Genomic DNA, 57296 nt, shown 5'->3' on the forward strand with positions numbered 1-57296 from the left:
ACCCGCTGAACCTGCCGCAACCCAAAATCTGTCGACAATCATCCCGGTCCAAAATGTCGACCATCAACCCGGTTGAACACGCGGATCCAGACCGGTTGAGAATAGACGCAGGGAGGCACTCTATCCGTGATCATGTCCCTCATGGTCGCCGAGCGACGGCAGGTCGAGGCTGAAGGTTTTGGCAAGATCGGCGACTTGCTGCGGGCTGAGATAGCGGGGATTAAGGTTGCGCAGCAGCAGGTAGAGCTTTGCGGTCTCTTCCAGTTCCTCCGTCGCAAAGATCGCGGCCTCCAGAGTGTCGCCGGCGACGACGGGACCGTGATTGGAAAGCAGCACGGAGGAATATTTGCCCGCAAGCCCGCGGATCGCATCGGCGACGGCCGGGTCTCCGGGGCGGTAATAGGGCACGAGCGCAGTCTCCCCGGCCCGCATGAGATAATAGGGCGTCATCGGCGGCAGGGCCGCTTGCGGATCGATCTCCGGCAGCATCGTCAGCGCGACCGCGTGGGTCGAATGGAGATGCACGATGGCACGGGCGCTGCCGCGCGTCTCGTAGAGGGCGGAATGAAGCGGGATCTCCTTGGTCGGCTTGTCGCCCGAGACAACCCGACCGCCGGCATCGAGGCGCGAAATACGCGCTGGATCGAGGAAGCCGAGCGAGGCATTGGTGGGCGTCACCAGCCAGCCGCCGTCATCGAGTCTCATCGATATGTTTCCGGAAGAGCCGGGGGTCAGGCCCCGCTCGAAGAGAGACCGGCCGTAGCGGCAGATTTCCTCGCGAAGACGCGTTTCGGACATTGGTGGTCCTTTCGTTCAGGCTGTATCGCCTTCGATCAGTTCAAATCCAAGATCGGCGATGTGAGACGGGTGATCGTTGATGACCAACTCGGCCGCCAGCTTTCCCGTCGCGACGCGAGGCGTGCGAATGGTCGTCAGAGGCTGCGGCGTGGCCTGGCCGATATCGAGGCCGTTATGGCCGAAAAGGGCGAGCCTGGTTGGGACGGAAATGGCGCGTGCAAGACAATGAAAATATCCGCCGAGCGCCATGTCGTCGTTCGAGAAATAGACCGCATCAAGTCCCGGGACCCTTTGAAGAAGCTGCTCGAGCCCCGCCCGCCCGCTCCCAACCGAAGAAGCGCCCGGACGGATTTCCCGATCCACAAGGGCGACGCCGGCCAGGTTCAGCGCTTCACGGAAGCCGTCGAAGCGTTTGCCGGCGCGTGTGTCGCGGTCGAGATCGTGGCCGACATAGCCGATCCGGCGATAACCGCGCTTCAACAGGAATTCGGCGCTCGCCCGACCCGCCTCACGATTGGAAAAGCCGACCGCCAGGTCTATGGCGCTCCCGTCGATGTCGAGCAGTTCGACGACGCGACAGCCGCTCGCCCGCAGCATCTTGAGCGTGCCTTCCGTATGCTCGAAGCCGGCAAGCATCACCGCCGTCGGCCGCCAGGCGAGCATGGCGGCGACGAGGGCCTCCTCGCGCTCCGGCTCATAGTCCGTGACGGAAAAGACGGCCTGATAGCGATTTTCCTCCAGAACGGCGCCTGCACCCCGCAGCACGTCCGGGAACACGATGTTGGTGAGCGACGGGATGACGAAGGCAACGAGCCGGGACCCCGCCGAGGCCAAGGTTCCGGCGATTCGGTTCGGCACGTAGCCAAGCCGCTCGACCGCATCCAACACGCGCTCGCGGGCCTTGCCGGAGAACGAGCCGTGATTGCGCAGCACGCGGGAAACCGTGCTCTCACCCACGCCCGCGGCTTCCGCCACCTCTGCGAGCGTTACGGGTGTCTGCTGCTTGAAGTCCGTCGCCACTTCGCGCCTGTCCAGTTTGACGAGACCATTCACGGCTCTCATCGACTTCATAGGCGGATTTTTTTGGCAGCGCTACCAATTTTGGTTGGCAGCGCTGCCAAAAATCCCTAGAACGAGTGACCGGCAACTGGAGGAGACGAAATGGCATCGAAGATCGCAGTGCTCGGGCTCGGCTCGATGGGCTTCGGTATGGCGTGCTCGTTGAAAAGCGCGGGCCTCGACGTGTTTGGCTACGACGTTGCCCCGCCCGCAGTGGAACGTTTCGTCGCCGAAGGCGGTCGCGGAGCCGGCACGCCAGGCGAAGCCGTGACGGGCGCCGACATCGTCGTTTCGGTCGTCGTGAGCGGCGCGCAGACCGAAGCCGTTCTGTTCGGCCGGGACGGCGTTGCAGACGCGATGAAGCCCGGCGCCGTTTTCATATCGTCCGCGACAATGGATCCGGCGATCGCGCGCGACCTGGCGCAGCGGCTCGAAGGACTCGGGCTTCACTATCTCGACGCGCCGATCTCAGGCGGCGCGGCAAAGGCATCGAAGGGCGAACTGACGATCATGGCTTCGGGCTCGCCGCAGGCCTTCGCCGCCGCCCGACCGGCCCTCGACGCCATGGCCGCCAAGGTTTACGAACTCGGCGAGACTGCCGGGACCGGCGCCGCCTTCAAGATGATCAACCAGCTTCTCGCCGGCGTGCACATCGCGGCCGCCTGCGAGGCGATCGCCTTCGCGGCGAAACAGGGGCTGGACCTCGACAAAGTATACGAGGTGATCACCGCCTCGGCCGGCAATTCCTGGATGTTCGAGAACCGCATCCCGCATGTGCTGGCGGGAGATTACGCCCCGCTGAGCGCCATTGAGATTTTTGTGAAGGACCTCGGCATCGTCCAGGATATGGCGCGCGCGGAGCGCTATCCGGTGCCGCTCGTGGCGGCCGCACTGCAGATGTATCTTGCAGCCTCGGGCGCAGGCATGGGGCGCGACGACGATTCCTCCCTCGCGCGGCTCTACGCTCAGCTCTCCGGGGCCACGTTGCCCGGCACGAATAATCCCTAAGGAAGACGCGCATGCCCGTTTTTGCCGCCAATCTGACGATGATGTTCACCGAGTGGCCGTTCCTCGACCGCTTCGACGCGGCCGCCGACGCCGGGTTCGCCGCCGTCGAGTACCTTTTTCCCTACGAGGTGCCGCCGGAAGCGATCGCCGAACGGCTTGCCCGCAACAGGCTCGAGCAGGCGCTGTTCAACCTGCCGCCGGGCGATTGGGCAGCCGGCGAGCGCGGCATCGCCGCCCTGCCCGGCCGCTTCGACGGGTTGAAATCGGATGTCGACAAGGCGCTCGACTACGCGGCGGCGACCGGCGCCAAGCGCCTGCACCTGATGGCTGGTCTTGCTAATCCGCGCGACCCGGAGGCCGCATCCCGTTACCGCCGCTCGGTCGCCTACGCCGCCGGGCGCCTGGCCGACGAAGGCATCGATCTCCTCGTCGAACCGATCAACGGACGCAACATGCCGGGATATTTCCTCAACGATTTCGGGACCGCCGAGTGGCTCATCGCCGAACTGGCGCTCCCCAACCTGAAGCTGCAATTCGACATCTATCACCGGCAGATCCTGCACGGCGACGTCGCAATGGCGCTCCGCCATCTGATGCCGGTCACCGGCCACATCCAGATCGCCAGCGTACCCTCGCGGCACGAGCCCGATGGCGAGGAGCTGAACTATCGCTACCTCTTTGATGAAATCGACCGGCTCGGCTATGGCGGCTTCGTCGGTTGCGAATATAACCCGCGCGGCCGGACGCTGGACGGCCTCGGCTGGTTCAAACCCTTTCGACGGAGCTGACCCATGACAATCCTGCTCGGATCGATCGCCGACGACTACACGGGCGCCTCCGATCTCGCAAATACGCTGACGAAGAACGGGCTTCGCACCGTGCAGACGGTCGGCATTCCCGATCCGTCGCTCGCCCTGCCCGACGTCGATGCAGTGGTCGTTTCCCTGAAGATCCGGTCGGTCGCAGCGGAGGAGGCCGTGGCCGCCGCCCTCGCGGCCGAAAGCTGGCTGCGCGGCCGAGGCGCCGCCCACGTCCTCTACAAGATCTGCTCCACCTTCGATTCGACGGATCTCGGCAATATCGGGCCGGTGACCGAAGCGCTTCTGAGCGTCTCCGGCGGCGACTTCGCCCTCGTTACGCCGGCCTTTCCGGAAACGGGGCGAACCGTCTATCTCGGCCATCTTTTCGTCAACGGCCAGCCGCTCGACGAAAGCCCGTTGAAAGACCACCCGCTCAACCCGATGCGCGATGCCAATCTGGTGCGGGTGCTCACCCGCCAGTCGCGCGGCAAGGCCGGCCTCATCGACCTGCCGACCGTCACGCGCGGAGCCGATGCGGTAAAGGCGCGGCTCGATCGGTTACGCGCCGAAGGCGCCGCCGCGGCTATCGCGGATTCCGTCTTCGAACGCGATCTCGAAACGCTCGGCGAAGCGGCGCTCGAGATGCCCGTCTCCACCGGCGCGTCCGGCCTGGGTCTCGGCCTCGCTCGCGCGCTTCTGCGCTCCGGCCGCGCTTCGGCAAGCGACGGGGAAAGCGACGCCATCCGCCCCGTCGGCGGTCTTGCCGCGGTGGTCGCAGGCAGTTGTTCGGCGGCAACGCTGAAGCAGCTCGACGCGGCGGAACGCCATATGCCGGTGCTGCGGCTCGACACGGAAAAGCTCCTCGCCGGATCGGACGAGATTTCCGCAGCCGTCGCCTGGGCCGGGGAACGGATTGCTCAAGGCCCCGTCGCCATCGCCGCGAGTGCCGCGCCCGAGGTCGTTTCGCGTCTGCAGGCGCGCTACGGGCGAGAGGCATCCGGGCACGCGATCGAAACGGCGACCGCCGCGATCGCCGGCGAACTGGTAGAGCGCGGCGTGAGACGCCTCGTCGTCGCCGGCGGAGAGACCTCCGGCGCGACCGTCGACAGGCTCGGGATTCCGGCTTTCCTGATCGGTCCGGAAATCGCGCCCGGCGTCCCCGTGCTGAGGACGATCGGCACTGCCGGAAACGAGATGTTGCTGGCGCTGAAATCGGGCAATTTCGGCGGCGAGGATTTCTTCGCCACGGCGCTGTCTATGATGCGGTGAGAGGGAAGGCGGGCGGTCCCCCCGTATCCGCCGCCCGCCCGCTGCACGCTTCCTCAAATCGGACCGAGTAGAGCGCTTGGCGCAGCGCGTCCGCGCGACGGATCTTACAGGCCGTTGTCCTTCAGGATCTGCGCGGCGTTTTCCTTGGTCACCTTCATCGTGTCGAGCGTGACGGTCTTTTCGACCTTTTCCCCCTTCAGGAACTTCACCGCCTGGCGTAGACCCTCTGCTCCCGGCGTTGCATAGAGGAAGGTCGCGGTCAGTTCGCCATTGTTGACCCAGGTCACGCCTTCGTTCGGGAGCGCGTCGATGCCGATGAACTTCATTTCCTTCTCACGACCTGCGTCCTTCGCCGCCAGATAGGCGCCATAGGCCATCGGATCGTTGTGGCCGTATACGAGATCGATCTTCTCGTTGTTGCGCAGCGCCGTCGCCATGATGTTGTAGGCCTGGTCCTGCTTCCAGTCGCCGGATTGCTGATCGAGCAGGTTCTTGATGCCGGGCTCCTTGTCGGTGAACTCGTGGAAGCCGTCGTGGCGGTCGTGGGCCGGCTGGGTGCCCATGCCGCCCCATATCTCGACGATATTGCCCTGAGCCTTGCCCTTTCCGCCGAGAAGCTCGACCGCATATTCGCCGGCCGCGCGGCCGATCAGTTTGTTGTCGCCGCCGACGAACTGGGTGTACTGGTCGGTCTCGACGTTGCGGTCGAGAACGAAGACCGGGATCTTGGCATCGATCGCCTGCTGCACCACGCCGGTGAGCCCTGCGGACTCTTTCGGCGACACGAGCAAGGCATCCACCTCCTGGCGAATGAGGTTCTCGACGTCTGCCACCTGCTTTTCCGTCCTGTCCTCACCGTCGGTTATGATCAGTTCGACGTCCGGATGCTTTGCCGCCTCGGCGATGATGTCCTTGTTGAACTGCGCACGCCACGGTTCGATCGTCGTCGCCTGGCTGAAGCCGATGCGAAACTTCTTGTCCTGAGCCAGGGCGTCCTGCGCCGGCATGAGCACGGTCGTCGCGGCGAGAACGGCGGCGACCGCCGTCAGTTTGATGATGTCACGGCGTTTCATTTCTTCTTTCCTCCCATTGTCATGGATAACGTCTCTCCCGACGTCCGCTCCTCGGCGGACGTATCTCCTTGGGCCGGGCGCCGGCTTGCGCCCGGCAGCCGCAATTGCGCGAGAAGGTCGTAGGCATTGCGCTCCTGAACGAGCACCGTGCCGATGATGATCACGCCCTTCAGCACCAGCTGAAGATTGGAATTGATGTTGTGGAGCTGCAGGATATTGGAGAGCAGGCCGAAGATCAGGACGCCGCAGAACGTCCCGGCAAGGCTCCCTCGCCCTCCCATCAGGCTCGTCCCGCCGATGACCACTGCCGCGATCGCATCCAATTCGAGGCCCGCGCCAGCGTCCGGCTTGCCCTGCCGGTACTGGGCCACATAGAGGACCGCGGCGATGCCCGCGAGAAGACCCGATACCGCATAGGTGACGATCTTCACCCGGCCCGCATTGATGCCGGAAAGGCGCGCCGCCTCCTCGTTTCCGCCGATCGCATAGACATAGCGGCCGAAGGGGGTGAACCGCAGCACCGCGCCATAGAGAAGAATCGCGACGATGAAGAATATGCCGGGCATCGGCACGATGCCGAAGACGAGCTGCCGCAGCATATCGAAATCGGCGGTCGCATTGCTGCCGGTATAGACCGGCAGAACGGCGTTGTTCTGCCCGGCGGTGAGCCGGGCGATGCCGAGCGCCGTGACCATCATGGCAAGCGTGACGATGAAGGGCTGCAATCGTCCCACCACGATGATCGCGCCGTTGACCGCGCCGAACATGAGTCCGACCGCCGGCGCCACGAGCAGAACGCCGAGCACGCCGAATTTCGTCTGCATCTGAGGCAAGAGGAAACTTAGAACCAGGGCACAGAGAACGGCGCCGGCTGCGGCGGGCAGAACGGTACCGCGGGTCCGGTCAAGCCGGATGTCGCGGACATGTGTCACGCCCGCCCGTGATTTCTCGATATTCAGGAAGACGAAGCGTACTGCCGCCGCACCGCCGACCAGAACGGCAAGCCCGACGGACGGCAGCCCCAGATAGAGGGCGGCCGTGTCCCCCGGAACGGTCAGGAGCATTGCGCAGACGACGGTACAGATCGCCATCAGCGAGCCGACCGAAAGGTCTATGCCGCCGGTCAGAATGACGGCCGTCATGCCGGTGGCGATCAGCCCGGTGGTCGATACCTGCCGCAACACGTCGAGGAGATTGCCGGAGGAGAGAAAGATGTTTCTGCCCGACGACGTTACCGGCGAGGACAGGACTCCGATCAGGAAGATGGCGATCAGCCCCCAATAGAGTTTCGTACGGGAGAGAGCCCTCAGGAAATTCATGCAACCGCCCTTCCGCGTGCGCTCCGCGGGGCGGCGAGCTGCATGATGCGCTCCTCGCTCGCCTCCTCCCGGGAGACGAGCCCGGTCTGCCGTCCCTCGGCCATCACCAGAATGCGGTCGGCGAGGAGCAAAAGCTCCGGCAGTTCGGAACTGACCACCACGATCGCCAGCCCGTCGCCGGCGAGCTTGAAGATGAGATCGTAGATCTCGCGCTTCGCACCGACGTCGATGCCGCGCGTCGGCTCGTCGAGAAGAAGGACACGCGGACCGGTCGCCAGCCACTTGCCGATGACGACCTTCTGCTGGTTGCCGCCGGACAGGGTTCCGGCCGCCTGGTCGGTGCTCGCGCAGCGCACGCCGAGCGCATCGACTGCCCCTTTTGCGAGCGCACGTTCGCCTTCGAAGGAGCGCAGCCCGAATCGGGCGAGCCTTCCAACAAGCGGCAGGGCCACATTGTCTCTGATCGATTCGTGAAGATGCAGCCCCTTCGCCTTGCGGTCCTCCGTCACCAGAGCAAAACCGAGGCGGCGAGCATCGCGTGGCGAGCGGATATCGACGGCGATGCCGTCCAGCCGGATATCACCGCCGCGAAGGCCTTCATTCGATGCAAAGATCGTCTCCAGGATTTCCGTGCGCCCCGCGCCGAGCAAGCCGCCGATGCCGAGGATCTCGCCGGCGCGAACGTCGAAGCTCACGCCCTTCAGCACGTCGCGCCAGCCGTGGCGTCCGGGCACGGCAAGCGACAGGTCCCTTACCGAAAGGACGGGCTCGCCCCCGCCGTTGCCCCGGTCGGCCGGGTGCGCGTCGAGGAGGTTGCGGCCCACCATTGCGGCGATGATCGTATTCTCGTCCAGTCCGGCCATCGGCCGGGTCCAGACATGCCGGCCGTCGCGGAAGACGGTGACCCGATCGCTGAGCTGCATGACCTCGTCGATCCGGTGCGAAATATAGATGATGCCGACGCCGTCGGCCGCGAGTTGCCGCATGATCTTGAAGAGGCGCCGACACTCGCCGGGCGAAAGCGCCGAGGTCGGTTCGTCCATGATCAGAATGCGCGCTTCGACGGAAAGGGCCTTCGCGATCTCGACGAGCTGTTGTTCGCCCACCCGCAACTGCCCGACGCGCGCCTCCGGGTCGAGTTCGATGCCGAGACGGTTCAACAGCCCTCGTGCGGCCTCCAGGCTCGCCTTGCGATCCACGAAAAGACCGGCGATCACCCGTTCGCGGCCGAGAAAGATGTTGTCGGCGACGCCGAGTTCGGGGACGAGGTTGAGTTCCTGATGGATGATGGCGATTCCGGCCGCCTCGGCATCGCGCACATTGGAGAAGCGGGCGGTTTCTCCATCGACGCGGAAGGTGCCCTCGTAGTCCGGGTAGACGCCGGACAAGACCTTCATCAGCGTCGACTTGCCGGCGCCATTCTCGCCCATGAGCGCATGGATTTCGCCCGCGCGCAGTTCGAAGCGCACATCCTTGAGCGCCGCGACGCCGCCGAACGATTTCGAAACCGCTTCGGCCGCCAGAACTGGCCGGCCGGATTCTTTGGTGACCGAATCACGGGGGATAGCATCGCGCATGATATTGGCAGCCTCCCTACCGCCGACATCTGACGCTCTATTCGCCTATTTCCTGCAGCCTATTCTAAACGTTTCGACACTGTCAAGCAGGCGGTTCCGGACTTGATTGCCTAATTCCAGCAATTCAAATACAGTTTCGCGAGCAAATCATCTAAACGTTTCAGAAGAAATGCAGCAGCGACGAAATTCTCGGAAATCCGGTGCACCGACCATGCTCGACGTCGCCAAGGCGGCGCATGTCTCTGTGGCGACGGTCTCGGCCGTGATCAACGGCTCGGCCCCGGTCAGTCCGGAATTGCGCAGCCGCATAGAGCAGGCGATCGGCCTCATAGGCTACAAGCGCAACGCGATCGCCCGCAGCCTCAAGCTCGGCACGACCCGCACCGTAGGCCTGATGGTTGCCGATATCACCAATCCCTTCTTCACCGATGTCGTGGCGGTGATCCAGGACGTGCTGCATCGGGCCGGCTACGCCGTGATGCTCTGCTGCAATGACGAGGACGTTGCCTTGCAGGACGAGCAGATCGCCCTGTTGATCGACCGGAGCGTGGACGGCCTGATCATCGCGCCGGCCGGAGACGACGAGACGCTGAAGCGCATGATCGCTAGCGCCAATCTTCCAACCGTGCTGATCGACAGGCTTTGCGACGGCATCGACACCGATGCGGTCGTGCTCGACAATCGTCGCGCGGTTCAGGATGCAACGGTCTATATGCTCGGCCTCGGCCATCGGCGCATCGGCTATATTTCGGGCTCGCTCGACACTTCGACCGGACGGGAGCGTCTTGCCGGCTATCGGGCAGCGTTGGAGGCGGCGGGCCTCCCCTGCGAGGAGGACCTGATCCGGATCGGCAATTTTCGGGAGAAGGACGCCTACACCGCGGCGATCCAGCTGCTGACAAGTCCCGAGCGGCCAACGGCGATTTTCTCCGCCAACAACCTGATGGTCATCGGGGTGATGAAGGCGATCCGGGATATCGGCCTTCGCTGCCCGGACGACGTTTCGGTCGCAAGCTTCGACGATTTTCCCTGGGCCGACGTCTTCCAGCCGCATCTGACGACGATCGCCCAGCCGGTCCAGGCGATCGGCGAACAGGCCGCGCAGCTCGTGCTCGACCGCCTTTCCGGCGCTAGCCCGGAAGCGCCACGCCGGCTCGTGCTTCAGGGAAGACTGGTGATTCGCGACTCCTGCCGGCCGGCCGGCAGCCTGACGCCGCGCGCGATCGCCTGACCCATTTTCGCACAAGGATCGCGTTATCGGGGCGTCAGTCGTCGTGCAAGGCGCGAGCGATCGGCGGGCCGAAATTCAAATCGCGGAACCTTGCCGCAAAGCCCGCGCGCTCCGGCGAACAGGCCGTGACGCCGGCCTCGGCATCAGCGGCGGAAAAGGGACAGAGTCGCGCCATCTGCCACCGTTCCTCGCCAAAGCGGAATTGCACCCGCACCGCATCGCCATGCCGCGTCAGCCGCACCTCCAGTGGGTCCGAAGGCGCCCTTGCGTGCAACGGAATGACCGACCAGTCCGATACGCCGCGTGTCACGACCACGCTGAAATGCATCAGCCCGTCGGTATATTCGATACCGCATTTGATCCAGTTCTGTTCGTCGAGCCGCAGCATCAGACCGGCCTGGTCGTAAAGCTGCTCATACCGGCCGACGATCGTCGCCGAGGCGGTGAAATCGCCTGAAACCGGACGAAGATAGGCATGTCCGCTGTCGCGCACGAAGCCGTAAAAGGTTTCGCGCCAGAAATCCGTCTTGGCGTCGGTCTTGAGCGACAGATCGCGTTCGTCGCCCTCCCAGCTTGCCGGCTCGTTCAGCCAGCGATAGGCGCTTGCCATTCTGTCCCTCCATCCGTCCCAGTGTTTAATTGCTCGGGAGCTGTCGCGCACCCCACTCGCTCTTCGGGATCGCCTTGCCGATCGCGAAGCTGAAGGAAGTGACCGATGTCGTCTCGGGGCTCACTTCGCATTTAAAGTCGATGGCGTACCATGTCGACCGGCTGCGGAAGGCGCCGCCATCGGCGTTCAGGCCCGTCGGCGAGATGAAGCCCCCCGAAGGGCCGAAGGGAACGAGCATGTCCGGAAAGGCGCCGGGCATTTCACGCCGCACCTGCTCGAGCGCTTCGATGCTGCAGAGCTGCACGATCCGCTTCTTCGGCGGCAGCCTGCCGATCGCCTGTTTCACGCGGGGGTCCGACAGGGCGTTTTCAGAATAGAGTTCCTTCGCCTGGACGAGCTGGTTCGACTGGCGTTCGGCCATGGCCTCGGCCGGCTTTTGCGCCGGGTCCGCCCTCGCTTCCTCCACGACCGGTTTCTCCTGGGGAACAGCTGCAGCCGGCGGCGTGGCTGCGGCATCGGCCGCCTCTTTCGCTGCGCTCCGGGCATCGACGCGCAATTCCGCAAGCGCGGTCCTGCTTTCCGCCGGCTTTTCGCTGGCGGTGTTTTCCTTTTTTGCCGGGGCAGGGCGCGAGGCCTCCGGCGTCTCGCTCGGCGTTTCGGTCTTCTTCGGCGCGGCCGGAGGCAATTCGGGCCGAGGCGGCTTTTCCGTTTCGACCGGCGCTGCGGCCGACTCGAATGCCTCAGGCTGAGGACGCGTTTGCTCGCTCTTGGCCACGTTCGGCTTTTGCTCGGGCTTTTCCGCGCTCTTCGGCTGCGCAACGAGCTCGACGCTGACGCTTTGCTCCTTTGCCGGCGCAGACAATTCCGGCAGCCGAACCAGCAGCAAGAAGGCGAGCGCCAGGTGCAGGGCGAGTGAGGTCGGCATGCCCCAACCGGTTTCCCCCCACATTTTCCTGGCGAAGTGCTGCATTGCTCAAAGATCACGGACTCGGAAGCACCGAACCTAAGAGTTCGAGCGCCCCGCAACAAGTGCGGGACGCACGTCGGTCAAGCGTATTCGACCTGATAAGGCTTTTCGAAGAAATGCTCCTCGAGATTGCACCCGCTGCCGCCGCGGTCGATGACGACGAATTCGGAGGTCGAACGAAGCGGCGTCAGAATTCCGTGCCAGACATTTTGCGCGATGTTGACCCCCTGGCCCGGCGCGGTCTCGAAGGCGATCGGCTCGCCGGGTTCCCCGCCTTCGTCGGGCGCGACGACCACGAGAAAGGGATTTCCCGTCAGCGGGATGAAGGCCTGGCTTCCGAGCGGATGCCGTTCCACCATCTTCAGCGTCAGGGGGATCTCGTAGGGCTCGCCCTTCAAGAGGCTGACCAGCGTTCGGGCTTCCGGGCCGCTCGTCTCCACCTTCGCAAGGTCGTGATAGCGGATGCATTTGCCGGCGTTGATCGGAAAGCTCTTCGCATCGTCAGGCTCGATGACGTCGCCGAAGGGCGCGAACTCGCCGTGCGAAAGCGGGCGGATCGGTAGAGGTATCATGGTCTTTCCTCCCTGGTTGACCAATTGCCTTTGGGTGCCGGCACCGATCACTGGATCAGCACCGCCCTGAAATCATTGACGTTCGTGCCCGTCGGCCCCGGCTTGAAAAGGTCTCCAAGCGCATCGAAGGCCACCCAGCTGTCGTTCTTCTGAAGCAGCGCGGCGGCATCCAGGCGCCGCGCCAGCAGGCGCGCGATCGTCGTATGATCGGCGAAGGCGCCGGCATTGTCCTCGGATCCGTCGATGCCGTCGGTATCTGCGGCGAGCGCCGAGATCCCGCCGATACCGTCGATGCCGAGCGCCAGCGACAGCAGGAACTCACTGTTGCGCCCGCCGCGACCTTCGCCCCGGACCGTCACCGTCGTTTCGCCGCCGGAAAGGATGAGGGCGGGCTTCGGAAAGGGACGGCCGCGCAGCGCCGTCTCGCGCGCGATGGCCGCATGAACGAGCCCGACGTCGCGTGCCTCCCCTTCGATCGCATCGGAAAGAATGACGGCCTCTACGCCCGCGGACCGGGCCTTGGATGCCGCGGCCTCCAGTGAGACGCCTGCCGAAGCGATCAGCCGCACCTCGTTGCGGGCAAGGCGCGGATCGGAAGGTCTCGGTGCATCCGCCGCAGCGCTCGCCAGCCAGCGCATGACCTTTTCCGGCAAAGCGAGGCGATAGCGCTCGACGATCTTCAGGGCGTCGTGGCGGCTGGCTGCGTCGGCGACCGTCGGGCCGGATGCGACCAGCGCCGCGTCGTCGCCGGGAATATCGGAGACGACGAGAGAGACGACCCTGGCCGGATGGGCCGCGGCGGCAAGGCGGCCGCCCTTGATCAAGGAAACATGCTTGCGTACCGCGTTCATCGCTCTGATCGGCGCGCCCGACGCAAGTAGCACCCGATTGACGGCGATTTCATCCTCGAGCGAAAGCTCCGGTGGTGGTGCCGGCAGGAGCGCCGAACCGCCGCCGCAGATCAGCGCCACGACCAGGTCATCCCCGGTCAGGCCGCTGACCGCCGCGAGGAGCCGCTTCGATGCCTTCAGCCCGCCCTCGTCCGGCAAGGGATGGGAGGCTTCGAGCACCTCGATCTGCCTGCAGTGCGCGCCGAAACCGTAGCGCGTGACGACCACGCCGCTGAGCGGCCCCTCCCAGGCGCATTCGAACGCCCGGGCCATCTGAGCGGCGCCTTTGCCGGCTCCGATGACGACCGTTCGCCCCTTCGGCCGCTCCGGCAGATTTGCGGCGATGACGCGTTCCGGATCAGCGGCGGACACCGCAGAGGCGAACAGGCTCTCCAGGAATTGACGCGGGTTGGCGATGGCGGCCATTGTTCCTCCCGTTTGGAAATACGCGGGCGGCGGCTCCTCCTTCCGCCGCCCGGATGCATGATCTCCCCGACGGATGAGGCCGCCGGCCGATCATGCGCGTCCTCGATCGCGACTTATGCGACCTCGTGGTTCGCCATCCGCTCGAGCGCCCGCACGAGCCCGGAGTGGTCAAGCCCGCTGTCGCCATTGGCGGCGCAATTGTTGAAGAGCTCCTGGGTCGCCGCCGTGTTCGGCAGCGAGATGCCGAGGCTTTTCGCTCCCTGCAGCGCGAGGTTCAGGTCCTTCTGGTGCAGCGAGATGCGGAAGCCCGGCTCGAAGGTACGCTTGATCATCCGATCGCCATGGACCTCGAGAATGCGCGACGATGCGAAGCCGCCCATCAGCGCCTCGCGGACACGGGCCGGATCGGCTCCTGCCTTGGACGCGAAGACCAGCGCCTCGGAGACTGCCTCGATGGTCAGCGCCACGATGATCTGGTTTGCGACCTTGGTGACCTGACCGTCGCCGCAATCGCCGACCAGCGTGATGTTCTTGCCCATCAGCTTGAAGAGCGGCAGGGCGCGTTCGAAGGAGCTCGGCTTGCCGCCGGCCATGATGCTGAGAGAGGCGTTCTTGGCGCCGACCTCGCCTCCGGAAACCGGGGCGTCGATATATTCGGCACCGGTTTCGCGTACCTTCTTGGCGAACTCCTTCGTTTCGATCGGCGAGATGGAGCTCATGTCGATGACGAGCTTGCCCTCGCCCAGGCCGTAATAGACGCCATTCTCACCGAACAGGACATCCTTCACTTCCGGCGTATCCGGCAGCATCAGGATGATCGTGTCGACCGTTTCCGCGAGCGCCTTCGGCGTTTCGACGATTTCCAGCCCGTTGTCGACGAGCTCCTGGCGCGGCGGGATGGCGAATTTGGACGTGATGATCTTGTGACCGGCATCCTGAAGGTGGCGCGCCATCGGCGTGCCCATGATACCCAGTCCAATGAAACCGATAGATGCCATCGTGCTTAGCTCCTGATTTGGATGATGTCTGCGGATTGTTTGCGCCGGCGCTCGGTGCCGAGCCACCCAAGTCCTTCCGCGGTGGTCGTCAGCGGCTTGTATTCGCACCCGATCCAGCCGTCATAGCCGGCTGCTTCCAACGCGTCGAAGACGAAGGGGTAGTTGATCTCGCCGGTCCCCGGCTCGTTGCGTCCGGGATTGTCCGCAAGCTGTATATGCGCGATCTTTTCGCGGTAGCGCCTGTAGGTGCCGACGAGTTCGCCTTCGGTGCGCTGCTGGTGGTAGAGGTCGTACTGGACGAAGAGGTTGTCGCTCCCCACCTCCTCGATGATCGACGCCGCCTGCCCGACCGTGTTGAGATAGAAGCCGGGGATATCGAAACGGTTGATCGGTTCGATCAGGAGGCGGATGCCGCACTTGCCGAGTTCGGCCGCCGCAAGCTTCAGATTGGCGACGAGGGTCGTGCGCAGCACGCTGTCGGGCACACCGTCGGGGGCAATCCCCACGAGGCAATTGACCTGACGGCAGCCGAGCGCGGTCGCATAGTCGATGGCCGTGGCGACCCCCTTGCGGAATTCGTCGATCCGATCCGGCAGGATCGCGATGCCCCGTTCGCCGCCGGCCCAGTTGCCGGCCGGCAGGTTGTGCAGCACTTGCGTCAGGCCGTGGCGGTCGAGTTCGCCGCGCAGCGCCACCTTCTCGAATTCGTAGGGGAAGAGATATTCCACGCCTTCGAACCCGGCATTGGCGGCCAGTGCGAAACGGTCGAGGAAAGGCGCCTCGTTGAACAGCATCGTCAGGTTCGCAGCAAATCTCGGCATGCGATCACTCCTCTGTGGTAAGCGGGATGCGGGCGGAACCGCGCAGGACGTTCTTCAATCGAGAAGGGCGGCAATCGCGGTCGGGGCATCCTCGCCGCGCTCGGCGAGTTCCTCGAACTCGACGACCGCGTTGATGTCCGTCCCCATGGCGATGTTGGTGACGCGCTCCAGGATGAATTCGATGACGACGGGCACCTGGTGCTCTTCCATCAGCGCTTGCGCCCGATCGAAGGCGTCGGCGAATTCATTTGGGCTCCTGACGCGGATTGCCTTGCAGCCGAGCCCCTCGGCAACCGCCACATGGTCGACCCCGTAACCCTTCTCCGCATCGCCGTCGGCATTGATGTTGTCGAAGGCCAGACTGACCTCGAAATCCATGTTGAAGCCGCGTTGCGCCTGACGGATCAGCCCGAGATAGGAATTGTTCACGACGACATGCAGGTAAGGCAGCTTGTGCTGGGCGCCGACCGCGAGTTCCTCGATCAGGAACTGGAAATCGTAATCGCCGGAAAGCGCAACGATTTTCCGGTTCGGATCGGCGGCCCGCACGCCGAGTGCTGCCGGCAGCGTCCAACCGAGCGGACCGGCCTGGCCGCAATTGATCCAGTTGCGCGGCTTGTAGACGTGCAGGAATTGCGCGCCGGCAATCTGGCTCAAGCCGATGGTCGAGACGTAGCAGGTGTCGCGGCCGAAAGTCTTGTTCATCTCCTCGTAGACACGCTGGGGTTTCAGCGGGGTCTGATCGAAATGGGTCTTGCGCAGCATAGTCCGCTTGCGCTCGCGGCACTCCTCGGCCCAGGCCGACCAGTCGCGCAGCTTGCCGGCAGTCTTCCATTCGGTCGCGACGTCGAGGAATAGCTTGAGCGCGGCGCCTGCGTCGGAGACGATGCCGAAATCGGGCGCGAAGACGCGGCCGATCTGCGTCGGCTCGATATCGACATGGATGAACTTGCGGCCCTCCGTATAGGTCGGGACGTTACCGGTGTGGCGGTTTGCCCAGCGATTGCCGATGCCGAAGACGAAATCGGAGGCGAGCAGCGTCGCATTGCCGTAACGGTGCGAGGTCTGCAGGCCGCACATGCCGGCCATCAGCGGATGGTCGTCCGGGATGACGCCCCAGCCCATCAGTGTCGGAACGACCGGAACGCCGGTGATCTCGGCGAATTCGGTGAGAAGATCCGAAGCGTCCGCATTGATGATGCCGCCGCCGGCGACGATCAGCGGCCGCTCTGCCTCATTGAGCATGGCGAGCGCCTTTTCGGCCTGCGCACGGGTGGCGGAAGGCTTGTAGGCGGAGAGCGGCTCGTAGGTTTCCGGATCGAATTCGATCTCGGCAAGCTGGACGTCGACCGGCAGGTCGATGAGGACCGGCCCCGGCCGACCCGAGCGCATCAGGTGGAAGGCCTTCTGGAAGACGAAGGGGACCAGCGCCGGCTCCATGACGGTGACCGCCCATTTGGTGACCGGCGCCGCGATTTTCGCGATGTCGACCGCCTGGAAATCCTCCTTGTCGAGACGCGCACGTGGCGCCTGCCCGGTGATGCAGAGGATCGGGATCGAATCCGCGGATGCCGAGTAGAGGCCGGTGATCATGTCCGTGCCGGCCGGGCCCGAGGTGCCTATGCAGACACCGATATTGCCGTGCTTGGCGCGGGTATAGCCCTCCGCCATGTGCGAAGCCCCCTCGACGTGGCGAGCGAGGATGTGACGGATCGATCCGCGCGCCCTGAGGGCCGAGTAGAATGGATTGATCGCCGCGCCCGGTACGCCGAAGGCGCAATCAATCCCTTCTTTTTCCAGAACATAAACCGCTGCATCGACTGCGCGCATCTTGGCCATGGGAACTCCTCCTGTTTGATTGGAAGGTAAATCCATCCCGCACCTGTTTCAACGAGTTTTTGGAAATCATTCCCATCACATGGAAATAAAGATTTTCAACAAATAGGAGAAAATCGGATGCAATGGCTGTAGAGCATGATCTCAGGCGGCAACTGATTTGGAGACTGGCATGGAGGCGAACGGCAGGGGAAAGAGAGGGCGCAAGGCGGGAGAGAACGCCGCCCCGGCTTCCGTTCAGGTGCTGGACAGGAGCCTGTCCCTGCTGGCGATCATCGCCGAAGGGGACGGCTCGACCTTGACCGCGCTTTCGGAGCGCTCAGGCATGGCACCTTCGACCGTGCACCGGCTGCTGACGTCGCTCGCCCAACACGGGATGGTGGCGAACGACGCCGAGGCCGGCACGTGGACCGTCGGCGTCAAGGCTTTCGAGATAGGCAACGCCTTCCTGCGCTTCCGCAAGCTCGGCACGATCAGCCGTCCTTTCCTGAAGCGGCTCATGGAGGAAAGCGGCGAGACGGCGAATATCGGCATTGAGGAAGACGGCGACGTCGTTTTCATTTCCCAGGTCGAAAGCCACGCGCCGATGCGCGCCTTCTTCCGTCCCGGGCGGCGGGGCCCGATCCACGCTTCCGGCATCGGCAAGGCGATTCTGTCGACTTGGTCCGATACGGAGATCGCCAAGACTTTGAGCGGCAGGACGCTGCCCTGCTTTACCGGTCGGACGCTCGCCACGCTGCAGGACCTGATACGCAATGTTCAGGAGATCCGCTTCCGCGGCTGGTCGGTCGATGACGAAGAGCACACGCTCGGCATGCGCTGCATCGCAGCCCCGCTCTTCAACGAGTACGGCGAGGCGATCGGCGGCATCTCGATCTCCGGCCCCACCGTCCGTATCGACGACGAGAGACTCGGCATCCTCGGCCCCGCCGTGCGCCGCACGGCGGACGAATTGACGCGCGCGATCGGCGGGCATAGGCCGGAGGAAGGCTGAAGGCGCTCCGCATCCAGCTGGTCTGGTGTGTCATGCTTCGAAGTCCGTATCCGCGGCGGATGCCGCAGGCAGAACGCGGAAGCGAGGGCGAGCGGCTCGGCCTCGACCTATCTCACCCGGCATCGATCCTTTTGCCCGGCGAGCCTTGCGCTGCCTCCAGAAAGGCTGCGACGACGGGTCCGGGGTTTGGCCGGCTGATGACGTACACGTCGGCTTCCGGCGCGGGGTCGGCGAGCGGCCGGTAGACGACCCCCGGTCGCGAAAGAGTCCTGATGCATTCCGGGACGAGTGCGACGCCGAGCCCCGCGGCAACGAGGCTGGTGAGGGAATAGGATTCCACGACCTCGTTCGTGATATCAGGGACGAATCCCGCCGCCACGCAGCAATCATGCAGGTAGCGGGCAAAGCGGGAGTCCGCGAGCCTCAGGAAGACGAAACTTTCCTGCCGCAGGTCGCCGAGCGCGATTTTCCCGAAATCCGCCAGGCGATGGTGCTCGGGCAAGGCGATACCCACCTTCTCATGCCAGGCGACATTCGCGACGAGATCCGGATGGTTTCGAGGCCTGCGCACGAAACTGAGGTCGGTGCGATGGGACAGCAAGGCCGCCTCCTGCGCCTCGGGGTCCATTTCATGGATACGGACGAACACGCCGGGCCACGCATCCCGGAACCGCGCGATCAGGTTGGACAACGGCCCCAGCAGCACCGAGCCGGTCGTCGCAATGTTCAGCGCTCCTACCTGCCCGGAACCGATGGCGCGCGCCTGGCGGGTCGCATGCTCCACCTGGCCGAGAATCATCCGGGCGTGTTCGAGAAAGTCGGCGCCCGCCTCGGTCAGTTCGACATTGCGGCTGGAACGCTCGAAGAGCCGCGTGCCGACTTCCGCCTCCAGATCCCTGATCTGCTGGCTCAATGGCGGCTGGGAGATGTTGAGACTCCTCGCTGCCGCCGTGAAACTGGCGGCCTCGGCGACAGCAACGAAATAGCGCAGGTGACGTAGCTCCATCGCGAAGTCCTATCGATACATCATTCCTCTGGATCGAGTGGAACAATATATTGGACGTATCACGGATCAAGCCTGTAAAGTTCTGGTGGAGAGGCGGAAGAACCCGTTTCACCTGGCATTCGATGGGATTCACATGCAGAAGAACTACTATTTTCCGGAAGGCGGCCACCCGCCTCAGACCAGCCTGCTTTCCGACCGCGCCATCTTCACCGAGGCCTATGCGGTCATTCCGAAGGGCGTCATGCGCGACATCGTGACGAGCTATCTGCCCTTCTGGACCAATACACGGCTCTGGGTGCTGTCGCGCCCGCTTTCCGGCTTCGCCGAGACCTTCTCGCAATATATCATGGAAGTCGGCCCTTCCGGCGGCAGCAATCGGCCGGAGACGGATCCCCGCGCCGAGGCCGTGCTGTTCGTGGTGGACGGCGAGTTCCATCTGACGCTCGGAGATGAGACGCATCTGATGCAGTCCGGCGGCTATGCCTTCATTCCGCCCGGCACCGAATGGAGCCTCAGAAACGAATCCGGTGCGCCGACGCGATTCCACTGGATCCGCAAGGCCTATGAGGAAGTCGACGGGGTTCCCCTTCCCGAACCGATCGTCACCAACGAGCGCGACATCCCTCCCTCGCCCATGCCGGAAACGGACGGGCGCTGGGCCACCACCCGCTTCGTCGATCCTTCCGACATGCGCCACGACATGCATGTCACGATCGTGACCTTCGAGCCCGGCGGCGTCATCCCGTTCATGGAAACCCATGTGATGGAACACGGACTCTACGTGCTCGAAGGCAAGGCCGTCTACCGCCTCAACAACGACTGGGTGGAGGTGGAAGCCGGCGACTATATGTGGCTCAGGGCCTTCTGCCCGCAGGCCTGCTATGCCGGCGGACCGGGCAAATTCCGCTATCTGCTCTACAAGGACGTGAACCGCCATATGACGCTCGGCAATCCGGGCAGGCTCGCCTGATATTGCAGCCCGCCGTGATCCGCCATAGCTTGGGTGCATGGCGACGCCGAAGCTGGAGGCCTACCGCAAGAAGCGGAATTTTTCGAAGACGCCGGAGCCGGTCGGAAATCTGACCGGCGGCGGCAACCGATTTGTCGTGCACAAGCACCATGCGACCGCCGACCACTACGATTTGCGGCTCGAGGTCGACGGCGTTCTGAAAAGCTGGGCGGTGCCGAAGGGTCCGTCGCTCAACCCGGCCGACAAGCGGCTGGCGGTGGAGACGGAGGACCATCCCCTCGACTATATCGACTTCGAGGGCGTGATCCCCGAAGGCGAATATGGCGGCGGTCCGATGATCGTCTGGGACAAGGGCGTCTGGGCGCCGATGGGCGATGTCGAAGACGACCTGCGCAAGGGCGCCTTCAAGTTCCGCCTGGCAGGGGAGAAGCTTAATGGCGGATGGATGCTGGCCCGTCTGAAGCCTCGCCCGGGAGAAGAGGATCAGCGCAACTGGCTCCTTTTCAAGGAGCGCGATCCGGCCGCCGACACATCGATCGACATCCTTGCCGCCCGGCCGGAAAGCGTCAAATCCGGCCGGCGGATCGAGGAACTGGTGGAGAAGCCGAAGGAACCGCCAAAGGCGGTCAAGCTCAATCCCGGCGCGCTGGCCGGTGCGGCCAAGGGTGCACCACCCGAACGCATCGAACCTCAACTCGCAACACAGACGATTCTCCCCCCGGAAGCCGAAAAGAACGCGAAAAAGCCCGAGCTCTGGCTGCACGAGATCAAGTTCGACGGCTATCGCACCATGGCCCACATTGCGGAAGGAAAGGTGCGCCTCGTCACTCGCGGCGGGCTCGACTGGACGAAGCGCTACGGAGACCTGCCGGAGGCTTTCCGGCGGCTGCCGTGCCGCGATGCCGTCATCGACGGCGAGATCGTCGTGCTGGACGAGACGGGGGTCAGCCGCTTCGCGCTGTTGCAGGATGCGCTTTCCACCGGCGCCGGCAACAGCCTCGTCTTCTACGCCTTCGACCTCCTGCATCTCAACGGCTGGAATCTTTTCGACGTCCCGCTCGAGAAGCGCAAGGCACTGTTGAAGAAATTGCTTGCAGGGCAGATCCCAAGCCGCTCGGCGATCCAGTTCAGCGATCATGTGGTGGGCGAAGGGCGCGCGCTTTACGACCGGGCCTCCGAGATGGGCCTGGAAGGGATCGTCTCCAAACGCATCTCCGCCCCCTACCGAAGCGGCCGGTCGAAGACCTGGACCAAGACGAAGGCGCTGAAGGCGGAGAATTTCGTGATCGTCGGCTACACCGTTTCGGAGGCGGCCGAGGGCATTGCGTCGCTTGCCCTCGGAGAGTGGGCCGACGGCGAGCTGGAATATCGCGGCAAGGTCGGAACCGGCTTCGACGCGCAGATGCTGAGGGAGTTGCTGGTGCGGCTCGAGCCCTTGCGGGCCGGCGCCGCAACGCTCGAAGGAGCGCCCCGGGAGATCATCTGGGTGCGGCCCTTGCTCCGGGCGCATATCCATTATGGCAACCGGACAACCGACAACGTCCTGCGGCACGCCGTCTTCAAGGGGCTGCGCGACGTCGAGCTGTCGACGCCGGTTTCCATGTCGAGAAAGCGCCTGATCTCGGACGCGGACCTCGCAGGCATATCGATCACCAACCCGACCCGGCGGCTCTTCGGCAGGTCCGGCCCGACCAAGCTCGACCTCGCCGTCTACTACGCGATGATCGGGGATTTCATGCTGCCGCATATTCTCGGCCGTCCCGTTTCGCTGGTACGCTGCCCTACCGGCCGGACGCAGGATTGCTTCTTCCAGCGGCATCCCTTTACCGGCATGCCGCCTTCGGTCGCGACGTTCCAGGCAACCAACTCGGAAGGCGAGGCGAAAACATACCTGTCGGTCGAGGACGCGAGAGGATACCTGGCGCTGGCGCAGTTCGGCGTCGTCGAATTCCACAACTGGGGGACGACACGCAAGCTGCTCGGCAAGCCGGATCGCATCGTCTTCGATCTCGATCCCGGCGAGGGCATCGCCTGGCGCGAGGTGGTCGAGGCCGCGATCCACATCAAGGCCGAACTCGAGGCGCTTACCCTCGTGCCCTTCGTAAAGACATCGGGCGGCAGGGGAGTGCACGTCGTCGTACCGGTCGTGCCGAAACTCGACTGGAAAAAATTCCATCAGGCGGCGAGCGCGCTCGCGACCCGTCTCGCGGCCACCGCTCCGGACATCTTCACCACCACCATGGGCAAGGACAACCGCGTAAGGCGCATTTTCATCGACTTCCATCGCAACGCCCGCAGCCATACCTGGGCGGCCCCCTATTCGCTGCGCGCCCGCACCAATCTGCCCGCTTCGACCCCGCTCAGCTGGGCGGATCTGGAGACTATCGACGCTCCGGCGGATTTGAACTATTCTTCGCTGCCGGGCCTTCTGGCCACGTCCGGCGATCCCTGGGCCGATATCGACGACTTCGCGAGGGATCTGTCTATACTGTAGTCGTTGAGCGCGGGATGCAGGCGGAGACCGCATGCATTTTCCTCATCCCGCTCTGGCAGATGTGATCGTAGTGCCGCGTAGGAGACAACCATGGCACCCAGGGCAAGTTGGAAGGGCTATATCAGACTGAGTCTCGTGAGCTGTCCGGTGAGGCTTTACCCCGCCACCAGCGCAAGCGAGCGCATTTCCTTCAATCAGCTTCACAAGGACACCCATAACCGGATCAACATGAAGCCCGTCGATCCGGAGCTCGGCCTCGTCGAGCGTTCGGACCTCGTGAAGGGCTACGAATACGAAGACAAGAAATACATCATCATCGAAGACTCGGATTTGGAAAGCGTCCGGATCGAATCCAATCACACCATGAACATCGAGGCTTTCGTCGATGCCGATTCCGTCGACGTCATCTACCAGGACGCCCCTTATTACCTGGCGCCGGACGGTGCCATGGCCGAGGAAACCTTCGTCGTCCTGCGTGAAGCTCTGCGCCGAAGCGGGAAGCTCGCGATCGCCCGCCTCGTGCTGTCCAGCCGCGAAAGGGTGGTGACCATCGGTCCGCGCGAGACCGGAATGTTCGTCTGCACCTTGCGCAATCCCAACGAGGTGCGCGGCACGGCGGATTATTTCGGCAACATTCCGGTGGGCAAACCGGATCCCGAGATGCTGCAGCTTGCCGAAGCGCTCATCGAGCAGAAGACGACGACCTTCGATCCGAAACAGTACGAAGACCGCTACGAGGTCGCGCTGATGCAGATGATCCGCGAGAAGCTCAAGGGTCACAAGCCGATCATCGCGCAGGCGCCCGAACGCGGCAACGTCGTCAATCTCATGGATGCCCTAAAGGCGAGCCTTTCGCAGGCCAAACCGCCCGCCAGGAGCAAGCCCAAGGCGGAGCCCGCGGCAAAGGAGCCCGCTGCCAAAGCCGCGGCGGCGAAACGCGTGACGGCAAAACCCGCGGCCAAGAAGAAAGCCTGATGGCGGTTGCCGGTCGGACATTCGGTATCGTGGGCGCGCTCGCCGCCTTTCCGCGGCGGCTGGCGGCGCGCGAGGTCGAGCGCCAGGGCGGACACCTCAGGCGCGGTGTCAACAGGCAGACGAAGTTCGTGGTCTTCGGGCGCGGGCTGCTCGCAAAGGCCTCCGAAGCGGAGATCGAGGCCCGCTTCGACAGCGAAAGCGGGCAGCGTCGGTGCGTGCTCAGCGAGAACGGCTTTCTCCGCCTGCTCGGACTGGCGAGCGCCCCGGAAACATCGGCGCTGACGCGGCAATCGCTCGTCGACCAGTCCGGCATCTCCCCGCGCCACCTCGATCTTCTGTCGTTGTTCGACGCTTTCGAGCATGACGGCGAGCCCTATTCCTTCCGCGATCTGATCCTCGCCAGAAAATATGCCGGCCTGATGGCCAGCGGCGCGGTCTGGAGCGCGATCGCGCGCTCGGTCCACCGCTCCGGAAACGTTGCCTCCCTCACGGCGCTCTCGCTGCACCATGAACGCAAGGATGCGATCTATGCGCGACGCGCCGAGGGCTTGAGCGAGCTCGACGGTCAATTGCTGCTCGATATCGGCTCTCCCGACGAGGAGGCGCTCGAAGATCTGTTCGCTCAGGCCGAAGCGGCCGAAGAAGCGGGGGAATACGACCAGGCGGCCGCGTTCTACCAGCGCTATCTCGGCATCGACCGCACCGACGAGGTTGCAGCCTTCAACCGCGCCAACTGCCTCAGGGCCGCGGGGCGGGAGGCCGAAGCGGCCCAGGACTATGTCCGCGCCATCAAGCTCGATCCTTGCTTCGTCGAGGCTTGGTTCAACCTGGCCGGGCTGATGGGCGAACGCGGCCGCACGGACACGGCCAGGCGGCATCTGAGGAGAGCGATCGATATCGATGGCGATTACGCCGATGCCATCTTCAATCTGGCGAAGCTGGAGTTCGACGCCGGCAATCTCGCTGAGGCCCGCCGCTGGTGGACGCGTTACCTCGAGCTCGATCAGCATTCCGAATGGGCACGCGCGGCAGAACGCGGCGTACAGTTCGTGAACCTGCATCTCCTCTCCAGAACGGCTGGCTGACATGCACGGAAAATTCCTGTTCGACGGGCCGGGCGATGCGCCCGTCACCATCCTCCTCGCGCACGGAGCCGGCGCGCCGATGGATTCGACCTCGATGACCGCGGCCGCCCTGGCGCTTGCAGGGGTGGGTTTTCGCGTCGCCCGCTTCGAGTTCGGCTATATGGCAGCGCGGCGCACTGCCGACGGACGCAAGCCCCCGCCCCGTGCGGAAACGCTCAATCCGGAGTATCGGGCGGCCATTGCCGAACTCGGCGCCCAAGGCACTCTCGTGATCGGCGGCAAGTCCATGGGCGGCCGCGTCGCCAGCATGGTCGCCGACGACCTTCATGCCGAAGGGAAGATCGCCGGGCTCCTTTGCCTCGGCTATCCCTTCCATCCCCCCGGAAAACCGGAGCAGTTGCGCACCCGGCATCTCGCCGATCTCAAGACGCCTGCACTGATCTGCCAAGGGACCCGCGACGAATTCGGCACCCGCGCCGAGGTTTCGCGATACGCGCTCTCCGACAGGATCGAACTTCTCTGGCTGGAGGACGGCGACCACGACCTGAAGCCGCGCAAGAAGGTCTCAGGCTTCTCGACCGCAGATCACCTGAAGACGCTGGCCGAGGCGGTCGCGCGATGGGCGGATCGCCTCGCCCCTTGAGCTCCTCATGAAGATCGCGACCTTCAACATCAACGGTGTGAACAAGCGGCTCGACATCCTCTTGACCTGGCTCGCTGCGGCCGAGCCGGACGTGGTTTGCCTGCAGGAGCTCAAGGCGACGGACGGACAGTTTCCGAAGGCCGCGATCGAGGAAGCCGGCTACGGCGCCGTCTGGCGGGGCCAAGCCGCCTGGAACGGCGTCGCCATTCTCGCCCGCGGTTGCGAGCCGGTGCTCACGCGAACCGGATTGCCCGGGGACCCCTCGGATACGCAAAGCCGCTACATCGAGGCGGCGGTGAACGGCATTCTCATCGCGTCGCTCTATGCGCCCAACGGAAATCCGCAGCCCGGGCCGAAATTCGACTACAAGCTCGCCTGGCACTTGCGCTTCAACCAGCACGCCGCCGCGCTGCTCGAGACGGGGGTGCCGGTGGTGTTCGCCGGCGACTACAACATCGTTCCGGAACCGCGCGACATCTATCCGACCCGCTCCTATGACGACAACGCCCTCGTCCAGCCGGAAAGCCGCGCAGCCTTCCGGAGCCTTATCGATCAGGGCTGGCTCGACGCGCTGCGCAAGATCCACCCGAAAGATCAGCTCTTCACTTTCTGGGACTACCGCCGCAACCGCTGGCAGCGCGACGCCGGCCTTCGCCTCGATCACATTCTCTTGAGCCGCAAGCTCCGGCGCCGCCTGACCGGCGCCGGCATCGACCGGGAGATCCGTGCGCTTGAAGGAGCGAGCGACCACGCGCCGGTATGGGTGTCGCTGCGGGATTAGTCTAGCTGTCCCTGTAAGCCTGCGATGCATCCGCAGCGCCCGACTGGCGAGCCAATGCGGCGAGCTTGACCTGTACCAGCAGCGAAAGCTCGTCATAGACATTCCATTCGTCGACGATCTTCCCGTCCTTGTAGTGGTAATGGGTCATGCCCATGACCTGCAGTCGGGCACCTGTCGGTTCGCCGAGATCCTGAAGAATACCGTAGCCAAGGTGATGACCTTCCATCAGCCAACGCACCGCGACCTTGACGCCGCCTTCCTCGCAGGGGTTTGAGCAGATGTGCTGCGCCGTGTAGGCGGCATCGGGAATCGACCCGATAAGGCCAAGATGCTGGTGGGTGACGGCTGCGACCCCGTAGAGCTCCTTCATCAGCGGGCCGTGATATTGGCAGGTCGGGGCGTAGACATCCTTGATCTTTCCGAACATGCGCCCGTTGAACATCTCGTGGAGCCAGCGCAGCGTATAGGCTTCGATATCGTTATGCGCGAGCGAGACGTCCGCTTCCGCCTCGGGCGGATATTGACCGAGCAGACGGCGGTTCTCGCCGATATCGAGCGAGAGGAGCCCCTTGTCGAACGAGGATCGGGCAAGCTTTTCGGCAAAGGCATGGGGATCGAGACCGAGCTGCTTGATGATAGCCATCGTGTCGGCGACCACCCATTCGCGATAGATCTTGTTGCGGTGGATCATGCAGTCGGCGATCGTGCGCGCCACGAAGGTGCGGCCGGTGGGCGGCCCGAAATGACCAGATTGCGTATGCCGGCCAGAACCGGTGACGAGATGCGACGTGTAGAACCCCTCGACATCGTTGCCGCGCCAGAGCACCTGGGTGGCCATGCCGCGCCGCTCCGGCAGCGACACGAGCCGCTGGATCGTGTCGCGGACAACGTCCTCGCGATTGTAGATGGTGCCGAGGGTGCCGTAGAGGACACAGTTGTGGGTGTAGTGCGTGTAGATCAGACCGATATCGCGCTCGTCCCAGATCCGATGGGTGCATCGTACGATGTAGTCGACGATATCAGTGTATATCTCATCGAAACCGTCGAGCGACTGGCTGCGGGGGCGGTCGACCGGGGCGAGTTCGGTGTAGTCGCGGCGCTCGACCTGCAGAACCTGCTCCACCGGCTCCTTTCGCTGGCTCTGCGCCATGGCTTTTGCTGCCTTGGTAGTGTCGTCGCTCATGAGATGTCCTTCCATTGGAATTCCGTAGGGTTACGATAGGGGGGCGGAAACGGCTGCAAGCCAGCGCTTCATGACGAGCGCCACGGGTTCGGGGTTCTCAAGCGGTGCGAAATGGCCGGCATCCGCGATGAGGTGGAGCTCCGCGCCGGCAATGCCGGCGGCGAGCTCCCGTTGCGCATCGAGCGGGCATACTTCCTCGTCCTCTCCGGCAAGCACCAGTGTCGCCTGCGTGATGGAAGCAAGCCTCGGGCGGCTGTCCGCGCGGTTTATGGCGACGTCTGCCTGTTCGGAAAGCCGGTCGGGGCCGCAGTCGCGTGCCATGGCGACGATCGTGTCGCGCAAGCCCGTATCATGGACATTCGCGGGCGCCACCAGCCGCGGCCAGGCATCGAGGATGAAGCCGTCCATGCCCTTTTCGCGCGCATCCGCGACCGCCTTGCGCCGCACCGCCGCATTGGCGGGCGGATCCGGACGCGCCGTCGTGTCGATCAGAGCGAGCTTGCCGATCCGTTTTGGCTGCTGTGCTACCATCTCGAGCGCACAGATACCTCCAAGGGAAAAGCCGGCGAGCAGAAAATAGGGCGGCGCGTCCGCAAGAATGGCCTCGGCCAGCGCCGCCATGGTGCGGGCGCCGCCCATACTGCCTATCAGAACCGGGTAATCGCCAAGCCTCTCTATAAGCGGAGCAAACACCCGGCGGTCGCAGGCTGTGCCCGGCAAAAGCAGGAGCGGCGGTCGCGGATCGTCCATTGACTGAGAAGTCTTCATTGTCGGGTCGCCCGGAGAGATTGCTCGCTTCGCCATCACGATCCGGCCTCCAGGGGTAGCCAAGTAAGATTGTGACGCCGTGCCTGAAAAATGATTGGCAGATTTTGAATACGTATGCAATAGAATTTGTGCTCGGACATTTTCGAACCTCCCGGATGCCTCTTCCTGTGTGACGCAAGCTCGCCACGCATCAGTGCCTGGACGAACGGGGCGTCGCTGGCTGCCCGCTAACCTTCGTGCCGGCAGGCGTCATTTCGGAGCGAGGAAGTGCTCTAAACTCCGGAATTGGACCACAGTCGCGGCGGCTTGGACGCGGCGAAGTCGCTCGCCTCTTCATAGGCATGGCCGATCTGGCAAAGGGTCGCCTCGCCCCCTGCCCGGGCGGCAAGCTGAAGCCCGAGCGGGAGGCCGCCGGCAAAGCCACAAGGGACCGAGAGGGCGGGGTGGCCCGTGACATTGAAGGCGATCGTGCGCATGGGTGTCCACCGCGCCGCATCCCCGGTAAAATCGGCAAAGGGTATCGCCGGCGTCAGCGTCGTTGCCGTCAGGATCGCATCGAAGTCCGCGAACGCCGTGCGGTCGATCCGATTGCGCAGGCGCGCGGCAGCCTGACGAGCCCGGGAAATATCCTCCGGCGTCAAGCAGAGGCCCGACACGATGTTCTGGAAGACCTTGCGGCTGTAGCGGTCGCCGGCCTCGGCAAGCTGCCGCCGGTGCGCCTCGAAGGCCTCGGCATGGATGATGACGGCGCCGACGGCCTCGAAATCTGCCGCGGCTGGCAGTGTCACCTCCTCGATCCTCGCGCCGAGTAGCGACAAGAGCGATGCGGCTCCGTCGACGGCCTCGAGAAGCGCCGGCAGGGTCTCCGGATCACCGGCAAACCATTCGCGAGCATAGCCGATGCGCAATCCCGTCAAGGGCCTGCCCAGGCACGCGGCGGCAGGATTACCGTCCCTACCTGGAGGGTCCGCGACAGCGTCGAAGGTGATCGCCGCTTCGGCCACCGAGGCGCTGACGAAACCAACGTGGTCCATGCTCGGCGAAAGCGGAAAGACACCGCGCATGGGTATGCGGCCACGAGTCGGCTTGAAGCCGACAGCGCCGCAATAGGCGGCAGGGCTGCGCACCGAACCTCCCGTATCGGAGGCGACGGACGTGCGCAGCAGGCCGCCGGCGACCGCCGCTGCCGAACCGGATGACGAGCCGCCGGTAAAGCGCCGCACGTCCCAGGGGTTGGCGGCCGGTGGAAAGGACCGGTCGAAGACCGGGCCGACCATCGCGAATTCGTAGGTTTCCAGTTTGCCGATCAGGACGGCACCGCCCAGCCTCAGTCGACGGACCACCTCCGCATCCTCGGCCGGGATTTGCCGGACATATAGATCCGAGCCATAAGTCGTCGGCATATCCGCCGTGTCGAAGAGATCCTTGACGGCAACAGGGATGCCGTGCAGCGCACCCCGATCCTCGCCGCGCTCGAAGGCCTCGTCGGCCCGCGCCGCCGCGGCGAGCGCGCTTTCCGCAGCCACATGCAGGAATGCATGATAGGCGCCGTCCCGCTCCACAATTCGGTCGAGATGCGCTTCGGTCAGCGCCACGGAGGTCAAGCTTCCGTCACGAAGCCGCCCGGCAGCCTCCGGGATCGGGAGGTCGGCTGGGTTCTCCGTCATCGGCCGTCAGACTCCGGCGGCGCTTCGTCATCGTCTGCGATGTGGTCCAGGCGTTGCGCCGCACCATGAAGATGCACCGCACCGGCCAGAACGGGTGCCTCCCGCTCGGCTGCAATCGAAATGCCGAGGACGCGGGCCCCCTTCCGGATGATGGACAGGGTCGGCCGCGTGGATTCGGAATGTGCCATGGCGTGCTCCAGTCAGGTCCGGGCAGCCTCGAACCGCGCCCAGGCTTCCTCGAATTTTGCGAGATTGAAGCCTTCCTGTCGAGCGGGCTCCAGGATCAGCCGCTCAGTGGCGCGGAGCTTCGCGATCGAGGCCGCAAGCACGGGAAGGACGTCCTGCGGCACCACGACTGCGCCGTGGCGGTCCGCGTGAACGAGATCGCCCGGCGCAACCGTCAGGCCGAAGACGGTGACCGGGACGCCGATCGCCTCCACATGCACGAAGGCATGGCTGGGTCCGATCGAGCCGGCGATCATCGGGAAGTTCTCGGGCACGTCTCCAAGATCGCGCATGACGCCATTGGTCAGCACGCCGGAAAGGCCGAGCCCTCGGTGGACGGTCGCGTTGATCTCGCCCCAGAAGGCACCGACGCAATGGGGAAAATCCGTATCCTCGACGACGGCGACGGAAGGCGGACCGCCGCTCGCCATGTGGCGGTAGTAGTCCATGCGCCGCGCCCTTATAATGGCCGGGTCCTCGCTCGGAGGCGCGGCGGCGGCTATCTTCGCTGTGCGCGCATATCCGACGACCGGCGGGGACGCCGGAGCCGAACTGACGACCGTGCCGCGGGTAAAAGCGTCAAAGCCGCGCTTGCCCTGCGCCACCTCGATCGCGTTGCAGACGGTGGGCGTGTCGACCATGCGCAGCAGGGACAGGAGTTCGTCGTCCAAGTCTTTTCCTCCGGTAATCTGGGCCTCGAGCCGTAACCTCAGGGGTAATGAAGGGCGGCCCGCCGCCCTTCACTGGAGATCAGCCGCGCCAGGTCTGGCCGGCCTGGTCGCCGGTCGAGACGACGCGGTAGAGGCTCGCCTCGCCGGTCATCGCGGGCGCGAGGCTGCGCTTGATGCCCGGCGGAACGGCGCAGGTGTCGCCCGGCGCCAGCACGGATTGGCCGCCGTCCCAGGCGAGCTTCCAATGGCCGCGCATGACCATCAGCACCTCGTGACGTTCGTTCACATAGGCCTCTTCCGGAATCGAGCCGCGCGTGAGCAGTTCGACCTCGAAGCCCGGCTTGTCGCGCAACAGCGCCTTCTCGCCGATCACCTTTGCCGGCGCCTTTTGCGCCAGCGCCATCAGATCCCAGTAACGGGCGACATAGTCGCGTACCACGTCCTGAACCGGCGTTTCCGGGAAGACCCTCAGCTCTTCCTCCGTCAGAAGCGGCATCGGCTTGATGCCATCGGGCAGCGACTGACCCTTCTTGGTATCGTAGAGCTTGCCGTTTTCGCCGAGAACCAAACCGTGATCCTTGGCATCCTCGATCACCTGCGGCGCCCAGATCACGCCGCCGCCGGCGTCGTCGCCGCCGAGTATGGCCATTATCATCCCGTAGTCCGTACCGATGTTCTCGAAGCCGCGGAAGATGCCGGTCGGAATGTTGAAGATGTCGCCCTCTTCGAGCACGACCTCGCCGGCCTTGCCCCAGCGCCCCCAAAAGAAGCGCCAGCGACCCTTGAGCACGAAGAAGACTTCGGCCGTGCGGTGCGAATGCAGCGAATTGCGGCACTTCGGCGGCTGGCCGGCAGCCCCGATGTTGAAGCCGGGCGTGTCCTTGATATGGACGTGCTGGTCAGCGCTTTCCGAGACGCCGCCCCCGATTATGGTGAAGTTTTCCTTCTGGTTCGAGCCCGGCGTATGAGCGTCGATGAAGGCGGTCCGGCATGGTTTCAATTCGCCATAGCGAACGATGCGCTTTTCCATTTCCGTCTGGGAGATGTGCATTTGTAATGCCTTTCATACGTATGCAAAATAGATTGCGGTCATGGCTTCGCCCTCCAGAGCCGGGCGATGTGGCTAGCGTGTCTCTCCTGTCTGCGCTTTTGCGCGGGTCGAGCCGCGCAGGACCAGGGCGCCATCAAGGGCGATGCGGCGCGCGGCCCCCTCCCCCTCTTTGATGTTCTGCATGAGCGTGGCCACCGTCTCGGCGACCATGTGGTCGACGTTCTGGCGGATCGTCGTCAGGTCGTAGGCGGGCCAGCGCGCCGGCGGCACGTCGTCGAAGCCGACGACGGAGACATCGTCGGGAACGCGCAGTCCCAGTTCGAAGCGCAGCACGTCCATTACCGCGAAGGCCATATGATCGTTGCAGACGAAGACGGCGTCGGGCCGCTCCGGTCCTGCAAACATGCGTCGGGCCGCCGACTGCGCCTCTTCATAGCGGAAGTTTCCGACCTCGCGTGCAAATAGCGCGAGCCCCGCCGCCTCCAGCCCTTCGCGAAATCCCTGTTCGCGGTCGCGCTGCGTCGAGGCGCCCTCGAAGCCTGCGATGTAGCCGCAGCGTCTGTGGCCAAGTGAAACGAGCAATTCCGCCAGCTGGCGGCCACCGCCGCGGTTGTCCGAAGTGACGGCCGAGAGCCGCTGGTCGTCCTGCAGGCGGTTGAACAGCACGATCGGCACGCCGGAGGCGTGGCAGCGCGCTGCCAGCTCAGAGGACATGTTCGCCGAGGCGAGCACGATGCCGTCCACCTGATAATCAAGGATTTCCTGGGTAATCTGGTCGACGTTCTCAGATGCGATCGAGGAGATGAAGACCAGCACATGATAGCCCTGGTCCTGCAACGCCTTCGACAGACGCTCGACTACCTCCGGATAGAAGTAATTTTCCAGATAGGCGACGACGAGGCCGATGATGCGGCTGCGGCCCGTGATCAGCGATCGGGCGAGCACGTTCGGCCGGTAGCCGAGCTCTTCGGCAGCCGCCCTGATCTTCTCCGCCGTCTTTTTCGAAACAGACGTCCCCGGCGTGAAGTAGCGCGACACGGCCGATTGGCTTACCCCCGCCAGGCGGGCAACATCGTTCGAGGTGACCTTCTCGTTTGCCATCAGTCCGCTGTCCACCCCCCATCAACCATCAGCGCGGTCCCCGTCACCATCGCCGAGGCATCGCTCGCAAGATAGGTGACGGCAGCCATAATGTCTTCCACGCGCCCGAGGCGCCCGAGCTTGATTTTCTCCTTTATCCACTGGACCCGATCGGGTCGGGAAAAGGTCTGCTCCGTCAGCGGCGTGCGAATGAATGTCGGGCAGATCGTATTGACCCGAATGCCCTTCGGGCCCCACTCGATCGCCATTGATTTGGTGAAGCCCTCGACGGCGTGTTTCGTGGCGCTGTAGACGGCCCTGTCGATGCCGCCGACATGGGCCATCTGCGAGGAAATGTTGATGAGCGAGCCCGGCTCGCCGGCGGCAATCAACCCCTTGGCGACAGCCCGCGTGAGGAAATAGGCGCCGCGCACATTGAGCGCGAAGACCGCGTCGAAGTCCGCCGGAGCCGTATCCTCCGCCGGGCCATGGCGGGCGGTGCCCGCACTGTTGACCAGAACATGGAACGGTCCGTGGCGCGCGATTGCAGCCTCGGTCGCCTCGACATTGGCGACATCGAGCACCAGGGTTTCGGCCGAGAACCCCTGGGCGCGGATCGCCGCCACCGCTTCGGCAAGCCTCTCCGGCGAGCGCGCCGATAGTACCACATGGGCGCCCGCCTCCGCGAGCGCGACAGCGCAACCGAAGCCGATGCCCGACGAAGCTCCAGCGATCAGGGCACGCTTGTCGTCCAGGCGGAAGGAAGGCGTGCGGGGCAGGATCAATGCAGAAGCCTCCCTTGCTGCATCGCCGGGGCGGGCACGCGCGGGCCCACGCCGGGGGTTGTGTGAAGCGATCTATTCAAGCGCCGCGCCCTCCCCGTAACCGATGCTGCGCCCGCCATAGCGGCGAACCCGGACATTTGCCTGTTCGGCATGGCCGACGAAGCCTTCCAGAAGGCACAGGCGCGAGCAATAGGCGCCGATCTCCGCTGCGGCTTCGTCCGTCAGTACCCGTTGGTAGGAATGCGTCTTCAGGAATTTTCCGACCCAGAGGCCGCCCGTATAACGGCCGGCCTTCCTGGTCGGCAGAGTGTGATTGGTGCCGATTACCTTGTCGCCATTGGCGACATTGGTTCGGGGTCCAAGGAAGAGCGCACCGTAGGAGTGCATGTTCTCCAGGAACCAATCGTCACGATCAGTCATGACCTGCACATGCTCGGAGGCGAGGTCGTTGGCGACATCGAGCATTTCCTCATAGGTATCGCACAGTATGACCTCGCCGTAATCGCGCCAGGAGGCACCTGCGGTTTCCGCCGTCGGCAGGATCGCAAGGATGCGATCGATCTCCGCAATGGTCCGGTGGGCGAGATCGTGCGAGTTGGTAACGAGCACCGCAGGCGAATTGTAGCCGTGTTCGGCCTGGCCAAGCAGGTCGGTTGCGCACAGCTCGGCGTCGACCGTCTCGTCGGCGATTACCATTGTCTCGGTCGGGCCGGCGAAGAGATCGATGCCGACGCGCCCGTACAACTGCCGCTTGGCTTCGGCGACGAAGGCATTGCCAGGGCCGACCAGCATGTCGACCGGGTCGATCGTCTCGGTGCCGAGTGCCATCGCGCCCACCGCCTGCATGCCTCCCAGCACGTAGATCTCGTGGGCACCGGCCTTGTGCATCGCCGCCACGATCGCCGGGTGCGGCTCACCCTTCTGCGGGGGTGCGGAGGCAACTATGCGTGGCACGCCCGCGACCGCAGCCGTCAGCACCGACATATGGGCGGAGGCGACCATCGGGAACTTGCCGCCGGGCACGTAGCAACCGACCGACTGCACGGGAATGTTGCGATGCCCCAGGATCACGCCCGGGATCGTCTCGACCTCGATGTCCTTCATCGAAGCACGCTGGGCTTCGGCGAAGCGGCGGATCTGTTTCTGGGCGAAATCGATATCAGCCATGTCGCGGGCAGAGACCTTGGACATCGCGGCCTCGATCTCGGAGTGGCTCAGCCGGAAGGACGGCGGCGAAAATCCGTCGAACTTCTCCGAAAGTTCCCGAACCGCTTGATCGCCTCGCGTCTCGATGTCCTTCAGTGTCGCTTCGACGATCGCGCGAACCTTCGCGTCTTCCTCCGATCGCTGGGCCTCGGGCTTGCCGCGCTTGAGGTAGGTCACCGTCATGTTGTTCCTTCCCTTGGGACATTCCGACCATGCGAAACCGCATGCCGATCGTATGTTTCAGTTTCCGGGTGTCCGCGCGATCCGCACACCCGTATCGGTATCGAACAGGTGGCAGATCGAGGCGGGGATCGCCGCATGCACGACATCGCCGATCTCGGCGCGGTATTCCTTGCCGGATTTGATGGAGACGAGCTGGTCGCCGATTCGGAAGCTTGCCATGGTGGCTTCGCCGAGAAGCTCCATCGAATAGACCTCGGCGCCGAACTCGCCGCCCTCGGAAACGAGCGAGGCGTCCTCGGCGCGGAAGCCGAGCGTCACCGGGCCCCTCACATTCGTCTGCAGACCGCCGACGGTGATGCCCGGCCCTCGGAAAGTGCCGTTGTCGATGTCGCCGGAGACAAGGTTCATCGCCGGCGAGCCTATGAAGGACGCAACGAACGTATTGGCGGGATTGTCATAGATATCCGTCGGAGTGCCCACCTGCTGGATGACGCCCTTGTTCATCACTACCACCCGATCGGCAAGCGTCATCGCCTCGATCTGGTCATGAGTGACGTAGATCGTCGTGACTTTCAGCGTGTGCTGCAGGTTCTTGATCTGAGCACGCGTCGAGACGCGAAGCTTTGCATCAAGATTCGAGAGCGGTTCGTCCATCAGGAAGGCTGCCGGCTGGCGCACGATGGCGCGCCCGAGCGCGACGCGCTGCCGCTGACCTCCGGAGAGGGCTGCAGGCCGGCGCTCCAGGAAATCCACCAACTCGACCATGCGGGCGGCCTGCATGACCTTCTCGTGGTGCAGTTCCTTCGGGACCTTGCGTACGCGTAGCGGAAAACGAATGTTCTCGTAGACGGTCATGTTGGGATAGAGGCCATAGCTCTGGAAAACCATCGAGATGTCCCGATCCTTTGGCTCCAGATTGTTGACTATGCGGTCGCCGAGCCAGATCTCGCCTTCGCTGATGTCGTCGAGCCCGGCGATCATGCGCATCGTCGTCGTCTTTCCGCAGCCGGACGGCCCGAGCAGCACCAGGAACTCCCGGTCGGCGATGTCGAGATCGAAATTGTTAACACCGACGAAATTGTGCCAACGCTTCGACACGTTCTTCAGGCGGATTTCAGCCATTGCGATTATCCCTTGACTGCGCCCGCGGTAAGCCCGCTGACGATCTGACGTTGGAAGAACATGACCAGCACGAAGAGCGGTGCGGTCGCGGAAACGACGGCTGCGACAGCGAACATGACGTTGCCCTCCTGCTGTATCGTCCCGAGGAAGCTCGCGATTTTCGGCACCATCGTTTGGTTGGGCTGCGACAGGAGCATCGCGGTGACGGCGAAATCGTTATAGGCAAGCAGGAAGGAGAACAGGCCCGTTGTGATCACGCCTGGCCACATGACGGGGATCACCACCATGCGGAAAGCCTGAAACCGTGAGCAACCGTCGACCATCGCGCTTTCGTCGAGATCCTTGGGGATCGACAGGAAAAACGAATGCAGCATCCAGAGGGTGAAAGGCTGGTTGATCGCCACCAGCACGATGATGGCGGTTGGCAGATGGCCCCAGATGTTCATTTCGAAAAAGGGCAGCAGATAGCCAGAGACCAGCGTGATGTGCGGCATGGCGCGGAACACCAGGGCCAGCATCAGCAGCCAGAAGGTATAACGGTAGCCGGAGCGCGCCAGCGCGTAGCCGCCGAGCGTGCCGAAGGTAAGCGAGATGACGACAACGGACACCGTGACGATGATCGTATTGAGGACCGAGGAGAAGAAGTCGCGCAGCACCCATGCGCCGTAATAGCCGTCGCCGGTAAAGGCGGAACCGGTCTGGGCGATTGTGCGTGTGCCCTCGATGGCAAACCACCAGCTGTCGCGCGAGAAAAAATCCTGCTCGACCTTGAACGATCCCCAGACCGTCCAGATGAAGGGAAAAGCCGCCATCAACACCCAGAGCAGCACGAAGGTGGTGGAAAGGACCGTCAGCGGCAGGGGCCTTCTGCGTTTTTTGACAATCATCGCTGCTGCACCTCATCGACGGTTGAATTCGCGCCGGGTGCGCACGAGCACCGGCGATAGCAGGATCACGACGCCGATTATGGTCAGCATCGAGGTGGCCGCGGCCGAGCCGAAGAGCTGATCGACTTGGCCGCGCAGGTCGTTGAAGATCGACCACGAGAGCGAGGTCGCATTTGCCTCGGCGCTGAAGCCGACGATCGGTTCGAAGACGCGGAAATTGTCCATTAGCTGCACCAGCGCGACGAAGGTGGCGAGCGGCATCAGATGTGGAATGACGACGAAACGGATGCGCTCCCACCGGTTGGCGCCGTCGATCATCGCGGATTCGAGCGTATCGTGCGGCACGGTTTGCAGGCCGGCATAGAAGACGACGAAAGAGAACGGTGCATTGTGCCAGATGCCGTAGACGAGAAGGGTGGCCCAGGTCAGGACCGCCGAGGATTTCAGAGACAATGTCGGATCGTTCAGCAACGATTGCAGCGTCGCGCCGAGGATGCCCTGCGGCGACGACATCCAGTAAAGGATCAGCGCGCCGACGAGCGGAGTCACGATCATGGGTAGCAGCGAGAAGAAGATGACCGGCCCCTTGTAGAACGGCGGAATGGCGTTCACCCCGAGCGCGATGCAGAAGCCGAGCAGCATGGCCAGCGGCGTGACCACGAAGGTGTAGGTCAGGGTGAAGGCGAGTGCCCTGTAAAAAGGCAGGTTGTAGATGCGCGAAGCGATATCGGCGAAGCCCGCATTGTCTGACAGGATCGCGCCGATTTCGGCGGTGGCCAAGTGATTGCGGTCGAGATAGGTGCCGAAGCCGTTGAAGCGGCCGAGCGGCTCGGCATGGCGCAGCTTTTCGGTCGCCTCGGCGTCCACGCGCGTTTCCGTGGTGCAGCCGGCGAAGGGAGCGCAGGTCTCGACTTCGGTCACGACCCGCTCGTGCTGGACGTAGAGCGACTGCACCGCGACCGAGACGATCGGCAAGGCGATGAAGAGCAGCATCGCCAGCAGCGACGGCATGATGAAGGCAAAGAAAGCCTTGTGAGGCATGCGCCCTCTCCTTGCTCATTTTGCATGTTGCATCTCGTCCCACGAGGCGGGACATTCCGACTGGCCACGGAGCGCGCGTGAAGCGGCGCTCCGTGTGCGTTATTTGAGGAATCCGCCCTCTCTGGCGGCCGCGCTGTAGGATGCCTCTACATCCTTCAGCGCCTCCTCGGCGCTTTCGCGTCCCTGCATGAACTCCGCCAGTTCGGAACCGAGAGCCGAGTGCAGCAGGCCCATATAGGGCAGCATCGGATAGGGCTTCGCGCCGCCATTTGCCGTTGCAAGCACGCCGACCGCATTGGGGCCGGGCTCGTATCCCTTAGTCAACCAGGTCGCAAGAGCCGGATGCTTCTGACCGACCTCCGGTCGGACGCCGTAGACCATGGCACGGAAGGATGCTTCTGCATCCTCGTCGGAGATGTTCTTGGCGATGGAGAAGCCGTCCCACCAGAGCGCTGCCGCAGGGGTCGAGCCGCCTCCAACGGTAGGCGCGGCGGCGAGAACCGTGTTGTCGGCAATCTCCGCCGGGGTCTTTGCCGGGTCGATCACGCCGCCGGCAAGCGACCCCCAACCGTTGATGATCGCCGTCTTTCCGGCCGCATAGCCCTTGACGATCTCGTCGGCATTGTAGGTCATGAAGTCGGGGTTCATGTACTCGGTCATCGCCTTCATGGTCTTCAGCGTGGCGAGGCCCTTTTCGTTGTTGATGGTCGGGGCTGCCGAACCCGCTTCGAAGAGCTCCCCGCCGTAACCGAGATACATGTTGACGAATTCGGCGGCGAGGTCCCAGCCGGCCTTGTTGGAGGCGGCGAGCGGATAGTCCATGAGACCCTTATCCTTGATCGCCTTGGCCGCCGCGAGAATATCCTCGTAGGACTTCGGCTGTTGAAGCCCCGCCTTTTCCAGAATGTCCTTGCGGAAGAAGAGATGCTGGGAGTTGCCCATGAAGGCGACCGCCATGATCTTGCCGTCGAGCTTGATAAGCTGGGTCGGCTGGAGATCCTGGCCGTATTTGGCGACGAGGTCGTCCAGCGGGCGCAGAAGACCCTCATTCAACAGTGGAACGATCGAGTTGTTGGCGATGACGGCGACGGTGTATTGCGCCGGATTCGTCGTCAGCGCGGGCACCTGCAGGTTCTTGTGCTCGCTCGTCTGGTTCTTGCTGACCTTGACGGTCGCAGAGGCGCATTTCTCGGCCTCCGACGCGACAAGACGCAGCGCCTCGAAGTCGTTCGAAAGAATGCGCACCGTGCCTTTTTCTATGCCGCATTCCGCCCTGGCAGGCTGAACTGTGCCAAGGCCTGCCAGAATGATGGCAGCGGTTGACGCGAATAATGCCGGTTTTCTCATGTTCCCACCTTCTTTCTTGACGGCGTTTTCGTTCCAGGCGCCGCGTCTGCTCCCAACATCCTCGGCGTCGTTTAGTGCATCATATGTATTCTGCATACGTATGCAAGCTATTTTGCAGGCGTATGCAAAAATGCTGTGGGATATGGCTGGAAGCACGCTGCTCGCTGCAAAAATGCCCGTTTCAAAGGCAGCTGGTGATGCCACCGTCGACGTAGAGGATGTGACCGGTGACGAAGCTCGATGCGGCCGATGCCAGGAATACGGCGGCCCCTGCCAGCTCGCTGGTATCGCCCCAGCGGCCAAGCGGCGTTCTCTGCTCGAGCCATGTCGAGAACTTCTCGTCCGAAACCAGCGCACTGTTCAGTTCCGTCTTGAAGTAGCCCGGCGCAAGCCCGTTGACGCGGATGCCGTATCGGCCCCAGTCGAGCGCCATGCCTTTGGTCAGCATTTTCAGCCCGCCTTTAGACGCAGCATAGGGCGCGATCGAGGGACGCGCGAGTTCGCTCTGCACCGAACAGATATTGATTATCGTCCCCTCGCGGCGTTCGATCATCCCCTGAACGACCGCCTGGCCGACGAGAAAGGCACTCGTCAAATTGGTTTCGATGACGCGCCTGAAGGCGTCTTCCGGGAATTCGTGAAGCGGCGTGCGTTGCTGTATTCCGGCATTGTTGACCAGAATGTCGATACGGCCTCGCTCGGCGAGAATATCGGCCACCGCTTGGCCGATCTCGGCCGACTTGGTGACGTCGAAAGCCGAGGCTCCCACGGTGAAGCCGTGCTCTTCGAGTTCCGCCCGTGCACCGGCAAGGCGCGCCTCGTCGCGACCGTTGAGGATGACTGACGCCCCCGCCTCGCAAAGAGCGCGCGCCATGGTGAGGCCGAGCCCGCCGCTCGATCCGGTAATAAGGGCAGTCCGGCCGCTCAGATCGAAAAGCGCGGGAAGGCCGTTTATCCGCGGCGCGGCGTTTGAGGCACCATCTATCATGTATCGGGCTCCTTGGGCGGGCGTACCACTGTCGGCACGGGGGCATGGCGCAGCTTTGGCTCCGCTGCCACCCGGAACATAGGAGCAAACAGGGCCGCGGTACAGTTCCTGACCGGCGGGCCGGCAAAGTCCTCGGGTCGGCCCCAGGGGCCGGTGGAGATCCGCGCGAGAAAGCAGAATATTCCCAAAGGCTTGCTGCCCTGCGGCGGGAATCCTCGCGAGGGTTGGCTGACGATTTCCTGCCGACCTGCGTGCAGCGTCAGTTTCGGTGAGCGGGGTCGCCGAGAAAGGTCCTGGCGATTTCGGAGACGATATCCGGGAGAACCCCGAAGGCATAGGGTTCATGGACGCGCTCGAACTTCTGGTGGAACTCTCGTCCCCAAGGCCCGAGATTGACTGTCGGGAACCGCAGCGCGTTCTCGGGTGGCCGATCGACCAGGCGCGCGATCGGGGTGTTGTCCGAAACGACCTGGCTGCCGCTTGCGGCAAGCCCGAGGAAACTCATGTCCGAGATTCCGTAGAAATGCGGCTTCCAGACGAGGCTTCGCGCGGGATCGTTGCCAAGACCGGCACGGGCTTTCTCGATCGCCTGATGAAGGGAGCGGTCGTTCCCTTCGGTCAGGCGCAGATGGCTGGGCGGATACTGCAGGCCGGAGAAGCCGACGACGATGGCGGGGCCGGAAAGGCGCGCGAGACCGACGAGCCACTCCGTCAGTTGCCGCGTAGCGACGAGCGGATTGTCGCTCTGAGAGAATTCTCGTTCCTTCTCGGCATAGAGGGCTTCAAAGCCGTCTCCGAAGACGCGTGCCGCCGCCGCCCGCAATTCCTTGAACGACAGGAGGCGCGGCCTGGCCGGAATGGCGCCCGCACTTCCGCCGACGAGCTTGCCGTATTCCACCGACTGTGCCGCAAACTTCTCGACGGCCTCGTTCGCGCCGGTCAGCACCTCCTCCCGGAAGCGCTCAAAGAGTGCGTCCGCCGTCATCGAATGATAGAGCCAGTTGAAAGCTATCCAGAAACGCTCCGGCGTCGTCACTTCGTAACCGTCGCGCAGATCCTTCGCCTCGAGGCAGATCGGCGGCGGCGAGATGTCGTTGTCGTCTCGATCCGCCAGAGAGGCGTTCCCTTCCAGGCGTGCCAGGATCCCAGCCGCGATGGCCTGTGCGCTCACCCCTTCGAACGGATAGCTCGCATGAGAGCTGCAGCCGATCACCAGGGCAAAGGGTAGAAGCTTGCCGATCGTGCCGGCGTAGACGGCCCGTCCTTCGCTGCCGTCGCCCTGATCCGAGGTCACGTCGAGGTTGATGCCCCCGGCGATTTCGATGTCGAAATCCCTGACCAGACCGGGCAACGCGTCCCGGAGCGATCGCATTCCCCGGCTTTCGCGTTCCTCGTCGGGGGTGGCGACCAGCATGAGATTGCCCTGTCGGTCCGTGTCGGCCGCGAATTGTTCGAGACAGGCAATGGCCACGGCGAGTCCGCTCTTCATGTCGAGCAGACCGCGGCCGGGGAGGAAGTCGCCACTCGCCAGATCCTGCAAGGCCCGCTCTTCCTGTTCGGATCGGTCGGTGCGCGCCGACAGGCTTTCGATGAGTGCATCCTTGAGCGCCAGGCTGTCGCATGCGAGGGCCTTGAGCTCGTGATAGTTGTCGGTCGAAACCGTGTCGAAGTGGCCGGCCATGACCAGCGTTCGCTTACCCGTGCCGCGAACGAGCGCAACGACATTGCGGGTCAGCGGTTCGCCGTGACTTGCGACGAGGCGCAGGTCCTGCGGATGCTCCCGAAAATAGGGGAGTTCGCCAAGCAGACCATGGAGGCGATCCGCGAAGGATGCTTCACCCGGCGTGCCGGTTTCGCTCGGCCAGGACGTCATGCGCAGAGCGAATTGCCGGACGCGCTTGCTGTCGATCCGGCTTCCAGCCCGAGAGGCAGTCTCTTCTTGTGCACTCGTCATCGCAATTCTCCGTCTTCAGTTCGACAGGTGCCTTTGAAAGAGCCCACGCGTTCGGTCTTCACCAACGGTGCGGGGGACATGATTGCATTGGAACTGAACGAGCTGATCTCAACGGTACGGGTAACTAACGGTGTCTCGAAAAGCGAGACCTTTATGATGCCGACACGCGCTTGGACGGAAAGGTCCGGTGACCCGATGGCCTGGCCGCCACACCGGCGCGGCCTTTTTCAGCACGCGCTTTCGCATAGCGTGAGAGGCCGATCTTGATGCCGACCAGCACGGGGGCGGCGATGACGAAGAGGAGGGCGACCGCGTTGAAGGCGGTGTCGAAGGCGATCACGGTAGACTGACCTGCCACGGCCCGGCCGAGGAGGTTCGCCGCTCCGCGGCTTGCGGCAGCCGCGTCCATCCCTTTTGCCGTCAGCATGGCAGCGGTGGTCGTCAGCCGCTCGGCGACTCTGGGGGCTCCCGCGGTGACGCTTGCGCCGAGGACTGCGAGGTTGTGGGAGACGTTGTGCTCGATCAGCGTCTGGAGTGCGCCGACCCCTATGAGGCCGCCGAGCTGGCGGCCCGTATTGAAGAGGCCGATGCCGGAGGCGAGATTGCGGCTGTTGAGATTGCTGAAGGCGATCAGGGTGATGGACAGGAAAAGGAAGCCAAGGCCGGCACCGCGCAAAAGGAGGGCAGCCATCATGTCGCCCGCGCCGCTTTCGCTGGTCGACCCGGACAGCATCCACATCGCCGCCATGATCATCAGGATGCCGAAGGGCACGGTGGCGACCGGAGGAACACGGCGGAGCTGCATGAGAAAGGCTGCGATGAGGAGCGCGCCGATGAAGAGCGCACCGCTCGGCAACAGGAGCTGCCCGGCGTCTGTCGGCGTGAAGGCAAGGACGGACACGGCAAAGGACGGGATCAGGAACGCGCTCCCGAACAATGCGGCGCCGGCGACGAAACTGACGATGAAGGCGAAGCAGAAATCCTCCGTTTCGAACAGGGTAAAGTCGAACAGGCCCTGTCCTTTGGCGAGCACCTGCTGACCGAGAAAGGCCAGAAGCGTGGCTGTACCGATCACGGCCAGCCACAGGATCCGGGGCTCTTCCAACCAGTCCCACCGGCTTCCCTGGCTGAACACGTAGGTGAAGCAGAAAAGCGCAATCGAAATCAGGCAGAAGCCGATCCAGTCGAACGGCCGCCGCGCGCCTCGTGCGGGCATCGGGGCTTGCGCGATCAGCAGAAGCCCGGCAGCCGCCAGCGCCAGCGGAACGATGCCGAAGAAGATCCATGTCCAGGACTGGCTATCGAGCAGCCAGCCCTGAAGCGCCGGGGCGATCGTCGCGGGAGCTACGACGGACCCCATCGCGAACAGGGCCTGGAGGACCGGCTGGCGGGACCGCGGAAAAGCGAGAAAGATGATCGCCTGGCCTCCAACGAGCAGGGTGCCGCCGGAAAAGCCCTGAATCATTCGAAGGCCGACGAGAAGGTCCAGCCGGGCCGTCATGGCGGCGATGCCGCACGCCATGCCCATTGCCAGGGTCGAGCCGACGATCAGACTGCGCGGATCGAAGCGGTTCAGCAGCCACGAGGCGGCCATGAACCCGATAAGCTTGAAAGCGGTGTAGCCGACATCCAACCAGGCGAACTCGTCGGGCGTCGCATATGTGTCGCCGATGATATCGCCGCGCCCGAGCGAGAGCACGGTGCTGGCGATCGCCTCGGTCAGCGTCGCAAGGACTATGCCGGCGACGAGAAGGCCCCCTGCCATGGATGTGTCGCGGCCCGACGTGGCGGTGGCGGTGGCGATGGTCATGAACCGCTCTCCAGATCGATCTCGACGCGCGCCGACAGGCCCGGCACGAGGCGGCCCGACAGCGGATTGCCGGCAAACCGGATCTTCACCGGAACGCGCTGGACGACGCGAACGAAGTTGCCCGTGGCGTTGTCTGCGGGCAGCAGGCTGAAGGCAGAGCCGCTGCCGGGCGCAAAACTGTCGACCACGCCTTCAAGCGTTCCGCTCGGGTAACCGTCGATGGTGATGCTGGCGCGCTGACCGGGCCGGATATTTTCAACTTGGGTTTCCTTGAAATTTGCGACGATCCATACATTGTCGAGCGGAACGATGTCGAGCAGCGAAGCGCCCGGCGCGACGAGCCGGCCGACACGGACCTGCCGGTTGCCGATGACGCCGCCGACGGGCGCGCGCACCACGGTGCTCTCGAGATCGATCCCGGCGAGGTCGCGCGTGGCCTCCGCCTGCGCCACCGCAGCAACCGCGGCTTCGCGCTGTGCGGCAAGCACGGCGATGCGCTGCTGCTGAGCCTCCACCGTTGCGGAAGCCGCCAACAGGTTCGCCTCGGCCCTCGATTTCGCCGCGTCGCTTTCGTCGACATGTGCCTGGCTGATAGTGTTGCTGCGGATAAGCTCGCGGCGGCGGTCGGAGGCCTTGGTCGCCAGGTTCAACTCGGCCACGACCGAACGTCGCTGCGCTTCGGCCTGGCGGATCAGGGAATGCTGAAGCGCCATCTCCGCGTCGACGTTGGCCAGCCGCGCCTTGGCCGCTTCGACATTGGCCACCGCTTGCGCGAGCTTTGCGCGGTAGTCCCGATCGTCGATCCGGAAGAGCACCTCACCCGCCCGGACCGCCTGGTTGTCCTCGACTTCGACCGCCGTGACGTAGCCCGCGACCTTTGGGGCAAGCGCGGTAACATCCCCCCGGACATAGGCGTTGTCTGTCGACGACGCTCCGCTCTCGCGGGCCCAGGCCCATCCGGCAACCACGACGACGGCCGCCCCCAGGCACAGCGCCAGGCCGATCATCTTTTTCCTGTCGGGTCGCGCCACGGCGACACCGTTCCCGGAACTTGCGCCGGTGATGATCGCGACCTTGTCCTCGAGCGATTTCATCTTCTCAATTCCTGTTGGTGCCGGTTGCCGCAGCCCCGGCGCAGGGGTCTGCGCCAGAGCTGCGGCGTTGATGAGCGCTCTTCCCGTTCACTCCTTGAGGGGTGTCGTCAGCTCCGTTTCCTCGGTGTCGAGAACGAACACCGCCAGCAGCCGTGCAGGTTCGGTATCGCTGGCATTCGCACTGACTTGATGTCGGGAGCCTGGATCTTCGTAGAAGTTTTCGCCGGCCTGATAGACCTTTTCCGGGGAGCCGTTGACGCTGCTGCGGATCGCGCCTTCGAGCACCGTCGCATAGATGAAGGCGGACTTCGGATGCGTGTGGGCAGGCGACCCGCCGCCCGGTCCGTATTCGACAAGGACGCCCCGCATGCTTTTGCCGGGCACGTTCGGAAGGACGTGATCGAATACGACGGTCACCTTGCCGGCAGGCCGGTCGCCTGCCGAGGCTGCAGTGAACGAGAGCGCTGCAAGAGCAACGGCCGAGAGAAATCGCGTGAACATTTCAGTTCTCCTTTGAGAGCGCTTGTGGTGTCGGCGCGGCCCGGTGCCGCGTCGGCTTTTCGATTGTTCGCGGGAGCCTCAGCCCGCGGCCTGGCGGCCGAGCCAATCCTCGAAGCGGATCGCGCCGAGGCGCGGGTTCTTGCCGGGGGTCAGCGATTGATCGTCAAGCACGGCGCCGAAGTAGCGCGCGTGGACATCGGGCAGGACCTTGCGCGGGTCCTCGGTCTGCCTCAGGAAGCGCCTGACCAGTTCATCGAGCGGTATCGCCTCGGGCCCGGCGACTTCGAGCGTGCCGTTGACCGGCGGTGCGACCGCAACCTCGGCGAGCGCTGCCACCACGTCGTCGGAGGCGATCGGCTGGATCAGCGCCGGCGACAGGCGTATCTCGTCGCCGACGGCGGCCGACTGGGCAATGCCGCCGACGAACTCGAAGAACTGCGTGGCACGCAGGATGGTGTAGGGAATGCCGGATGCCTTGATGAGGTTTTCCTGCGCGACCTTCGCACGGAAATATCCGTTGTCGGGAAGACGTTCGCTGCCGACGATCGACAGGGCGATGTGGTGGCGGACGCCGGCGGCAGCTTCCGCAGCCAGCAGGTTGCGGCCCGACGTCTCGAAGAATTCGAGGACGGCCTTGTCCTCCCACACCGGTGCATTCGCCACATCGACGACGACATCCGCACCGTCCAGGGCCCCCGCGAGGCCCTCGCGGGTGATGGTGTTCACGCCCGTGTTGGGGGAGGCGGCGAGCACATCGTGGCCGCGCTCGCGAAGGTTCTTCACAAGTTTCGATCCGATGAGGCCGGTGCCTCCGATAACGACGATCTTCATCGCTAGTCTCCGCTTCTCTCGACTGCAACCATTGCCGTCGGTCTGAAGAAAGAGTGCCTGCGCGCGTCGGGGAAGTCCCTGTGGCGGGCTTGAATTGCCCTTCAAGGAAGCTTGAATTTTCGTCCAAAGAACGGTTGCTCGACCGGCATGCCTTGCTGCCGGCGGAGCAGCCAGTTACGCGATGGCGTGCTATCAGATATTATTCGCCGGTTGCCCGGATAGCGAACCGAAGGCAATCGGCCAGGGGATGCCGAAGTGCAATTCATGTTTGGAGACTACGTGCTCGACCAGGAGCGCCGGGAACTCACCCGGCGCGGCGAGGTCGTGTCCGTCGGACCGCAGGTCTTCGACCTCCTGCTGCATCTCGTCGGCACCCGCGACCGCGTCGTCAGCAAGGACGAGTTGCTCCAGGCGGTGTGGGGCGGCCGCATCGTCTCGGAATCGACGATCACCAGCCACATCAATGCGGTTCGCAAAGCCGTGGGCGACACCGGCGGGGAGCAGCGCCTGATCCGGACGGTCGCCCGCAAGGGCTTCCGCTTCGTCGGCGACATCAGGGTCGGCGGGATCGCAGAAGTCCGACAGCCCGTCGGTGCCGGCGTCGCCTTAGAGGCCTCCGGCGGATCGGGAGAAACGCCCTCCGCGCTCGTCCTTCCGGACAAACCCTCCATCACCGTCCTGCCCTTTCAGAATCTCAGCGGCGATCCGGAGCAGGAATATTTCGCCGACGGCATCGTGGAGGACATCATCACCGCCCTTTCGCGCATCCGCTGGCTGTTCGTCATCGCGCGCAATTCGAGCTTTAGGTACAAAGGCCGGGCGGTGGAGGTGAAGGACGTCGGCAGGGAGCTTGGCGTGCGCTACGTGCTGGAAGGCAGCGTGCGCAAATCCGGAAACAGGGTGCGCATAACCGGGCAGCTCATCGACGCGACGACCGGGACGCACCTCTGGGCGGAGCGCTTCGAGGGCACCCTGGACGACATTTTCGAGCTGCAGGACCGGATGGCGGAAAGCGTCGTCGGCGCTATCGCACCGCAGGTCGAACGGGCGGAGATGGAGCGCGCCAAGCGCAAGCCGACGGAAAGCCTCGACGCCCACGACTATTATCTGCGCGGAATGGCAAAACTGCATAGCGGAACCCATGAAGCCATCGAGGCCGCACTGCCCTTGTTCTATCGGGCGATCGAGCTCGATCAGGAATTTGCGTCTGCCTATGCCGGGGCAGCCTGGTGTTACTTCTGGCGCAAACTGAATGGCTGGATGGTCGATCGGGGCGAAGAAATAGCCGAGGGAGCGCGCCTGGCGCGGCGGGCGGTCGAACTCGGCCGGGACGATGCCGTAGCGCTGACGAGAAGCGGGCACGCGCTCGGACATCTCGTCGGAGACCTGGACGGCGGCATCGCGCTCATCGACAGGGCACGGCTGCTCAACCCCAACTTCGCCCCCGCCTGGTTTCTAGGCGGTTTCCTGCGCGTTTTCCGCGGTGAACCGGAGAGTGCGATCGAGCATATCGAGCACGCAGCCCGTCTGAGCCCGTTGGACCAGGAAATGTTCCGGATGCAGGCCGGAACGGCACTCGCGCATTTCTTCGCCGGCCGTTTCGATTCCGCTCTGGTCTGGGCGGAAAGGGCGCTGGGGAACCTGCCCAGCCTGCTGGTCGCGGTCGCCCTGGTGGCGGCGAGCCATGCCCTTGCCGGACGGACGGAGGAAGCGCAACGGGCGATGCAGCGCCTGCGCCGGCTCGACCCGTCGCTGCGCCTTTCCGACCTCCAGGACTGGCTGCCGATCCATCGCCCGGAGGATCTCGCGCGCTTCGCGGACGGACTGCGGCTGGCCGGGTTGCCCGAGTGACCGGATGCGGCGGAAAGCCGCTGGACACCCCGTTTCTGGAAGTGCTTACATCTAGCCTTCGTATGTGCCGACGATCTCCGCTTCTCCAACGAGATGTTTGCGGGCCCTCTCCCAGGCTTCCGCCGCGCCCACGTCGTCGGGGATCGAAAGATTGGCCGCGTCGAGGGCGGCGAGCCTGAACCGGTAACGGTGCACGCCTGTTCCGGAAGGCGGCTGCGGCCCGTCGTAACGGGCGTTACGGAAATCGTTCTTCATGAACTTGATCCCACGTTCGGGGCCGGTGTCGACGGCCTGCGGAAGCTCGGTCCAATTGCCGGGAATGTTGATAATTCCGCAATGGCGGAACAAACCGCTCACCGCATCCGGATCCTCCACGATCAACGCGAAACTCTCAGTTCCCTCGGGCGTGCCCGTCCATTTCAGCGGGGGAAACAGGTTCTCGCCGAAACGGGTGTATTTCTGCGGTATCGGCTGGCCGTCGGCGAATACGGGACTGATCAGACTGAAGGTCATCAGTTGCCTCCTTCCATGTACAAGCAAATGCCGCAGCAATCTTTGCAGGTCCGGCGGGACGCACGGCGCGGCTGCTACGGAAACGAGAGCGCGGGGCATTGACCCGTCGGCGCCTCCTCGCGCGAATAGAAGAACCAAGAGCCGCGACTTGTGTTCCCGAAGGCGGCAGGCGCCGCAAATCCGGGCCGGACGGCGCCCGATAAAGCGGATAAAATTTCGCCGGACGACCGGAACTTTGATGCTCGTGATTGTGTTGATGGAGGGCACATCGGCGGCGAGTGGGCCGGTTGCAGTCAACACGTTTCCCGGAACATGAGCGATGCAGATACTGTCTGTCACGGCCGAAATTTTTCCGCTCGTCAAGACCGGCGGCCTGGCAGATGTAGCGGGATCGCTCCCCAAAGCACTCAGGGCTCACGGCATCCACACGCGCAGCTTCGTTCCGGGCTACCCCGGCGTCATGCGCGCGCTCGGCAACGCGACCCCCGTCGCCGCGTTCGAAAACCTGTTCGGCGAACGCGCCACCCTTATCGCGGCCAGGGCTCAGGGGCTGGATCTCTTCGTGCTCGATGCGCCGGCCTTCTATGACCGGGAAGGCGCTCTCTACGTGGACAGGCATGGCCGGGAATATGCGGACAACTGGAAGCGCTTCGCCGCCTTTTCGCTGGTCGCATCGCAAATCGCGCGCGGGCTCGTTCCCAACTGGCGGCCGCATATCATTCACGCACATGACTGGCACGCGGCGATGAGCCTCGTCTATCTGAAATACGCAGGCGACGACATCATTCCTCGCGTCCTGACCGTGCACAACCTTGCGTTCCAGGGGCAATTCCCGGCCCACTACTTCCCCGAGCTCGGCCTGCCGGCGGACGCCTATTCGATCGACGGCGTCGAATATTACGGCGATATCGGGTTCCTCAAGGGCGGCCTGCAGGCAGCCGATGCGATCACGGTCGTCAGCCCCACCTATGCGCGGGAAATCATGTCTCCGGCCTTCGGCATGGGGCTCGAAGGCGTGATGAACGAGCGGCATGCGGATGTCGTGGGCATCGTCAACGGCATAGACCTTGAAGTGTGGGATCCAACCTCGGATCCCTGCATCGAGCATCACTATTCGGCACGCGTGCCGCTGCGCCGCCTGCCCAACCGGCAGGTGCTGCTCCGGCATTTCGGCCTGCCGAACACCTGCGGGCCGGTCTTCGCCAGCGTCAACCGACTGACATGGCAGAAGGGCATGGATATGCTCGCCGCGACCGCCGGCGAGATCGTCAAGAATGGCGGCACCCTGATCATCCATGGGCAAGGCGAGGAGAAGCTGGAGGCCGCATTCATGGATCTCATGCGACGGTACCCGCAAAACATAAGCGTAAGCATTGGTTATGACGAGCAGCTTGCCCACAGGATCCATGCCGGCGCGGATGCGATGCTCGTTCCGTCCCGGTTCGAGCCCTGCGGCCTCACGCAGCTTTACGCTCTGCGCTACGGCTGCATTCCGGTCGTCGCCCGCACGGGCGGCCTGTCGGAGACCATCATCGATGCCAACGATGCCGCGCTCCATGCCCATGTCGCGACGGGCATACAGTTTGCACCCATCGACGAGGACGGGCTACGCCATGCACTGCGCCGCACCTTCCGGCTCTACCGGCTGCGACGCGTCTGGGAGGGACTTCGCCGGCAAGGCATGAAAACCGACTGCTCGTGGCATCGCAGTGCGGCCCGCTATGCGGAGCTTTACAGCGAACTCCTCAATCCCGACATGCGTCTGGTCGGCAGCGCCTGACCTGGAAACTCCAGGAAAACTGCGCAGCGGTTTTCCGTCCGGAGCTTCGAAAGCAAAGGGCTGAGCATTCTGAGGAAAGCGGAAATGCGCCAGCGCGATACCGGGCGCGTGCCCCGCCTTTCCCGCAATCCGCAATTTCGCGGAATGCTATCATTCGCAAAGGTGATGAATTGATAAGCAGTGCGGCATGGATTGCGCCGCCCGAATATGCGAATGGCTGCGGCAGGCCAGAACGCCGGATTCGCTGAAGCCCGAGCTCCTGTCCGCAATGTTCCGCGGAAAACGCGGTCCCGCTCTGAAGGAATTCGCACCCATGGCCGTCGACAGCGTCCCCGGCAACCTTTCCCGTGAAAACGGCGCCGCCCGCGCCGGCGTGGTCGTCATGCTCCTCGGCATGTTGATGTTCTCGGTGAACGACGTCATGGGCAAGTGGCTCGTCGCCACCTACTCGGTCGGGCAGGTGGTGCTGATCCGCAGCATCGCCGCTGCCCTTCTGCTGGCGCCCTTTCTGTGGGTGAGCGGCCCGAGAAAGCTCTTTACCCTCGAGCGGCCCGGCCTTCAGTTTGCCCGCGTCGTCGCCTCGACGGCCGAGGTGGTCGCGTTCTATTTCGCTGTCGTCTACCTGCCGCTGGCCGACGTCATGACCTATTGGCTGGCGGCGCCGATCTATGTGGCGGCCGTTTCGCCGCTGGTGCTGAAGGAACCTGTCGGCTGGCGGCGCTGGACGGCGATCGGCATCGGCTTTGTCGGCGTCGTCGTCGCGCTCGAACCGTCGTCACAGGCCTTCACGCTGCCGGCCGTCATCTCGATTCTCGGCAGCATGACCTTCGCCTTCATGATGATTTCCGGGCGGTCGCTGCGCGGCACTCCGGATACGACGCTTGCCTTCTGGCAGATCGTCGGCGCCGCTGTCGCCGGCCTCGTCTGGGCACCCTTCGACTGGACACCTCTCAAACCGGTCGACACCGCGCTCATCTGCCTGCTGGGCGCCGTCGCGATGATCGCCCATGTACTCGTCAACCGGGCGCTGAAGCTCGCCGACGCCGCAACGGTCGCCCCGCTGCAGTACACGCTGCTCTTCTGGGCAATCTTCTTCGGCTGGCTGATCTTCGGCGACACGCCGCGGCTGTCGATGGTGATCGGCGCCGCCCTCATCGTCGCTTCGGGCCTCTTCATTTTCTTCCGCGAACAGCAGTTGAAAAGGCAGGGGCGGCTGAAGGGCTGAGTCCCCGCCACCGTTCCCCGCCCGCATCAACGCGAAGAATATCGATTATCGCGCCTATCGATTTCGCTTATGTAACATCTGTCCCTAAAGTTCTTTGGAAGCGCCGAACAAAGGCGCAACCGAGGGGAACGAACATGCGAAAACTCATTCTGGCACTGGCACTCGCCGGCACTGCACTGTCTTCTTCCGCCCTTGCTGCGGAGAAGCTGAAGATCGGAACCGAGGGCGCCTATCCGCCCTTCAACTTCGTCGATTCCAGCGGCAAGATCGGCGGTTTCGACGTGGAGATCGGCCTCGCGCTCTGCGAGCGCATGAAGGTCGAGTGCGAAGTCGTCGCCCAGGATTGGGACGGCATCATTCCGGGCCTGCTTGCCAAGAAGTACGATATGATCATCGCCTCGATGTTCATCACCGAGGAGCGCAAGAAGCAGGTGGCTTTCAGCAATCCCTATTACCTCGCCGCGATGACGCATGCGGCACCGAAGGGTGCCGGCATCACCGACTTCAGCAACGAGGCGCTGACGGGCAAGGTGATCGGCGCCCAGGCCGGCACGACCCAGGCCGACTATATCGCCGCCGTCTACCCGGATGCCGAGATCAAGCTCTATCCCACCCAGGACGAAGCCAATCTCGACATGGTCAACGGCAGGCTCGACCTGCAGGTCGGCGACATGCTGCCGCTGCTCGATTGGGTCACCAAGAACGACGACGGCAAGGGTTGCTGCGAGCTTATCGGCGAGCCGATCACCGACAAAAAATTCGTCGGCGACGGCGTCGGCATTGCTGTCCGTCAGGAGGACAATGAGCTGCGCGAGAGGCTGAACAAGGCACTTGACGAGATCCGCGCCGACGGGACCTACAAGAAAATCAACGACAAGTATTTCACCATCGACGTCTATACGATGAAGTGACGGCGCATGCCTCTCATCCGGCCTGCCGGCCGGATGAGAGGCACAATCTATTTTCTCCCCGAAAACGCGAACACATCGACCGGCTCGTCGAGCCCCCGCAAGACATAGGAACCCAGATTTTCCATCTGGCCTTTACAGCCTGCCTTTTCGACGAAGGCTCTTGAGAGCAGCACCGGACGCTTCAGCTCCTTCGTAAGGGTTTCGAGCCGCGAGGCGATGTTGACCGCCGGTCCGATCACCGTGAAATCGAGACGCCTGCGCGAACCGATATTGCCATACATCACATCGCCGACATGGACGCCGATGCCGTAGCCGAGCGGATCGTGGCCCTTGCGCAGGTTCTCCTCGTTGAGAACGGCAAGAGCGGCCTGCGCCTCGCCGATGGCTCCGAGTAGCTGACTGCAGGCACATGGATTGCTGAGCGGAAAGATCGCCAGAAGCCCGTCGCCCATGAATTTCAGGATCTCCCCGCCGTGCCGCTCGATCGGTTCCGACATGGCGTCGAAATAGCCGTTGAGGAGTTCGATGACGTCGTCGCGGGGCCACAGGTCCGACAGCTTCGTGAAGTCGCGCAGATCGCAGATGAGGATCGCGGCACCCACCGTCACGCCGCTGCCGCGCGTGGTCGCTCCGGCAAGGATCTGCTCGCTCGCATGCGGCCCGACATAGGTCTCGAGAAGCGTGCGGGCGAAGCGGTTTTTCAGCCGGATCTCGCTGACAAGCGCCAGGGCCGGCAGAATGTCCTTCAGGAAGGCGAGATCATCGGGGCTAAATCCGCCCGGCCTGTCGCTCGCAAAGGTCACCGCGTGCCGCTTGCCGAGCGTATGGAGCAGCGGCCAGATGATGTACTCGGTCAGTCCCTCCGCGCGCAGTTCATCATAGAGCGGGTAATCCGGACCCGCGGCCATCGGGTCGTCAAGGCGTCTGCGCACCTCTTCCGCCCCCTCGTTGAAATCGCGCAAGGGGCTGCTCAGATATTGGGTGGTGTCCTCGACGCCATAGGCATAGGTATCGAGCTCCGCATCCGCCAGGCCCTTTCGCCACAGAATCCGTGCACCGATCCACTGCGGGTGGTGAATTCTGAAATGAAGCGTGGCGCGGGCGACGGGCACGCCCGCCTCCACCAGCCTGTCGCACATCTCCACGAAGATGTTGTCGATGAAGCGTTCATCGCGCGTCTCGATGACGAGCCAGTCGATGATCCGGCGCCGCCGCGCCGGCCATGTTCCCTCGCTTTCGCCTGGCAAAGTCGGGTGTGGCTCCGTCGGAGACTGAACCGCGACGTTCGCCTCGCTCGGATTCGTGATGGCCATTTCAAAACCCCAGGGATTGCTGCGCGGGCTCCGGCGGAGCGACCTTGACGCCTTCCATTTCGAGCATTCCGAGCTTCGTGGATGAACCGCCCGGCGCCGAGAAGCCGCCGATCTTGCCGCCGGCTGCGAGAACCCGATGGCACGGGATGATCAGTGCCACGGGATTCTTCGCCATCGCCTGGCCGACATCCCGGGCCGCCTGCGGGCCTGCGCCGAGCTCCTTTGCAAGCGCGCCGTAGGTCGTCGTGCTTCCCCACGGGATCTTTCGCGCGGCCTGATAGACCTTCTCGAAGAAGGCGTCCTGTCCCTGCAGATCGAGATCGAAGCGGGAAAAATCGGTCTCCCTTCCCGCGAAATAGGCCTTCACCGCCGCAACCGCTTCGGCAACCCTCGGCGGCGGCTCTTGCGGGGCTCCGTCCGGCAAACGCCGCAGAAGCAGTCGCTCGGTGGATTCGGCGCTTCGCGTCGGCAGTTGGAAGCGCGTGATGCCCGCATCGCTCCAGGCGACGCCGCAGAAACCGCGCACGGTTTCGAAAATATGGTAGTGGCTCATGAGTTCGCTCTCCTCCAGCACCGCATGGCCGATCGAGGCACACCGGGTCGCTGTAGCGCTTCGAATTCCTTCATGGAGAATCGTGCGCCCGGGCCTTCAATTCAACCCGTTTTCCCTAGGGGGCGGCTAAAAAAGACCATCTGATTTTCGTCGTTCATGCCTTGGCGCTCGCCGGATCTCTTGCGAGGATGCGGATAACTCGAACCGACCGGTGCATCGCTTGACCTCAGATGTCGACTTCTTCGCGCGCAGCGCAGTCCAGGTGGCGGCTGATTTGATCGGCGCCGATTTCACCGTTTCCGGTGTCGGCGGCATTATCGTCGAAACGGAGGCCTATCTTCCGGACGACGCGGCGTCGCACAGTTTTGCGGGCACCACGGCGCGCAATCGTGCCATGTTCGGTCCGCCGGCGCATGCCTACATCTATCTCTCTTACGGCCTGCACTGGTGCCTGAATTTCGTCTGCCTGCCCGGCAGCGCCGTCCTGATCCGCGCGATCGAACCGAAATGGGGCATAGAGACGATGCGGGCGAGACGTGGTGTCCGCGAAGAGAGGCTGCTGTGCTCCGGGCCGGGACGTGTCGGACAGGCGCTGGCGATCAGCCGGGAGCTGGACGGAATGCCGCTCGGAAAGGATCCGTTCCGCCTCACCCCGCCCTCCACGAAGCCGCCGGTCGCCACCGGCATCCGCGTCGGCATAACCAAGGCGGCAGAACAGCCCTGGCGGTTCGGGCTGGCCGGCTCATCCTTCGTGAGCCGCAAATTCTGAAGCAGCTTCGCCGGTCCGGTGAAGCCGTTCCCCGATACCCGTTCAAGTTGACACGGAGACCCGCTTCTGTCCTTAAGCTACACCCCGGCGCGTCTTATCGGACGCGAAATATCGCTGTAGCACTTTGATCTTCTGCATGTCGATGTCCTCCGATCGGATAGATTAAAGGACAAATGTATCGACGGTTCGATCAGAGCTGATCGTAAGTGGACGAGTTTGATGACATCACGATGGACATGGTTGTTTTCGCAGATCACGCGGCGGATTTGGTTTCGAGCCACGCTTTTCTCCATTCTTGCGATTATAACCGCACTCATCGCAATTTTCCTTGGCCCGTTCATTCCGCGAGACCTTCCGAACCGAATAGGAGCGCACGCAGTCGACAACGTGTTGGGGATCATCGCTTCCAGCATGCTGACGGTCTCGACATTTCGCTAAGCACGATGGTATCGGCCTACTCGGCGGTAACCAATAGCGTTACGCCACGGGCAACGAAGCTTCTCATGGAAGACAGCACGACACAGAACGTGCTCGCGACCTTCATCGGGTCGTTTCTGTTCAGCCTCGTCGGCATCATCGCTCTCAGCACCGGCGCCTACGGCGACCAGGGCCGCCTTATTCTATTCGTGGTGACGATCGGCGTCATCGTCCTGATCATCGTGACGCTGCTGCGCTGGATCGATCATCTCTCGCGCCTCGGACGCGTTACCGAGACGACGGAACAGGTCGAGGCGGTCACGATCGAGGCAATGCGATCGCGGCGGCTACGACCTTACCTCGGCGGAAATCGGTTGGACGATGCCGCACGCATCCCCGCATCCGCCACGCCGGTCTTTATCGACAGGATCGGTTACATCCAGCATCTCGACATAAGTGGGCTTTCCGCCATCGCGCACGATAGGAAGACCTGCATATTCGTCCGATTGATACCCGGCCAGCTTGTCGATCCAAACCGGCCCGTCGCTTCCGTCGACGGCACACGGGACGAGCATGTCCTTGCCGAGATTGCCAGGTGCTTCTCGGTGGGAGATACGCGTTCGTTCGATCAGGATCCGAGGTTCGGAGCAGCGGTGCTGGCTGAAATAGCGTCGCGCGCCCTGTCGCCGGCCGTCAACGACCCCGGGACCGCCGTCGACGTCATCAGCCGTGCGTTGCGCGTGTTGGCCGTCTGGACCGAGCCCGTGGAGAAGGCGCTGCAGGACGAGGTGCTGTACCCAAAGGTCTACGTGCCGGCGATCGAGCTCGACGAAGTGTTCGACGATCTGTTCACGCCGATCGCGCGGGACGGCGCTGCTATCGTCGAAATAGGAGTCCGCCTCCAGAAGGCGTTCGGCACGCTCGCCAAGTTCAACCAGGACCGGTTTCGCGATGCAGCCATGCGGCATTCGAAAGAAGCGCTCGAGCGAGCGGAAGCGGCACTTGGCATTGCCAGCGATCTGCAGAGGCTGAGGCGGGAGGCTGACAAGGTCGGGAATGGCTGACAACTACCGGTGTCCCAGAATATGAACACGCTATAGCCGCATGGAAAGTCCCGCTAGACGAATTCCGGAAAAAGGCGCCAGCAGTTTTCCGCCCGCATCCCGCTCGAATTCTCTAAGATCGCGGATACAGTCGTTCAACGTCCGGAACATGAAGGTAGAGGAGGCGATTAGATGACGAAATCGAACATAGGCTTCATCGGGCTCGGACTGATGGGCCAAGGGATGGCGGCAAATATTCTGAAAAAGGGTTGGCCGCTCCAGGTGATGGCGCATCGCAATCGGGCGCCGGTGGAGACGCTCATTG

At 63.7% G+C, this 57296-nt stretch carries 52 protein-coding genes and 1 pseudogene (1 of these 53 running past the window's edge); 18 read left to right on the plus strand and 35 right to left on the minus strand.

The window, feature by feature from the left end:
- Positions 1-120: 120 nt before the first annotated feature.
- Positions 121-798, minus strand: a complete 678-nt coding sequence (gene otnC, locus ACTJKL_RS05610; protein WP_440852398.1) for a 3-oxo-tetronate 4-phosphate decarboxylase — start codon at positions 796-798, stop codon at positions 121-123.
- A gap of 15 nt (positions 799-813) precedes the next feature.
- On the minus strand, positions 814-1818 hold the full coding sequence (locus ACTJKL_RS05615; protein WP_440852600.1) for a LacI family DNA-binding transcriptional regulator: 1005 nt from the start codon (positions 1816-1818) through the stop codon (positions 814-816).
- A gap of 141 nt (positions 1819-1959) precedes the next feature.
- On the opposite strand from ACTJKL_RS05615, the gene ltnD reads away from it, so the two are divergent.
- Genes ltnD through otnK form a run of 3 tightly spaced genes read left to right on the plus strand, consistent with a single transcriptional unit; the run spans position 1960 to position 4934 of the window.
- Positions 1960-2865: an L-threonate dehydrogenase gene (gene ltnD / locus ACTJKL_RS05620; protein ID WP_275599375.1), complete on the plus strand. Its 906-nt coding sequence runs from the start codon at positions 1960-1962 to the stop codon at positions 2863-2865.
- Positions 2866-2876: 11 nt separating this feature from the next.
- Positions 2877-3653: a 2-oxo-tetronate isomerase gene (otnI, locus tag ACTJKL_RS05625; protein WP_440852399.1), complete on the plus strand. Its 777-nt coding sequence runs from the start codon at positions 2877-2879 to the stop codon at positions 3651-3653.
- Between the two features lie 3 nt (positions 3654-3656).
- Positions 3657-4934 carry a 3-oxo-tetronate kinase gene (gene otnK / locus ACTJKL_RS05630; RefSeq protein ID WP_440852400.1) on the plus strand — a complete coding sequence of 426 codons (1278 nt, stop codon included), beginning with the start codon at positions 3657-3659 and terminating at the stop codon, positions 4932-4934.
- A 104-nt stretch (positions 4935-5038) separates the two neighbouring features.
- On the opposite strand, the gene ACTJKL_RS05635 is transcribed toward otnK, so the two are convergent.
- Genes ACTJKL_RS05635 through ACTJKL_RS05645 form a run of 3 tightly spaced genes read right to left on the minus strand, consistent with a single transcriptional unit; the run spans position 5039 to position 8903 of the window.
- Entirely contained in the window at positions 5039-6007 is a 969-nt protein-coding gene (locus tag ACTJKL_RS05635) for a substrate-binding domain-containing protein (RefSeq protein ID WP_411926588.1), read from the minus strand.
- The gene (locus ACTJKL_RS05640; RefSeq protein ID WP_440852401.1) at positions 6004-7326 is read right to left on the minus strand and encodes an ABC transporter permease; all 1323 of its coding nucleotides are present in this window, start codon (positions 7324-7326) and stop codon (positions 6004-6006) included. The genes ACTJKL_RS05635 and ACTJKL_RS05640 overlap by 4 nt, the downstream gene beginning before the upstream one ends.
- Positions 7323-8903: a sugar ABC transporter ATP-binding protein gene (locus ACTJKL_RS05645; protein WP_440852402.1), complete on the minus strand. Its 1581-nt coding sequence runs from the start codon at positions 8901-8903 to the stop codon at positions 7323-7325. The genes ACTJKL_RS05640 and ACTJKL_RS05645 overlap by 4 nt, the downstream gene beginning before the upstream one ends.
- Before the next feature lie 211 nt (positions 8904-9114).
- Between ACTJKL_RS05645 and ACTJKL_RS05650 the strand changes: the two genes are divergently transcribed.
- Entirely contained in the window at positions 9115-10134 is a 1020-nt protein-coding gene (locus tag ACTJKL_RS05650; protein WP_324764583.1) for a LacI family DNA-binding transcriptional regulator, read from the plus strand.
- Positions 10135-10168: 34 nt separating this feature from the next.
- Here the strand turns inward: ACTJKL_RS05650 and ACTJKL_RS05655 are convergent, their stop codons facing one another.
- The 7 genes from ACTJKL_RS05655 to gcl form a co-directional block, all read right to left on the minus strand.
- Positions 10169-10744 (minus strand): DUF1349 domain-containing protein, encoded by a 576-nt coding sequence (locus ACTJKL_RS05655; protein WP_440852403.1) that lies wholly within the window; start codon positions 10742-10744, stop codon positions 10169-10171.
- A 25-nt stretch (positions 10745-10769) separates the two neighbouring features.
- Positions 10770-11693, minus strand: coding sequence for a DUF930 domain-containing protein (locus ACTJKL_RS05660; protein ID WP_440852601.1), 924 nt, complete (start codon positions 11691-11693; stop codon positions 10770-10772).
- Positions 11694-11791: 98 nt separating this feature from the next.
- Entirely contained in the window at positions 11792-12283 is a 492-nt protein-coding gene (locus tag ACTJKL_RS05665) for an ureidoglycolate lyase (protein WP_275599381.1), read from the minus strand.
- A 47-nt stretch (positions 12284-12330) separates the two neighbouring features.
- Entirely contained in the window at positions 12331-13599 is a 1269-nt protein-coding gene (locus ACTJKL_RS05670) for a glycerate kinase type-2 family protein (RefSeq protein ID WP_440852404.1), read from the minus strand.
- Between the two features lie 113 nt (positions 13600-13712).
- Complete coding sequence (locus ACTJKL_RS05675) at positions 13713-14597, minus strand: 2-hydroxy-3-oxopropionate reductase (protein WP_275599383.1); 885 nt, start codon at positions 14595-14597, stop codon at positions 13713-13715.
- 5 nt (positions 14598-14602) lie between these two features.
- Positions 14603-15418, minus strand: a complete 816-nt coding sequence (gene hyi, locus ACTJKL_RS05680) for a hydroxypyruvate isomerase (protein ID WP_100671367.1) — start codon at positions 15416-15418, stop codon at positions 14603-14605.
- 54 nt (positions 15419-15472) lie between these two features.
- Complete coding sequence (gene gcl / locus ACTJKL_RS05685; RefSeq protein WP_440852405.1) at positions 15473-17257, minus strand: glyoxylate carboligase; 1785 nt, start codon at positions 17255-17257, stop codon at positions 15473-15475.
- 169 nt (positions 17258-17426) lie between these two features.
- Between gcl and ACTJKL_RS05690 the strand changes: the two genes are divergently transcribed.
- Positions 17427-18248 carry an IclR family transcriptional regulator gene (locus ACTJKL_RS05690; RefSeq protein ID WP_440852406.1) on the plus strand — a complete coding sequence of 274 codons (822 nt, stop codon included), beginning with the start codon at positions 17427-17429 and terminating at the stop codon, positions 18246-18248.
- Positions 18249-18360: 112 nt separating this feature from the next.
- On the opposite strand, the gene ACTJKL_RS05695 is transcribed toward ACTJKL_RS05690, so the two are convergent.
- The gene (locus ACTJKL_RS05695; RefSeq protein WP_440852407.1) at positions 18361-19254 is read right to left on the minus strand and encodes a LysR family transcriptional regulator; all 894 of its coding nucleotides are present in this window, start codon (positions 19252-19254) and stop codon (positions 18361-18363) included.
- A 133-nt stretch (positions 19255-19387) separates the two neighbouring features.
- On the opposite strand from ACTJKL_RS05695, the gene ACTJKL_RS05700 reads away from it, so the two are divergent.
- The 6 genes from ACTJKL_RS05700 to xth all read left to right on the plus strand — a co-directional run bounded on the left by ACTJKL_RS05700 (position 19388) and on the right by xth (position 26202).
- Positions 19388-20224 (plus strand): bifunctional allantoicase/(S)-ureidoglycine aminohydrolase, encoded by an 837-nt coding sequence (locus ACTJKL_RS05700; protein WP_018096243.1) that lies wholly within the window; start codon positions 19388-19390, stop codon positions 20222-20224.
- Between the two features lie 37 nt (positions 20225-20261).
- Positions 20262-22718: a DNA ligase D gene (gene ligD, locus ACTJKL_RS05705; protein WP_440852408.1), complete on the plus strand. Its 2457-nt coding sequence runs from the start codon at positions 20262-20264 to the stop codon at positions 22716-22718.
- A 90-nt stretch (positions 22719-22808) separates the two neighbouring features.
- Entirely contained in the window at positions 22809-23693 is an 885-nt protein-coding gene (ku, locus tag ACTJKL_RS05710; RefSeq protein WP_018096241.1) for a non-homologous end joining protein Ku, read from the plus strand.
- The gene (locus ACTJKL_RS05715; protein WP_440852409.1) at positions 23693-24778 is read left to right on the plus strand and encodes a tetratricopeptide repeat protein; all 1086 of its coding nucleotides are present in this window, start codon (positions 23693-23695) and stop codon (positions 24776-24778) included. Before ku ends, ACTJKL_RS05715 begins: the two co-directional genes overlap by 1 nt.
- 1 nt (position 24779) lies before the next feature.
- Positions 24780-25421 carry an alpha/beta hydrolase family protein gene (locus ACTJKL_RS05720; RefSeq protein ID WP_440852410.1) on the plus strand — a complete coding sequence of 214 codons (642 nt, stop codon included), beginning with the start codon at positions 24780-24782 and terminating at the stop codon, positions 25419-25421.
- A 7-nt stretch (positions 25422-25428) separates the two neighbouring features.
- On the plus strand, positions 25429-26202 hold the full coding sequence (xth, locus tag ACTJKL_RS05725; protein WP_324764573.1) for an exodeoxyribonuclease III: 774 nt from the start codon (positions 25429-25431) through the stop codon (positions 26200-26202).
- Position 26203: 1 nt separating this feature from the next.
- Here the strand turns inward: xth and ACTJKL_RS05730 are convergent, their stop codons facing one another.
- The 19 genes from ACTJKL_RS05730 to ACTJKL_RS05820 all read right to left on the minus strand — a co-directional run bounded on the left by ACTJKL_RS05730 (position 26204) and on the right by ACTJKL_RS05820 (position 46596).
- Positions 26204-27385 carry a nuclear transport factor 2 family protein gene (locus ACTJKL_RS05730; protein ID WP_338281848.1) on the minus strand — a complete coding sequence of 394 codons (1182 nt, stop codon included), beginning with the start codon at positions 27383-27385 and terminating at the stop codon, positions 26204-26206.
- A gap of 30 nt (positions 27386-27415) precedes the next feature.
- Entirely contained in the window at positions 27416-28153 is a 738-nt protein-coding gene (locus ACTJKL_RS05735) for an alpha/beta fold hydrolase (RefSeq protein ID WP_440852411.1), read from the minus strand.
- Positions 28154-28425: 272 nt separating this feature from the next.
- Complete coding sequence (locus ACTJKL_RS05740) at positions 28426-29820, minus strand: amidase (RefSeq protein ID WP_440852412.1); 1395 nt, start codon at positions 29818-29820, stop codon at positions 28426-28428.
- Positions 29817-30008 (minus strand): hypothetical protein, encoded by a 192-nt coding sequence (locus ACTJKL_RS05745; RefSeq protein ID WP_440852413.1) that lies wholly within the window; start codon positions 30006-30008, stop codon positions 29817-29819. Before ACTJKL_RS05745 ends, ACTJKL_RS05740 begins: the two co-directional genes overlap by 4 nt.
- Before the next feature lie 12 nt (positions 30009-30020).
- Complete coding sequence (locus ACTJKL_RS05750) at positions 30021-30716, minus strand: RraA family protein (protein WP_440852414.1); 696 nt, start codon at positions 30714-30716, stop codon at positions 30021-30023.
- 79 nt (positions 30717-30795) lie between these two features.
- Positions 30796-31767: a cupin domain-containing protein gene (locus ACTJKL_RS05755; RefSeq protein ID WP_440852415.1), complete on the minus strand. Its 972-nt coding sequence runs from the start codon at positions 31765-31767 to the stop codon at positions 30796-30798.
- Positions 31768-31839: 72 nt separating this feature from the next.
- Complete coding sequence (locus tag ACTJKL_RS05760) at positions 31840-32868, minus strand: LacI family DNA-binding transcriptional regulator (protein ID WP_275599394.1); 1029 nt, start codon at positions 32866-32868, stop codon at positions 31840-31842.
- Positions 32868-33632: an SDR family NAD(P)-dependent oxidoreductase gene (locus ACTJKL_RS05765; protein ID WP_440852416.1), complete on the minus strand. Its 765-nt coding sequence runs from the start codon at positions 33630-33632 to the stop codon at positions 32868-32870. The genes ACTJKL_RS05760 and ACTJKL_RS05765 overlap by 1 nt, the downstream gene beginning before the upstream one ends.
- Before the next feature lie 72 nt (positions 33633-33704).
- The gene (hisD, locus tag ACTJKL_RS05770) at positions 33705-35021 is read right to left on the minus strand and encodes a histidinol dehydrogenase (RefSeq protein WP_275599396.1); all 1317 of its coding nucleotides are present in this window, start codon (positions 35019-35021) and stop codon (positions 33705-33707) included.
- A gap of 57 nt (positions 35022-35078) precedes the next feature.
- The gene (locus tag ACTJKL_RS05775) at positions 35079-36143 is read right to left on the minus strand and encodes an ABC transporter ATP-binding protein (protein WP_338281864.1); all 1065 of its coding nucleotides are present in this window, start codon (positions 36141-36143) and stop codon (positions 35079-35081) included.
- 5 nt (positions 36144-36148) lie between these two features.
- Complete coding sequence (locus ACTJKL_RS05780; RefSeq protein WP_275599398.1) at positions 36149-37030, minus strand: carbohydrate ABC transporter permease; 882 nt, start codon at positions 37028-37030, stop codon at positions 36149-36151.
- A gap of 12 nt (positions 37031-37042) precedes the next feature.
- Positions 37043-38071 (minus strand): carbohydrate ABC transporter permease, encoded by a 1029-nt coding sequence (locus ACTJKL_RS05785; protein WP_275599399.1) that lies wholly within the window; start codon positions 38069-38071, stop codon positions 37043-37045.
- Between the two features lie 99 nt (positions 38072-38170).
- A complete protein-coding gene (locus tag ACTJKL_RS05790) occupies positions 38171-39316 on the minus strand; it encodes an ABC transporter substrate-binding protein (protein WP_411926574.1) in 1146 nt (381 codons plus the stop codon).
- A 283-nt stretch (positions 39317-39599) separates the two neighbouring features.
- Complete coding sequence (locus tag ACTJKL_RS05795) at positions 39600-40406, minus strand: glucose 1-dehydrogenase (RefSeq protein ID WP_440852417.1); 807 nt, start codon at positions 40404-40406, stop codon at positions 39600-39602.
- Between the two features lie 259 nt (positions 40407-40665).
- Complete coding sequence (locus tag ACTJKL_RS05800; protein ID WP_440852418.1) at positions 40666-42360, minus strand: M20/M25/M40 family metallo-hydrolase; 1695 nt, start codon at positions 42358-42360, stop codon at positions 40666-40668.
- A gap of 151 nt (positions 42361-42511) precedes the next feature.
- Entirely contained in the window at positions 42512-44170 is a 1659-nt protein-coding gene (locus ACTJKL_RS05805) for an MFS transporter (protein ID WP_440852419.1), read from the minus strand.
- Positions 44167-45264 carry an HlyD family secretion protein gene (locus tag ACTJKL_RS05810; RefSeq protein ID WP_440852420.1) on the minus strand — a complete coding sequence of 366 codons (1098 nt, stop codon included), beginning with the start codon at positions 45262-45264 and terminating at the stop codon, positions 44167-44169. The genes ACTJKL_RS05805 and ACTJKL_RS05810 overlap by 4 nt, the downstream gene beginning before the upstream one ends.
- Positions 45265-45351: 87 nt before the next feature.
- Positions 45352-45765: a cupin domain-containing protein gene (locus ACTJKL_RS05815; RefSeq protein WP_100671340.1), complete on the minus strand. Its 414-nt coding sequence runs from the start codon at positions 45763-45765 to the stop codon at positions 45352-45354.
- A 78-nt stretch (positions 45766-45843) separates the two neighbouring features.
- The gene (locus ACTJKL_RS05820; RefSeq protein ID WP_338281881.1) at positions 45844-46596 is read right to left on the minus strand and encodes an SDR family oxidoreductase; all 753 of its coding nucleotides are present in this window, start codon (positions 46594-46596) and stop codon (positions 45844-45846) included.
- Between the two features lie 255 nt (positions 46597-46851).
- Between ACTJKL_RS05820 and ACTJKL_RS05825 the strand changes: the two genes are divergently transcribed.
- On the plus strand, positions 46852-48447 hold the full coding sequence (locus tag ACTJKL_RS05825; protein WP_102761619.1) for a winged helix-turn-helix domain-containing tetratricopeptide repeat protein: 1596 nt from the start codon (positions 46852-46854) through the stop codon (positions 48445-48447).
- Between the two features lie 51 nt (positions 48448-48498).
- Here the strand turns inward: ACTJKL_RS05825 and ACTJKL_RS05830 are convergent, their stop codons facing one another.
- On the minus strand, positions 48499-48960 hold the full coding sequence (locus ACTJKL_RS05830; protein WP_440852421.1) for a YbhB/YbcL family Raf kinase inhibitor-like protein: 462 nt from the start codon (positions 48958-48960) through the stop codon (positions 48499-48501).
- 319 nt (positions 48961-49279) lie between these two features.
- Here ACTJKL_RS05830 and glgA point away from each other — a divergent pair, with 319 nt between their 5' ends.
- From glgA to ACTJKL_RS05845, 3 genes are all read left to right on the plus strand, one after another.
- On the plus strand, positions 49280-50740 hold the full coding sequence (gene glgA / locus ACTJKL_RS05835) for a glycogen synthase GlgA (protein ID WP_440852422.1): 1461 nt from the start codon (positions 49280-49282) through the stop codon (positions 50738-50740).
- A gap of 313 nt (positions 50741-51053) precedes the next feature.
- Entirely contained in the window at positions 51054-51965 is a 912-nt protein-coding gene (locus ACTJKL_RS05840; RefSeq protein WP_026168730.1) for a DMT family transporter, read from the plus strand.
- Positions 51966-52099: 134 nt separating this feature from the next.
- Positions 52100-52876, plus strand: coding sequence for an ABC transporter substrate-binding protein (locus ACTJKL_RS05845; protein ID WP_411926567.1), 777 nt, complete (start codon positions 52100-52102; stop codon positions 52874-52876).
- A gap of 47 nt (positions 52877-52923) precedes the next feature.
- Here ACTJKL_RS05845 and ACTJKL_RS05850 read toward each other — a convergent pair whose 3' ends face one another.
- Together ACTJKL_RS05850 and ACTJKL_RS05855 are read right to left on the minus strand one after the other, a co-directional pair.
- Positions 52924-54189 (minus strand): adenylate/guanylate cyclase domain-containing protein, encoded by a 1266-nt coding sequence (locus tag ACTJKL_RS05850; RefSeq protein ID WP_440852423.1) that lies wholly within the window; start codon positions 54187-54189, stop codon positions 52924-52926.
- Between the two features lies 1 nt (position 54190).
- Positions 54191-54742 carry a methylated-DNA--[protein]-cysteine S-methyltransferase gene (locus ACTJKL_RS05855; RefSeq protein ID WP_440852424.1) on the minus strand — a complete coding sequence of 184 codons (552 nt, stop codon included), beginning with the start codon at positions 54740-54742 and terminating at the stop codon, positions 54191-54193.
- A gap of 211 nt (positions 54743-54953) precedes the next feature.
- Here ACTJKL_RS05855 and ACTJKL_RS05860 point away from each other — a divergent pair, with 211 nt between their 5' ends.
- From ACTJKL_RS05860 to ACTJKL_RS05870, 3 genes and pseudogenes are all read left to right on the plus strand, one after another.
- Entirely contained in the window at positions 54954-55511 is a 558-nt protein-coding gene (locus ACTJKL_RS05860) for a DNA-3-methyladenine glycosylase (RefSeq protein WP_440852425.1), read from the plus strand.
- 219 nt (positions 55512-55730) lie between these two features.
- Positions 55731-56992 (plus strand): annotated as a pseudogene (locus ACTJKL_RS05865) (DUF2254 domain-containing protein).
- A 171-nt stretch (positions 56993-57163) separates the two neighbouring features.
- A protein-coding gene (locus tag ACTJKL_RS05870) for an NAD(P)-dependent oxidoreductase (protein WP_440852426.1) crosses the window boundary here: on the plus strand, positions 57164-57296 show its beginning. 755 nt of this gene lie beyond the right edge of the window; only the first 133 of its 888 coding nucleotides appear in the window; its start codon is at positions 57164-57166; its stop codon lies beyond the right edge, outside the window.

The organism is Sinorhizobium sp. 22678 (genome assembly GCF_052044265.1).
Lineage (GTDB): Bacteria > Pseudomonadota > Alphaproteobacteria > Rhizobiales > Rhizobiaceae > Sinorhizobium > Sinorhizobium meliloti_A.

Coding starts and splice junctions, on each gene's coding strand:
- ACTJKL_RS05730 (WP_338281848.1), bottom strand. CDS start 27,385: ATGAGCGACGACACTACCAAGGCAGCAAAAGCCATGGCGCAGAGCCAG.
- ACTJKL_RS05655 (WP_440852403.1), bottom strand. CDS start 10,744: ATGGCAAGCGCCTATCGCTGGCTGAACGAGCCGGCAAGCTGGGAGGGC.
- ACTJKL_RS05645 (WP_440852402.1), bottom strand. CDS start 8,903: ATGCGCGATGCTATCCCCCGTGATTCGGTCACCAAAGAATCCGGCCGG.
- ACTJKL_RS05745 (WP_440852413.1), bottom strand. CDS start 30,008: ATGGCACATTCCGAATCCACGCGGCCGACCCTGTCCATCATCCGGAAG.
- glgA (WP_440852422.1), top strand. CDS start 49,280: ATGCAGATACTGTCTGTCACGGCCGAAATTTTTCCGCTCGTCAAGACC.
- ACTJKL_RS05840 (WP_026168730.1), top strand. CDS start 51,054: ATGGCCGTCGACAGCGTCCCCGGCAACCTTTCCCGTGAAAACGGCGCC.
- ACTJKL_RS05760 (WP_275599394.1), bottom strand. CDS start 32,868: ATGGCAAACGAGAAGGTCACCTCGAACGATGTTGCCCGCCTGGCGGGG.
- ACTJKL_RS05830 (WP_440852421.1), bottom strand. CDS start 48,960: ATGACCTTCAGTCTGATCAGTCCCGTATTCGCCGACGGCCAGCCGATA.
- ku (WP_018096241.1), top strand. CDS start 22,809: ATGGCACCCAGGGCAAGTTGGAAGGGCTATATCAGACTGAGTCTCGTG.
- ACTJKL_RS05735 (WP_440852411.1), bottom strand. CDS start 28,153: ATGAAGACTTCTCAGTCAATGGACGATCCGCGACCGCCGCTCCTGCTT.
- ACTJKL_RS05805 (WP_440852419.1), bottom strand. CDS start 44,170: ATGACCATCGCCACCGCCACCGCCACGTCGGGCCGCGACACATCCATG.
- ACTJKL_RS05640 (WP_440852401.1), bottom strand. CDS start 7,326: ATGAATTTCCTGAGGGCTCTCTCCCGTACGAAACTCTATTGGGGGCTG.
- ACTJKL_RS05795 (WP_440852417.1), bottom strand. CDS start 40,406: ATGATAGATGGTGCCTCAAACGCCGCGCCGCGGATAAACGGCCTTCCC.
- otnK (WP_440852400.1), top strand. CDS start 3,657: ATGACAATCCTGCTCGGATCGATCGCCGACGACTACACGGGCGCCTCC.
- hisD (WP_275599396.1), bottom strand. CDS start 35,021: ATGACGGTGACCTACCTCAAGCGCGGCAAGCCCGAGGCCCAGCGATCG.
- ACTJKL_RS05755 (WP_440852415.1), bottom strand. CDS start 31,767: ATGCACATCTCCCAGACGGAAATGGAAAAGCGCATCGTTCGCTATGGC.
- ACTJKL_RS05780 (WP_275599398.1), bottom strand. CDS start 37,030: ATGATTGTCAAAAAACGCAGAAGGCCCCTGCCGCTGACGGTCCTTTCC.
- ACTJKL_RS05700 (WP_018096243.1), top strand. CDS start 19,388: ATGCAGAAGAACTACTATTTTCCGGAAGGCGGCCACCCGCCTCAGACC.
- ACTJKL_RS05785 (WP_275599399.1), bottom strand. CDS start 38,071: ATGCCTCACAAGGCTTTCTTTGCCTTCATCATGCCGTCGCTGCTGGCG.
- ACTJKL_RS05635 (WP_411926588.1), bottom strand. CDS start 6,007: ATGAAACGCCGTGACATCATCAAACTGACGGCGGTCGCCGCCGTTCTC.
- otnI (WP_440852399.1), top strand. CDS start 2,877: ATGCCCGTTTTTGCCGCCAATCTGACGATGATGTTCACCGAGTGGCCG.
- ACTJKL_RS05850 (WP_440852423.1), bottom strand. CDS start 54,189: ATGGCCATCACGAATCCGAGCGAGGCGAACGTCGCGGTTCAGTCTCCG.
- ACTJKL_RS05855 (WP_440852424.1), bottom strand. CDS start 54,742: ATGAGCCACTACCATATTTTCGAAACCGTGCGCGGTTTCTGCGGCGTC.
- ltnD (WP_275599375.1), top strand. CDS start 1,960: ATGGCATCGAAGATCGCAGTGCTCGGGCTCGGCTCGATGGGCTTCGGT.
- gcl (WP_440852405.1), bottom strand. CDS start 17,257: ATGGCCAAGATGCGCGCAGTCGATGCAGCGGTTTATGTTCTGGAAAAA.
- ACTJKL_RS05665 (WP_275599381.1), bottom strand. CDS start 12,283: ATGATACCTCTACCGATCCGCCCGCTTTCGCACGGCGAGTTCGCGCCC.
- ACTJKL_RS05820 (WP_338281881.1), bottom strand. CDS start 46,596: ATGAAGATCGTCGTTATCGGAGGCACCGGCCTCATCGGATCGAAACTT.
- otnC (WP_440852398.1), bottom strand. CDS start 798: ATGTCCGAAACGCGTCTTCGCGAGGAAATCTGCCGCTACGGCCGGTCT.
- ACTJKL_RS05715 (WP_440852409.1), top strand. CDS start 23,693: ATGGCGGTTGCCGGTCGGACATTCGGTATCGTGGGCGCGCTCGCCGCC.
- ACTJKL_RS05815 (WP_100671340.1), bottom strand. CDS start 45,765: ATGTTCACGCGATTTCTCTCGGCCGTTGCTCTTGCAGCGCTCTCGTTC.
- ACTJKL_RS05810 (WP_440852420.1), bottom strand. CDS start 45,264: ATGAAATCGCTCGAGGACAAGGTCGCGATCATCACCGGCGCAAGTTCC.
- ACTJKL_RS05660 (WP_440852601.1), bottom strand. CDS start 11,693: ATGTGGGGGGAAACCGGTTGGGGCATGCCGACCTCACTCGCCCTGCAC.
- ACTJKL_RS05690 (WP_440852406.1), top strand. CDS start 17,427: ATGGAGGCGAACGGCAGGGGAAAGAGAGGGCGCAAGGCGGGAGAGAAC.
- ACTJKL_RS05670 (WP_440852404.1), bottom strand. CDS start 13,599: ATGGCCGCCATCGCCAACCCGCGTCAATTCCTGGAGAGCCTGTTCGCC.
- ACTJKL_RS05845 (WP_411926567.1), top strand. CDS start 52,100: ATGCGAAAACTCATTCTGGCACTGGCACTCGCCGGCACTGCACTGTCT.
- hyi (WP_100671367.1), bottom strand. CDS start 15,418: ATGCCGAGATTTGCTGCGAACCTGACGATGCTGTTCAACGAGGCGCCT.
- ligD (WP_440852408.1), top strand. CDS start 20,262: ATGGCGACGCCGAAGCTGGAGGCCTACCGCAAGAAGCGGAATTTTTCG.
- ACTJKL_RS05675 (WP_275599383.1), bottom strand. CDS start 14,597: ATGGCATCTATCGGTTTCATTGGACTGGGTATCATGGGCACGCCGATG.
- ACTJKL_RS05740 (WP_440852412.1), bottom strand. CDS start 29,820: ATGACGGAGAACCCAGCCGACCTCCCGATCCCGGAGGCTGCCGGGCGG.
- ACTJKL_RS05800 (WP_440852418.1), bottom strand. CDS start 42,360: ATGACGAGTGCACAAGAAGAGACTGCCTCTCGGGCTGGAAGCCGGATC.
- ACTJKL_RS05775 (WP_338281864.1), bottom strand. CDS start 36,143: ATGGCTGAAATCCGCCTGAAGAACGTGTCGAAGCGTTGGCACAATTTC.
- ACTJKL_RS05650 (WP_324764583.1), top strand. CDS start 9,115: ATGCTCGACGTCGCCAAGGCGGCGCATGTCTCTGTGGCGACGGTCTCG.
- xth (WP_324764573.1), top strand. CDS start 25,429: ATGAAGATCGCGACCTTCAACATCAACGGTGTGAACAAGCGGCTCGAC.
- ACTJKL_RS05695 (WP_440852407.1), bottom strand. CDS start 19,254: ATGGAGCTACGTCACCTGCGCTATTTCGTTGCTGTCGCCGAGGCCGCC.
- ACTJKL_RS05720 (WP_440852410.1), top strand. CDS start 24,780: ATGCACGGAAAATTCCTGTTCGACGGGCCGGGCGATGCGCCCGTCACC.